This is a genomic window from Nocardia sp. NPDC057663 (assembly GCF_042799895.1).
In the GTDB taxonomy this organism is placed as follows: Bacteria; Actinomycetota; Actinomycetes; order Mycobacteriales; family Mycobacteriaceae; genus Nocardia.
Genome location: NZ_JBHVHX010000001.1, coordinates 280881 through 337412, shown reverse-complemented (window position 1 = coordinate 337412; position 56532 = coordinate 280881). Strand labels below are relative to the sequence as shown.

Genomic DNA, 56532 nt, shown 5'->3' with positions numbered 1-56532 from the left:
GTCAGCGCGAGCACCAGGTTCAGCGCGACCGAACCCAGCGTCACCAGCAGCAGGGCCTGCGGTCGCTGCATACCGACGGTGTACTGGCGCAGCACCTGGAACCACAGGCACGGCAGCAGACCCGGCGCCAGCGCGATCATCATCGGCCGGGCGAGCGCGAGGACACCCTCGTCCTGACCGAGCCACGGCAGCACCCACCCCAGCCCGATCAGCAGCGCGCCGCCGAGCAGGCCGGCGATGGTGGCGATGACGACCGCGCCGCGCACGACCGCGCGCACCTCGTCGTCGGCCGAGCCGCCGCGCTTGCCCGCCGCGCTGACCGCGCCCGCGATCTGGTTGCCGGTGCCGGTGATCAACCCGACGCACATGGTGCGGATCTGGTTGAACAGCACCAGCGCCAGGCCACCGGCGGCGACCTCGGCCACGCCGAGCGTGCCCATCAGCGCGAGGTTGGTGGTCGAGACTGCGATCTGCGCCAGCTGCGTCAACGCGATCGGCGTCGCCAGCCTGGCCAGCGCGCCGCTGTCTGCCCGCGTGCCGATCACCCGCTCGCTCCGGGACGGTTCCACAGGTGGCGCCCCTGAGCGCTGACCCGCAGGCTCCGGGTCGCCCCGGGGTGGCTGCTCGTGTGGCGCGCGATCGCGCTCACCTGACCTCCAGCAGTTCGTCGTGGCGCCGCAGCGGCGAGTAGCGGCGCAGCAGCGTGGTGATCTCGCATTCGGCGGCGGGGTCGAGCAGGTCGCGCGCGGCCATCCAGTCGTCGTCGAACACCGTGTCGAGATACTTCTCGCCACCGTCGCACACGATGGTCACCACGGTCGAACCGGCCGGGAACTCCTCGAGCCGCGCCAGGGCATTGTGCACCGAACCGCCCGCCGAACCGCCGATCAGCAGACCGTGTGTCCTGGCGACGGCGCGCGCGGTGGCGAAGGCGTCGACATCGCTGACCTTCACGCCCTCGTCGAGCAGGGAGTAGTCGACGGCCGTGCCGATAGTCGCGCCGGGCGGAGTGCCGGTGCCCGACTGCCAGTACGGTCCGCCTTCGCCGCCGAAGGCGATGGAACCGACCGGCTCGACGCCGATGACCCGGGCGGGCAGGCCGAGCTCGCGCAGCCGGGTGGCCGTGCCGAACAGCGAGCCGCCGGTGCCGACCGCCGAGAGCAGGATGTCGACCCGCTCGACCTCAGCCAGCAATTCCTCGGCCACCGCGTAGTAGCCGACGGCATTGGCGTCGTTGTTGTGCTGTTCGGTGAAGTAGGCGTCGTCGCGGGCGGCCGCCATCGCCTCGGCGAGGTCCTCTCGTGCCGAGGTGGCCAGCTCGTCGTCACCGTCGTCGGCGACGAACACCAGGTCGGTGCCCATGGCCCGCATCGCGCGCAGTTTGTCCTTACAGGCGTGGTTGTCGACCACGGCGGTGAATCGATAGCCACGTTCGGCCGCGATCACCGCCAAGCCGAGTCCGGTATTGCCGGACGTCGACTCGATGATATGCCCGCCATCGCGCAGCAAACCCCGCCGCTCCGCGTCGAGCACCATCGATCTGGCCATTCTGATCTTGGCGGCGCCGGTCGGGTTGAACTGTTCGAGCTTGAGCAGCAACCGGGTACCGGAGTCGGTGACGGCGAGTTCGAACAGGGGAGTGCGGCCGATCAGATCCGTCACGCGCGTGACGAGAGCCATGGGATATTCCTCCATCGGATTGGGAGCTCGGGTGGATCAGCGGGCGTCCATACTCCAGCGCAACCGGTCGCCTGCCTCGCGCAGGACGACCTTGGGCGGGAGCGGGAGTTCGTGGAACGGGGACTCGTTGGAGTCCATCTGATACCCGGCGGTGTTCGGGTAGATCAGCAGGTCGCCGACGCGGGCGCGGCGCGGCAGCGGGATCCGCCGCCTGCTCAGCAGGTCGGACTCCAGACAGGTGGTGGCGCCGACACAGGTGGGGGTGCGATGGCCGGATCGTGGCGGCCACGGCACGGGATCGGGCAGGTATTCGCTGGCGAACCACTGCTCGGACAGGCTCAGGCTGGTGCCGTCGACGGTGAGGATGTCGTACGGTTCGCCGTGTGCGGTACGGGTTTTCACGCCCTGCACCCGGAACACGGAACTGCCTGCCTGGTCCAGCAGCGCCCGGCCGGGTTCGACCGCGAGCTGGATTCCATTGCCGCGCAACAGGCCCGCGAGGTCATTGTGGGCCAGGATGGCGGTGAGCATGTCCGCGCCGGGGACGGGGAAGTTGTACGGGTAGTAGCCGCCGGTGGGTGATTCGCCGTGAAACCAATTGTCGCTCAGGTCATTCTGGAACCGCGACCACGCATCGGCATCGAGATAGTCGACCCCGAAGCCGCCACCGATCGAGATCGTGTCGGCCGGGTGACCGTCCGCTCGCGCCCGCAAACAGTGCCCGACCAGTGTGACCGCCTGATCGGCACGGGCCACGGTGTCGTAGCCGGACAGATGGAAACTGAAGCCGGACAGCGTAATCGGGCCGTCCGCCGCGACCGTCCGCACGGCCTGTTCCAGTTCGACGGGGTCGAGGCCGAAGCGGCTGGTCGAGCCGTCGGGCAGCACCCGCAGCAGGATGCGGGCAGGAAGGCGGAGTTCGGCGAGCCGGTCGAGCTCGTCGATCGCATCGATCGCGATCAGCGCCCGATGCCGCGCGGCCAGCCACAGCAACTCGTCGGACTTCGCGGGTCCGGTCACCATCAGGTCCTCGCCGCGCACGCCCTGCGCCAGCGCCGCGACCAGCTCCCCGGTACTGGCGACATCGATGCCCGCCCCGTGCTCGGCGCACACCCGAGCCACGCACGCCGCCTTGTTCGCCTTCTTCCCGAAGTACACGAACCCGTCGACGCCCGCCGTCGCGAACGCTGCCTGGAACCTCGTGACATTCACCGCGACTCGATCGGGAAACAACACGTGAAACGGCCCCCCGACAGCCTCTGCGATATCGCCGAGCAGCTGCGGATCGTCGATCAGCCGCTGTTCCACCGCGCTCACCAGCGCGGGCATCGGCGGTGCGCAGTGCGGTGGCCGATCGTCGGCCGTTGTCGGCGTGCCTTCCCCACGCAGGACGGCGGCGTCAGCGGTTGCTCCGCTGACGCCGCCACCGGGACGGGCCCCCGTCAGTCCCACAACGGCACCTCGACACCCCGTCCCTCGGCGATGGCCCTGGCCGCCAGCGCGTGCGCGACCGCGATATCGGTGAGCACCAGCCCACTGTTGTAGACGAAGATCTTCTCGTCCTCGCTGCGCCGTGCGGGTGCGCTGCGAGTGAGGATCTGCGGCAGTTCGGCGTCGACGCTGCGCAGGGTGCCGTCGGGCCCGGCCATGTCGGTGCCGGTCAGCGCCATCTGCGCGGCACTGGTGGCGACCACCCGGTCGGCCTCGACCAGGGTCGACGGCGCGAGCCCGTAACCGACCAGCACCGCCACCGAACCCGGTGCGAGATGGGCGGATTCGAGGGCGACCTCGGTGCCCGGCCCCGCGGTCGCCAGCACCACATCGGCAGTGGCCGCCGCCGCGTACGGGTCGTCGACCATCTCGAGCAGCGCGTGCGGCGCCGCGTCGGCGAGATGGGTGTGCACCGCGGCCAAACCCTCCGGATGCGTGCCGAACACCATCAGCTTGCGCAGCTGCGGATTCACCGCAAGCAGGTGCGGCAGGGCATTGCGGCCCTGGGTGCCGGTGCCGATGAGCAGGGCGCTCTCCGCCCCGCGCCGCACCGTCTCGCGCACCAGCAGCGCCGACACCGCGGGCGTGCGTAACGCGCCGACCCGCGCGCAGTCCATCATCGCGATGGGAGCGCCGGTGGTGTCGTCGTAGAGGGTGATGGTGGTGTAGTACCGCTTGGTGCTGCGGTCGTGGCCGGGATCGAACTTGTAGGAGGTCTTCATGGCCACCACCCGGCGCCTGCCGTCGCGGCCCAGCATCGCGTAGGACACCGAGGAACCGCCGGGATCGGCGACGCTCAGCTTGCGCGGGTTGTCGGATTCGCCTGCCGCGAAAGCGAGATACGCGTCCTCGACGGCCCTGACCACCTCCGCCGGGGTGATCGGCACGTCGGCCAGGTCGCTGCGCGAGAGCACCCGCAGCGGGATGCTCCGGTCACGGTTGTTCAACGGATCCTCGTTCATCTGTACTGCCCCGCTCTGCTGTCCGATCAGTGCTCGCCCGGAACGGCGCGACCACGTGTTGCCCGTACCCATTCTCGGACGACTCCTGCGCGCGCCTGCGACGTTCGGGCAACCGGACGTTGACGCGTTTGAGCCAGCGATCGGTGCCGTCGTAGCGGGCGCGGAACGGCACCCGGCCGTGTACGGCCACGTCGTTGTCCACCAGCAGGATCTCCCCGGGAGCCAGCGCGGGTGCGTGGCAGACCCGTGCGAGCTCGGCGGTGAGGCGGGCATAGGCCGCCCGGAATGCCGGGTCGGCATCGTCGAGCGGGGTGTAAGCGGGATCGTAACGCAGTGTGGGACTGCCGGATTCGTCGAACCAGATGGTCGGCAGCGCCGGTGCGGGCTGATCGAAGCCGGTGCCGTAGGACACGTCGGGCAGGATCGGCACCGTCGGCACGGCGAGCGCGCGCAGGTCCTCCTCGGGTAACCGCACCTGACCCACCGACGACACCGTGGTGGCGACCCGGTCGGGGTTGCGCAGGCAGGTCAGCATCAGCAGGTTCGCGCGCGCGGCGTGGAAGGCGTCTTCGGTGTGCGGGCTGAGCAGGGTGGAGCTGCTCGCGCCGGACTGCTCGTCCTCGTGGCCGACGGCGGGCAGGATGTTGTTGACCAGCCTGCCGTTCTGCTGGCCCTGCCAGCCGAACGGCTCGCCCGCGCATCGGGCCAGCAGCAGCAGCGCGATGTCGAGTTCGAGCGAGCCGGTGTGCCGGGGATCGGCCGCCGCGGTGGCCGCGGCCTGCCAATGCGCCGGTGTCGGGCCGAATTCGGCGTCGTCGACGGACAGGCCGCGCACGAGGGTGGCGCCCGCCGCGGTAGCGGGCGGTCGCACGGCGTGGCGGACGGCGTCGGGGAGTTCGGTGACGCGCTCGCGCACCTGGGCCAGCAGCACGGGGTCGTGCAGGGTCTCGGTGTGGGGTGCGTCACCTAATCGGTGTCGGATGTCGGTCGCGAGCGCGCGGACGGCCGAGGCGGCGTCGGGAGGCAGCTCGCGATGTTCGATGTCGTGCAGGTGAAGTGTCATACGTTCGGACAGAACGCTTTTCACCGGCCTTCCCTTCTTCGCATCGGTCGAACACGGGTGATCGGAGACTCGATGAGCGAAGGTAGTGCGTGTTTTCAAATTAGGCAAGACTTACCTAAGATATCAGCTGTGAAATAGCTAATCCATATAACACGGTGTTTTACCCGAAGTGTCCGAACGGGCGACATCCGGGGGTGTCCAGCCCGGCTGCGGTTCGGCGACGGTCGCGAGGATCCCCACCACTCGGCCCGCACTTTAGGCTAGCCTCGCCTAGTTTGCGACGCCAGGAAAAGTGGTGCGGCGCACGCGGTTCGAGGGAGGCAACACGATGGGTTTCACACGCAGGAAGCTCCTGCAATCCGGGATCGGCGTCACCGCGCTACTGCTGGCGGCCGCGTGCACGAGCGACGAGGGGTCCGAGGGGCCTGCGAAGAAGGGCGGCACGCTGCGCGTCGGCGCGCTCGGCACCACCGCCCGGATCGAACGCGATCCGCACGCCAATCTCAGCAACGACAGCGACTTCCTGATCGCCTCGCTCGTCTACGACGCGCTCACCGTCCCCGGCGCCGACCCGAACGTCGCGCCGCGGCTGGCCTCGCGCTGGGAGCCCTCCGCCGACAACCGCCGCTGGACGTTCACCATCGCCGATGGCGCGAAGTTCCACAACGGCGCACCGGTCACCGCCGACGACGTGGTGTGGTCGATGCGCCGCCTGCGCTCGGTCGGCGGCGCGTCGAAGATGCCGGTGGCCGAGAACGATATCGCCGCCGACGGCCCGAACCGTGTCGTGTTCACCCTGTCCGCGCCCAACGCCCAACTGCCACTGTTGCTTCGGCTCATGACCTTCACGGTGCCGCAGGGCACCACCGATTTCACCGCCGCGATCGGCACCGGCCCCTTCCGGCTCGAGTCCTACCATGGCGGCAATGCCCGGCTGGTCCGCAACGAGCACTGGCACGGCACTCCGCCGCTGCTCGACGCGATCGAGGTGACCATGTTCGACAGCGTCACCGCGCTCGGCAATGCCGCGCTCGGCGGCCAGATCGACCTCGCCTCCAATGTCGGCGCGATCGCCGGACGCACCGCGGCGGGCCGTGGCGACCTGCAGGTGGTCCGGCGCGCGAACGACACCATGCTCGGCGTGGCGATGCGCGTCGCCGACGGCCCGTTCGCCGACGCGCGGGTGCGCACCGCGCTGCGTCTCGGCGTCGACCGGAGCGCGCTGGTCAACCAGGTGCATTCCGGATACGGCACCATCGCCGCCGATATTCTCGGCACCGCCGACCCGCTCTACGACACCGCGCTCGCGCGCCGCGAGCGTGACGTCGAGCGCGCCAAAACCCTGTTGCGCGAAGCGAATTTCGACACCGGCCGCAGCTACCCGTTCGTGACGAAGGCCGAGGTGCCGGGCGAGGTGGAATCGGCCAAGGTGATCGCCACCCAGCTCGCCGAGATCGGCCTCCGCCTGGATGTGCAGGTGGTCGAACCCACCGCCTTCTACGACCAGACCTGGCTGAACGCGCCGCTCTACACGGTGTCGTGGGGTACCAACGATTCGGTGCTCTTCTTCGCCGACAAGCTGATGACCTCAGGTTCCAACCGCAACGAAACCGCGTTCCGTGACCCGGAATTCGATGCCGCTACCGCGAAAGCACTGGCCTCCTCGGGCGACGACTACACCAAGGCGGTCCGCGACATCCAGCGCATCGAGTTCGATCGTGGCGGCTATCTGGTGTGGGGCATGGCCGACGGCGTCGACATCGCCGCCGCGCCGGTGCGCGGTCTGCCGACTCTCGGCGGCTTCGCCCGCGTCCAGCTGGAACATGCCTGGCTGGCGTGATCGCCGTGAAAACCTTTGCCCTGCCGCTGCTCCGGCGGATCGCGCTGCTGCTGGCATTGCTGGCCGTCGTCTTCGTGGCGGTGGACCTGCTGCCGGGCAGCGCGGCCCGCTCGGCGCTGGGCCGGGATGCGGAACAGGCCGAGCTCGCCGCGAAGGAACACGAGCTCGGCCTGGACCGCGCGTTGCCGGTGCAGTTCGGGCACTGGCTCGCCGGCGTGCTGACCGGTGACTTCGGGCAGACCGCACGCGGAAACTCGATCGCGACCCTGCTGGCCGACAAATTCCCGCAGACGTTGCTGCTCGGCGGGATCGCGCTCCTGCTGACCGTCGTCACCTCGCTGGCACTCGGCTGCTGGTGGGCGGTACGCCCGACCGCCCTCGGCGCACGGATCCTGCAGCCCGCCAGCACCGTCGCGGTCGCGGTGCCCGAATTCGTCTGCGGCACACTGCTGATCCTGGTGTTCTCGCTGGCGACCGGCCTACTGCCCGCGGTCACCATCACCGACCGCTCCGGTTTCCCCGCGGGCCCGGAGATGCTGGTCCTGCCGGTGCTCGCCTTGGCGATACCGCAGATCGGCTGGAACGCGCGGGTGGTGCGCTCGGCGCTCCAGGATGTCGCCACCGCTGCGCATGTGGAGAGCGCTGTGCTGGAAGGACTTCCGGCCCGCACCGTCCTGGTCCGGCACATGCTGCCCTTCGCCGCACCCACCATCGTCGCCGGTTACGCCACCTCCGTCGGCATGCTCTTCGGCGGTGCGCTGGTGGTGGAGACCCTGTTCAACTATCCGGGCGTCGGTGCGGTGCTGGCAGGTTCGGTCGCCGACCGCGACACCGCGACGGTCGCCGCGGTCGTCGCGCTCACCGCCATCGTCATCATGGCCCTGCTCGCGGTGGCCGACTTCGTCCGGAACTGGGCATCGGGGGGCGCGCGGTGAATGCCGCCCAGCCGCAGCGCCGCCGGGCGACCATGACACCCCCGCGCGGCGGGCAGCCCAGCCGGAACCATCCCAGTTCGCAGGAGGTCGGGTGATGCACCCCGAACAAGATCATCAGGCTCTGGTGGAGAAAGGCTCTCGGCCGATGCCGCCACCAGGGCCTGGTGATCATGCGTCCAGCCGGGCGTGGTGGCGGTGGTCGGCGGCGGCTGGGGTGGGGCTGGCTGTGCTCGTTGCGGTGGTGGGGCCGTTGCTTGCGCCCTATCCTGCCGAGCGGGCGGTGGGGATGCCGTTCGCGTCGCCCGGTGGGGGAGCGGTGCTCGGGACCGATCGGCTCGGGCGGGATGTACTGAGTCATCTGCTCACCGGCGGTACCCAGCTGCTGGTGGTGTCGGCGGTGATCGCGGTCGCGGTGACCGTGTTGTCGGCGGTGCTCGGTGCGGTGGCGGCGGTCCGCCCGCGCACGGGTTCGGTGATCGAACTCGCCGGTGATCTGGTCATTCTCCTGCCCGCGGTACTCGGCATCCTGCTCGTCCTCACCGCGTGGCCGCAGGGCGGAGTGTTCGCGCTGATCACGGTGTCGCTGCTGTTCGGCGTGCCCTACTGCGCCAGGATCTTCGCGGCCGCCGCGTCGACCATCGCCACCAGCGGCTATGTCGAAGCAGCCATCGCCGGCGGAGAATCGCTTCCCTATTTGGTTTTCCGGGAGATCCTGCCCAATCTGCGGTCTGTCTTCGCCACCCAGCTCGGCCTGCGTTTCGTCGTCGGCGTCTACCTCGTCAGCACGGTTTCGTTCCTCGGTCTTCCCGCCCTCGACGACGACAACTGGGCGAACATGGTGCGCGACAATGCGTCCGGACTGTTGCTCAACCCGTGGGCGGTGCTCGCGCCCAGCGCGGCGATCGCGATCGTCGCGGTCGGGGTGAATCTCGCCGTCACCGGTGGGCAAGGACGAAGCCGGTCCACACTCGGCGCAGCTGTCGAGAACCGCGATATCCGCGTCGAACACACGACGACGCAGACCAGCGTGAAGGCGGCCCGCGCCGAAACCGGCACGGCGAGGTCCGCGAATGCCACCGACAGGTCGGCACTGTCTGCCGCCGATCCGGCCGATTCGCCCGACGACACACTTCGACTCGAAACCGGTGATCCAGCCGACGCGGCCGACCGCCGAGCGGCCACGCGCGCGGCCGACCTGCCCGCACGTCGTGCCGGCGGACGGCGGAACGACTGTGGCATTTCGGTGGTCGACGCCGGGGACGCGGCGGTGGTCGAGGGATTGGCCGTGGTCGCCGAGACCGATGCGGTGCTGTTGGCGCCGTTGTCCTTCCGATTGAAGGCGGGCACGGTGACGGCGTTGACAGGGCCGTCCGGGGCGGGCAAGTCGACCGCGATGCGCGCGCTGCTCGGCCATCTTCCCGCCGGCGCCAGGCGGGAGGGCTCGGTGCTGGTCGCCGGACACGACGTGTTCGCGCTGGATTCCCGTGCGCTGCGGACATTCCGGCGCGCGCGGATCGCCTACGTCGGCCAGGATCCCGGGTCCGAGTTGAATCCGCTGCTCCGGGTGCGCGCCCTGCTGGCCGAGGCCGCGCCCACCGCGTCCGACGCCGACCGCCGCGCCGTCCTCGAACTGGTCGGCCTCGACGCCACCCACCTGCGCCGCCGCTGCGGCCGCCTCTCCGGCGGCCAGCAACGCCGCGTCGCCCTCGCCCGCGCCTTCCTCCGCCGCCCCCAGGTGCTCGTCCTCGACGAGCCGCTCGCGGGCCTGCACGGCGCCCTGCGCGCCGACATCGCCCGCCTCATCGCCGACCTCGCCGTCCGCAGATCCATCGCGGTCCTCCTGTCCGGGCACGACACCACCACCGTCCACGCCATCGCCGACACCGTGGTGGAGGTCCACCCGCCCGGCGGGATGCCGATCATCGACGGGGAAACGACCCGCAAGCCGGAAAACGAGCTGTACCGCACCGCCGCCGACGACCCCCGCCTCCCGCCAGGCGACGAGGCGGGGGCAGGCGTGGAGCGTGGAGACCAGGCAGTCGAGTCCGCGTCTACTGCCCCCGGCGCCCGCAAGGATCCGGCGGCGGGGCAACCCGACGAACCTGGACTCGGTGGCGGCCCGGCCGAGGGCACACAGCCCGGCTCAACCGAGGGAAACGCCGGTGCGACACATCGACCAGGAGTTCGGAAGGCGCTGGGAGCCGACCGGTCCGACAGTGGCGCGGTGTCGCCGGTCGATGGGATCGGCCTGGTCGACAGCGCGACAGCATTGCGTGTCAGCGGCATCAGCGCGACGGCCGACGGCCACGACATCCTCGCCGACATCGACTTCACCGTCCGCGCGGGCGAGGCCCTGGCCGTAGTCGGTCCGTCCGGCGCAGGCAAGACAACTCTCGCGCGCGTGATCGCAGGCCTGCACACCACCGGCGCGGGATCGATCGACCTCCGTGGGACCCGAATCCCGATCGGCCGCCGACGCCGAATCACAGCCGGGGTCGACAGTATCCAGCTGGTGACTCAGAACCCCCTCGCAGCCCTGAACCCGCGCCGCACCGTCGAGCAGACCCTCGCCCGCCCCCTGCGTCGCATCGCGCGAGTCCCGAAGCCCGACATCGGGCGCCGAATCGAATCTCTGCTCGCCGCAGTCGAACTCCCCGCAGACCTGGCGACCAGGCGCCCGCACGAACTCTCCGGCGGTCAGCGTCAACGCGTCGCCCTGGCCAGGGCGCTCGCCGCCGACCCCGCCGTTCTTATCTGCGACGAGATCACCACCGCACTGGACACCGGCACCGCCGCCGCGATCATGACCCTCCTCGACCAGCTCCGCGCCGATCGCGGCACCACCATCCTGCTGATCAGCCACGACATGGCGCTGGTCACCAGGCACTGCACCGAACTCCTCGTTCTGGATCACGGCCGAGTGGTCGAATTCGGCACTCCGACAACAGTTCTCGCCAGCCCCGCGCACCAGGCGACAGCAGACCTGATCGGCTGACATCGCGCCGGGACTCTCCGTAACGGAGGGTGCGGCATGCTCGATGTCATCGGGTTGTCCTCCCAGCGATTTCAGGAGATCCACCCCGATGGTGCACCCGACGCCGCCGCAGCCGGACGTCTACTGGAGGCCGGTCCAGGCCCAGGATCCGCTGCCTCCTGAACCACCCATGGCTCCACCGGAACCCACACAACCCACCCGGAAACGTGTCCTCCCTTGGCTTCTGGCGGTCTTCGTGACGGTCGTCGCGGTGGCAGGGGGGATGACCGCCTACGCACTCACCCGCCCCGAACCGCCGGCGATGGCGGTCGGCGACTGCGTGAGCAACAGCCCGCAACCGATCGAATACGGTTGCACCGCACCGAGTGCCATGTATCAGATCGTGGCCAGAGAACCCGTGCAATGGCCGCTCGAGCTGGCCTGCATGAAGTACGCCCAGGCCACCCGCTCGGTCGCCGAGCCCACCGCCCCGGGAACCACGGCCACCACCGCACTGTGCCTGACACCGACCCGCACCAACCCCGTCGACCCCGGCGGTCTCTTGCCCGGCGACTGCGTCGACGTGAAAAAGGCGGGCGAGACGATCGAACGCCTCCCGTGCGGCACCTCGCGCGCGAGCCTCGACGTGATCGCGATCGAACTGCACACGAAGGTTCCGGTCACCGACAATGCCTGCAAGACACATCAGGACACGCGCATGGCGTTCGCCCAGACCTCGCTCGGTGGCCGCGCGGTCGTCGTGTGCGCCAAACCGAACGGGTTCGCCATCTCGGCCGCCGCGGCGCAGGTCGGTGACTGCTACACCGACCAGTCGATGACGAAGGTCGCCTGCGACGGTGCGGGCGCGTCGCTGCGGGTGCTGTCCGTGCGGACCCAGTACGTGGCGCCCGCGTCGCCGAAGTGCCTCGGCGTCACCAATGCCAGTTCGGTGTCGGTCACCAGCAACGAGAAGACCGATCTGATCGTTGTCGTCTGCCTCGGCCCGGTCAGTCACCAGCAGCTCGGTTACGCGAAACCCGGTGACTGCGTTGCCGGTTTCGCCACCTCGAGTGCCATGCCCACCCTGATCGACTGCGCCGACCGCACCGCCGACGGCAAGGTGACCTCGGTGTATGACTCCGAAGGCGTGGCCTGCTCACCCGGTGAGGCGCGGATGTCGCGCAAGGAGTCGGTGAGCGAGGGCACGACCATCTGCCTCGCCGCACTCTGAGAAGTCGCTGTGAGAGGTGCCTTTGACGCCACAGACCTGGATCATGGGTTGAGTGTCTGTGCAGAAAGTCGGCGTGCTCGCCGCCGTGGCGATGACCGCACTGCTCGCGGGGTGTAGTTCGCTCGCGTCGATCCCCGGCGACATGCCGCCGGGTCCGGGCGCCGCGCTGCCCGCGATCGATGTGGACGCGCCGGGTCGCGCCGCCGAGCAGTTACGCGGCTGGGCCGACGAGCAGTCGGGCGCGGTCGGCATCGAACCGGTCGCCCTGGAGGCCTACGGCTACGCGGCGGCGGTGCTCGCGCGGTCCAAGCCCGAATGCGGGATCGCCTGGACCACGCTGGCCGGGATCGCGAGTGTGGAGAGTGGGCACGGCACCCACCGCGGCGCGGGCGTCGACGCCGACGGGACGGTGCGTCCGGCGATCATCGGCGTCGCCCTCGACGGCACCAAGGGCAATGCCGTCATCCGCGACACCGACGGCGGCAGCCTCGACGGCGACACCACCTACGACCGGGCGGTCGGGCCGTTGCAGTTCATCCCGGAGACCTGGCGACGCTGGGCGGTCGACGCCAACGGCGACGGCGTGCTCGACCCGCAGAACATCGACGACGCCGCCCTCACCGCAGCCAGGTACCTGTGCACCCGTGGCGGCGACCTGACCTCGGCCGACGGCTGGCAGCGCGCCCTGTTCGCCTACAACCAGTCGAACAAGTACATGCGGGTCGTCCGGGACAGGGCCGCCACCTACAGCATCGGCCGCCGCGTGTAGTTGTCTTCCCGCCCGGAGTGCCGGTTACTCGACGTCATGCCGAGACGATAGGCTCGGCACCGCACGGACCAAGCCGTGAGACCTACCGTGCCTTCAGTCGTAAGGAGTCGTTTTCGTGGCCATCATCGAACAGGTCGGAGCGCGCGAGATTCTGGATTCGCGCGGCAATCCCACTGTCGAGGTCGAGATCGCCCTCGACGACGGCACCCTGACCAGGGCGGACGTACCGTCCGGCGCGTCCACCGGTGAGCACGAGGCCGTCGAGCTGCGTGACGGTGGCGATCGCTACAACGGCAAGGGTGTCACCAAGGCCGTCGAGGGTGTCCTCGACGAGATCGCGCCCGCCATCATCGGCCTCGACGCCGTCGAGCAGCGCGCCGTCGACCAGGTCCTGCTGGATCTGGACGGCACCCCGGACAAGTCCCGCCTCGGCGCGAACGCCCTGCTCGGCGTCTCGCTGGCCGTGGCCCGCGGTGCGGCCGAGTCCTCGGGCCTCGAGCTGTTCCGCTACCTGGGCGGCCCGAACGCCCACGTGCTGCCCGTGCCGATGATGAACATCCTCAACGGTGGCGCGCACGCCGACACCGGCGTCGATGTCCAGGAGTTCATGGTCGCCCCGATCGGCGCCCCCACCTTCCGTGAGGCGCTGCGCTGGGGCACCGAGGTGTACCACTCGCTGAAGTCGGTGCTCAAGGAGAAGGGCCTGTCCACCGGTCTCGGTGACGAGGGTGGCTTCGCCCCCGACGTCGCGGGCACCGTGGAGGCCCTCGACCTGATCAGCGTCGCCATCGAGCGCGCGGGCTACAAGCTCGGCACCGATGTCGCGCTGGCGCTCGATGTGGCCGCCACCGAGTTCTACACCCCCGGTGAGGGCTACAAGTTCGAGGGCCAGGTCCGCACGGCCGCCGAGATGGGCGAGTTCTACGCCGACCTGCTCACCCGGTACCCGCTGGTCTCCATCGAGGACCCGCTGTCGGAGGACGACTGGGACGGCTGGGTCGCGCTGACCGACGCCATCGGCGACAAGGTGCAGCTGGTCGGCGACGACCTGTTCGTCACCAACCCCGAGCGCCTCGAAGAGGGCATCGCCAAGGGCGCCGCCAACGCGCTGCTGGTGAAGGTCAACCAGATCGGCACCCTCACCGAGACCCTCGACGCCGTCGAGCTCGCGCACCGCAACGGCTACAAGACCATGATGTCGCACCGTTCGGGCGAGACCGAGGACACCACCATCGCCGACCTCGCGGTCGCGGTGGGCTCGGGCCAGATCAAGACCGGCGCTCCCGCCCGTTCCGAGCGGGTCGCCAAGTACAACCAGCTGCTGCGCATCGAGGACGCCCTGGGCGACTCGGCACGCTACGCGGGTGACGTGGCCTTCCCGCGTTTCACCGGCGAATTCTGAGCAGCAGCAGTACCGCAAGACAGGCAGTGAGATGACGGGGCGGTAGCGAATGACCGAGCGACGTGCGCGTGGAACCAGTCCGGGTGGACGAGGCGACCGCCGCACGTCGCGGGCCGCACGCTCCCGCCCCAGTCATCTCGACGCCCCCGGCCGCCCCGCCGCGGCCAAACGCACCACCCGGCGCCGCCCCGAATCCGCCGCAGGCGCGACCACGGGCAAGCGCAAGCCCAGCGGCAAGCTCGAGCGCAGCGAACACACCATCCTCGGTCTCTCGACCGGCAAGGCGGTGATCCTCGCTGCCGTGCTGTGCGGCCTGGCGCTGACCCTGGCCGTGCCGACCCGCACGTACTTCAGTCAGCGGGCCGAGGCGGCCGCGCTGGCCCAGCAGCGGGCGGAACTGGACGCCGACCTGGCCGTCCTGCGCGATCGCCGGGCCCAGCAACAGGATCCGGCCTACATCCGGTCCGAGGCCCGCGACCGGTTGCGCCTGGTGATGCCCGGCGAAACCCCCTACATCGTGCAGATCCCCGGCATCGAAGCACCGGCGCCGCCGCCGATGAGCACCCGAACAGCGGCGCCCGACCCCTGGTACACCGACCTGTGGCGCAGCATCTCCGAACCGGCCCCGGAAGGACCAAGGTGACCGCACCGAACGAGCGCGACCTCGAGATCATCGCCCAGCAGCTGGGCCGCGAGCCGCGCGGTGTCCTCGCCGTCGCCTACCGCACCCCCGACGGCCTGCCCGCCGTGGTGAAGACCGCGCCGCGCCTGCCCGACGGCACCCCGTTCCCCACCCTGTACTACCTGACGGACCCGCGGCTCACCGCCGAGGCGAGCAGGCAGGAATCGGCCGGGGTGATGCGCGAGATGACCGAACGCCTCGCCGCCGACCCCGAGCTGGCCGCGGCCTACCGCGCCGCGCACGAGAGCTACCTGGCCGAGCGCGACGAGATCGAGTCGCTCGGCACCGATTTCACCGGTGGTGGTATGCCCGATCGGGTCAAGTGCCTGCACGTGCTGATCGCCCATTCGCTGGCCAAGGGGCCCGGCGTCAACCCGTTCGGTGACGAGGCCGTGGCGCTGGCGGCCGACGCCGGTCTGCGCGGCACCGCTATCCCCGCCGACTGGCCCGCCGCCCGCACGTCCGGCGAACCGGCATAATCGCGGACAGCACGCGGCGCCGGTGCACCACCTCGCACGGCGCTCGGGCCGACCAGGAGGAACATCATGACTGAGCGCATCGCCGCGGTGGACTGCGGCACCAATTCGATCCGTCTGCTGGTCGCCGAGGTCGGCGCCGACGGTGGCCTCACCGACGTGCACCGCGAGATGCGGATCGTGCGGCTCGGCCAGGGGGTCGATGCCACCGGCCGGCTCGCGCCCGAGGCGATCGAGCGGACGCGTGTCGCGCTGGCCGATTATGTCGATGTGATGCTCGCGCAGGGTGTTTCGCGCGTCCGGATGGTCGCCACCTCGGCCACCCGCGACGCCGCGAACCGGGACGACTTCTTCGAGATGACCCGCGCCGAACTCGGCCGGGTCGTCGACGGCGCCGTCGCCGAGGTGATCACCGGCGACGAAGAAGCACGACTGTCCTTCGCGGGCGCGGTCGGCGAACTGTCCGCTGACGCCGGGCCTTTCGTCGTAGTCGACCTGGGTGGTGGCTCCACCGAACTGGTCGTCGGCGACGCCGACGGCGTCCAGGCGGCCTACTCCGCCGACATCGGCTGCGTGCGGATCACCGAGCGCTGCCTGCCCGGCAATCCGCCGACGGCCGAACAGGTCGACGCCGCCCGGGAATTCGCGGAGAGCAAGCTCGACGAGGCCTTCGCCAAGGTTCCGGTCGACAAGGTGCACACCTGGGTCGGCGTCGCGGGCACGATGACCACCATCACCGCCGTCGCCCTCGATCTGCCCGAATACGACTCCACCCGCGTCCACCTGACCCGGTTGAGCCTGGCCGAGGTCCACCAGGTCTGCGACCGTCTCGTCGGCATGAACCACGACGAGCGCGCGGCCCTGGGCCCGATGCACCCCGGCCGGGTCGATGTCATCGGCGGCGGCGCGGTCATCACCGAGGTCCTGGCCGACGAATTGGCCCGCCGCGCCGGTATTTCCGAACTGGTGGTGAGCGAGCACGACATCCTCGACGGCATCGCGATGTCGATCCTCGGCTGAGCGGCGCGCCTGCTGTCGCTGCGGCGGATCACCGCGCTGCTGATCCGGCCCGCCTGACACGACATCGCCGCGCACGTGGTGCTTCGGCGCGCGGCGATGGGGGCGGTCAGGATCAGGGGAGCACCTGCGGGATGACCTCGGGTGCCACGGCGCCGACGACCGCGCCGATGAGCGCGCCGATGAGGGCATTGGGCAGGCCGATCAGTCCGGTACACGCGAAGAACACGATGACGGCCATGATCCCCGGCAAGCACATGATCGCGGCGAACGCCAGGCCGACCCCGGCACCGAGGGCAGCGGCGTTCTGGACCGGGTCGGAGTTCTGCGCGCCCGGATTGGTGGCGATCGTCTTCAGTTCGGCGGTCGCGGCCTGAGTGACCTGCGGCGTCGCCGTCAGCGTTCGCCCGTCACGAGAGATCTCGGTGGCCACGGTGATGGTGTTGCCGCCCACGGTGCCGAAACTGGTCGGCACCTGGGCGATCGGGCTGCCGGTCGCCGACTCGACCATCAGCGTGCCGTCCTGGCCGCGCACGAAGCGCCCGTCGTCGACGGTCGCCGAAACGGTGCGCAGATCCGGCGTCACCGACGTGCTGTAGCCGATGCCCTCGGCATTGCCCACCGAGGACAGCCCCCGGGCGAACCGCGCCTGCTGATCGGAATCGACCTCGGCCGAGGCGACACCGGCGAACGCGACGGCTACCACTACCGGCAGGGCGGCGGCGAGCACCCGCCGCACCACGCTGGAACTCGAGTTCTGGAACATATCGGAGAAACTCCCTCTCCGAATTCGCCCGAAGATTTCGACCCCCCGGGAGAATCCGAAATTTCGTGGTCGATGAACGCAGATGATTCGGAATGCCCCGCCCCCTTGGATGGATTTCCTTGCCCGCTCTATTCACTTCGGGCGAGTAGGGGAGCCCTCAGGGCGGGCCGGATCGGAGCGCGATAGCGGCGCGGGGCGATCCGCTCGGGCACGGGCGCCGGCCCGAGCGCGGCGACCAATTCCCGGCGCCGCTCGGGCCCGATGAACCGCCGGTCGCGAAAGGTGAGCGCGCCCTCCATCGCCCAGAGCATTTCCAGATTCAGGCCGCGTACGTCCGCCGCGCGCAGTCGCCGATAGGTTTCCACCGAGCCGAGTTCGGTGAGATCGTCGAGCGAATGCACGTCGGCCTGCGCGAGCATCTCCGCGGCCGCGTGGCCGAGTTCGGCACCGCGTCCGCGATATTCGCGAATGCGCAAATGCGCGTCACCCCGGATGGTTTCGGCCTCGCTCCAGACCGCGGCGCGCAAGGCATCCGGGGACGCCGGAATTTCGGCGCGAGCGAGAACCCGGGATCGCGCCTGCCGGGCGACGCCGACCATCGGGCGAAATGCCCGGAAGATCTGGATTTCCCCGTTGTGGCCGCGCCGCCATTCGTCCAGATACACGTGATCGGTTCCGTAGCGGGCGGAATCGAGTCGCGCCGCGTCGACCGCCCACACCCGGCAGTCGTCGGGGGTGCGCGGGGTGAGCACGAGCATCCCGCGGCGGCGCGTGATATCCCCGCCGACGCGGCGATAGCGGTGCTGGGCACACCACGCGACCAGCGCCCCCTGCTCCACAGTCCGGTCCAGCCCGAAGGTCCGCCAGCGGACGGTCCCCGCCGAATCGCCCTCCCACACACGCTGCTTCAGCCCCGTGGCGGCCTGATCGTCGAACCGGGTGTGCCAGCCCGGCACCAGCACGATGGGATCAGCGGGATCGGCGTCGAATGGCGTCGGCACCAGGAACTCCCGGTCGATGAGGATCACGGTCCCCGGCCGCGATTGATACGACAGCCCCCACAGCAGCCGGGACAACAGCTTCGCCCCATGGTCGTCCGACAGCACATGCCACGTCTCGTGGAACCGATTCGTACTGAACCGGGCGTGCGTCCCCGGCCGCGGCACGATCACCGTCCGCACACCACGAACTCCCCGCACCGTATACCGATGCAGTTTCAACCCATCTGCGATATCCCGGGCATTCCCCGGCCGTTGTCTTTTCATCCCCTCAAGGAGGCCACATCGCCCAGCACCCGGGCAATCGCTTTTCCGACCGGCTAGGTCCGTTGCCCCGACACTCCCATCGTGAAGCTCCTCGCCCACTCCCAGCGGCACGATGCGGACTTCCTCCTGGCCGCCGCCGAAGAAGCCGCCTGGCCCAGTTCACCCACTCCGACCCGTCGATCTGCCGGTAGCGAGCCCTCGGCAACACCTGGATCGGGCGGGGTTGGCTTGTCGGCGCCGCAGTGGGCTCGTCGTAACGGTTGGTGGCTGGTTGCGGGTGTCGGGGTCTCTAGGGGCCTACTGTCTGGTTTAGCAGTGGGATGGCCCGAACCGGGTTGCCGCCGGTTCACGACGAGCGAGGTGGTGGGACTGCCATGGTCGACGGGGCGGTTTCCGGGGGTGCTGATCATTGGTCGGGTAGCCGACGGCTGCTGGCGGTCCTGCTGGCGATGGCGATGTTCGTCCTCGTCGTGGACACCTCGCTGATGAACGTGTCGATCTCGGCGGTGGTGCGCGACCTCGACACCACCGTCAGCGGTGTGCAGTCCGCGATCGCGCTCGAGGCGCTGGTGTCGGCGGCCTTCATCCTGATCGGCAGCAAAGTCGGGGATCTGATCGGCCGCAAACGCGCCTACGTGCTGGGCCTGCTCGGCTACGCGACCGGGGCGACCGCGATGACGCTCGCGCAGAGTCTCACCGCGGTGATCGTGCTGTGGGCCGTGGTCGGTGGTATCGGTGCGTCCCTGCTGTTGCCCGCGATGCAGTCCCTGGTGCACGGCAACTTCCACGGGGCCGCGCAGAAGAAGGTGTACGCACTCGTCGGCGCGGCGGCCGCGATCGCCGCCGCGGTGGGGCCACTGCTCGGCGGCTTCGTCACGACCTACCTGTCGTGGCGCGTCGGGTTCGCGCTCGAGGTGGTGATCATCGCCGCCGTCCTGTCCGGTATCGGGCTGGTTCGCGACGTGCCCTACACCGGGTCGCGAGGAGTCGATGTGGTCGGTGCCGCGCTGTCGGTCGTGGGCATGGGTGGCATTGTGCTGGGGATCCTGGTGTGGCAGGAAGGTGGCGAGGCCGTCGGGCTCTTCCTGGTGGCGGGCGCGGCGGCGTTGATCGGGCTCGCGTATTGGCTGATCCGACGGAAGCGGCGGGGCGAACCCACTCTGATGGATCCGGACCTGTTCCGGTCCAAGGTGTTCCGGCTCGGGATCACCGGGCAGATGCTCCAGCAGATCGCGTTGGGTGGCACGATGATCGCACTGCCGATCTACCTGCAGATGGTGCTCGAGTACAACGCGATGCAGGCGGGCCTGTCGCTGGCTCCGTTGTCGCTGAGCATGTTCGCCGTCGCGCTGCTCGCGGGGAAGGAGGCAGGGTCTCGGCGTTCGGCGCCGATCATCCGGTGGGGGTTCATCCTGGTCACCGTCGGTATCGCGGTGCTCGTCCCGCTGGTGCCCCGCGCGGAGTTCGGGTGGGCGCTGCTGCCGCCGCTCGTCGTCGCCGGCGCGGGCTTGGGTCTGCTCGTCTCGCAGCTGAACAACTACACGCTCGCGCCGATCTCGGAGGAACGGGTCAGCGAAGCCTCGGGCACCAACTCCGCCGCCGGGTCGTTCGGCCTCTCGTTCGGTCTGGCGTTCGCCGGCGCGGTCATGCTGGCCACGCTGTCGCTCACCTTCACCGCGATGGCGAAGTCGAGCGAGGTGCTCCCACCCGCCGATCAGGCGCACGTCGCCCAGGTCCTCGAGGACGACGCGCAGGTCATGAGCAACACCGAACTCGAGTCGCTGCTCGCCGGCCAGCCCCCGGCGATCCGCGACGAGATCGTCCGGATCAACACCGACGCGCGGCCACTCGCACTCCAGGCGGCGCTGCTCGTGCCGATCCTGGCCGGACTGCTCGGCCTGCTCAATTCGTTCCGGATGGTGCGCGAACCCGAAGCGCCGCCCGCAGCATCGGGTCGGTCCGCAGGGTGACGGCCTTCTGCGTCCGGCCGAGTTCGTCCAGGTAGAACACCTCCTCGTAGAGCGACTGCGCGAAATTCGCCGCCTTCGCGCGCCCAAGGGGCATCGCGATCATCTCCCGGCGCCCGGCGTCGATTCCGCCGGCCGTCCGTTCCTGGCCGGTCCACAGCCAGATCGGCACCCCGATCGCCACCGCGAGTACCACCTAGATGAGTGCCGCCCCCCAACTGCCGAATCCTGCCCGGAACGTTAGACATATTGCCACCTTTGTCTTATCTTGGAGTCATGAGTTCAAAGACGTCTCATGTGGTCGGGTTCGAGCTGCGCTCCGGGGAAACCTGGCGCGACCCCTGGTCCATGTACTCCGCGCTGCGTGACCAGGATCCGGTCCACCGGGTCGTCCCCGAGGGGCGGGAGGCCGACGACTTCTACGTGCTGTCCCGCCATGCCGACGTCTGGGCGGCGGCCAAGGATCCCGAAACGTTCTCCTCCGCAGCGGGATTGACCGTCGACTACGTCGACCTGGCGGCGGCCGGCTTCGGCGCCGTCAAGCCGTTCGTCTTCATGGACCCGCCCGAGCACACCGACTTCCGGCGCCGGGTGGCGCCGGGATTCACGCCACGCCAGGTGAATTCGGTGGAGCCCGCGGTGCGCAGGTTCGTCGTCGAGCGCATCGAGCGGCTGCGCGCGGCGGGCGGGGGCGACATCGTCGAGGAGCTGTTCAAGCCGCTGCCGACCATGGTGGTCGCGCACTATCTCGGGGTGCCGGAACAGGATCACGGCAAGTTCGACGAATGGACCGAGAACATCGTCGGTGGCGCGGTCGCGGGCGCGGGGCTGGCCGCGGGCGATCAGAACGCCTTCACCGCGGTCGGCGAGCTGGTCGGCTACTTCACCGAGCTGATCGCCCGACGCCGCGTCGAACCGGGCGACGACACCATCTCGCACCTGCTGGCCTCCGGCCTCGGCGAAGACGGCGACAACGAGGGCATGATCGCGATCCTCGGCTTCGCGTTCACGATGATCACCGGCGGCAACGACACCACCACCGGCAATCTGGGCGGCGCGGTCCAGCTGCTCACAGCCGATCCCGACCAGCGCAGGCTGCTCATCGACGACCCGTCGCTCATTCCCGACTCGATCGAGGAGTTCCTCCGCATGACCTCGCCGGTGCAGGGCCTGGCCCGCACCACCACCCGCGATGTCGAACTGCACGACACGACGATCCCCGCGGGCCGTCGCGTGCTCCTGCTCTACGGCTCGGCCAACCGGGACGAGCGCGAGTTCGGCCCTACCGCAAGCCAACTCGACATCCGGCGCAACCCCAAGCGCATTCTCACCTTCAGCCACGGCCACCACCACTGTCTCGGCGCGGCCGCCGCCCGCATGCAGGCGCGCGTCGCACTCGAGGAACTGCTCGCTCGCTGCCCCGACTTCGCCGTCGACCTCGATGCGGTGCGCTGGTCCCAGGGCAACTACGTGCGCTGGCCTGTCTCCGTCCCATTCCAGGCGGTGGGCGCGGCATGAGTGGCGACTGGCTGGCCACCGACCGGGCCGATCTGGCCGCCGAGCGCATCCTCGACGCGGCTGCCGAACTGTTCGCCGAACACGGGGTGGCCGCGGTGGGGATGCGCGATATCGCCGCCGCGGCCGGGTGCTCCAGGGCGACCCTGTACCGCTACTTCGACAATCGTCACGCCGTGCGCATCGCCTTCGTGCATCGCGAGACCCGTCGCATCGTCGCCGACCTGGCCGAGCAGGTCCGCGACATCGCCGACCCCGGCGAGCGCATTGTCGCCGCGATGCTCGGCGCGATCGCCGCGGTCCGCGCCGACCCGCTGCTCATCGCCTGGTTCCGCCCCGGCGATTCCGGCACGGCGGGCCGCATCAGCCAGGACTCCGACGTCATCGAATCCCTCGCCGGCGCGATGTTCGCCGACGCCGACCTCAGCGACCCCGAACGCAGCCGGCTGGCCCGCTGGCTCACCCGCATCATCGTCTCGTTCCTGGCCACCCCCGGCCGCGACGAAGCCGACGAACGAGCCATGCTCCGGGAGTTCGTCGCCCCGATCATCACCCGTACCGCCCCCACCTGGGCCGACCGCTGATCCATCGGTCGAGCGTCAGGATCTGAGTTGCGTCTGTCCATCGATGTGCTCGGCGCCGGAGAATGCGCGTGGCTCCGGCATCGCGCACACCATCCCGTCGGACATTCCGGTCGGCTGCACACCCAGGCCTTGGTTGAGCCGGGCCCGCTGGTTCTCCCAGGCGATGGTCGCGGCCAGCTCGGTCAGCTGGGTTTTCGACAGGTGGGTGAGCAGGGTGTCGCGCAACTCGTCGATCCCGACCGCCGGAGTCGTCGTCATCGCTTCCGCGAACGCGATCACCAGCTTCTCCAGCTCGGTATAGGCCTCGCTGGTCCGGTACCGGGGCAGGTCGGTGATCTGCTGCCGGGTCAGGCCGCTGGTATGCGCCATCGCCGATCCGATGTCGAGACAGAACTGACACGCCACCAGCCCCGCCGTCTTGAGCTCGGCGAGCTCTTTGAGCCGGGGATCGAGCTTGTTGCTGAACAACAACGCCGTCTCATAGGTCATGGTCGCGGCCGCGATCTGCGGCCGCCGCCCGAGCCACCCGACCAGATCACCCCGATTGCGCCGGGCTTGCCTAATTACCTTGGCGTAGCCCCTGATTCGCTTGGCAACCCGCATCGATAACACCCCTTCGTGTCGGCGATTCGCTTACCTACGAACCTACGCCGGTAGGTCGCCGAACCCCAGGGTGAACCGCGTCGCATTTCCCCGGCGAAGGCTGGGGCCCGACCCCGTCAACTAGAACGTGTTCTATATTTGAGGCACGGTTCCGGCGATCCCTCGGGAGTTCAGATATGTACCAGTGGTCCGACGAAGACCTGATGTTCCGCGACGCGGTGCGCGGCTTCATCGCCAAGGAGGTCACCCCGCACGTCGACCAGCTGGAGAGCGGCGCGCTGCCACCGTTCGACATCATCCGCAAGCTCTACGCCACCTTCGGGCTGGACGAGATGGCGCGGGAAGGGCTCGAGAAGGCCATCGCGCGCGAAGAAGCGGGCACCACCGGCTCGGGCAAGTCGGGCGGCGGTTTCAGCGGTGCTGGCAGCATGGGCGTCATCCTCAACAGTGAGCTCGCCGGTGTCAGCCTGGGCCTGGTGGCCTCGATGGGTGTGAGCCTGGGCCTCACCGCGGGCACCATCCGCAGCCGCGGCACCCTCGCGCAGAAGAAGCGCTGGCTGCCCGAACTGGTCACCATGGCGAAGGTCGGTGCCTGGGCCATCACGGAGCCCGATTCGGGTTCGGACGCTTTCGGCGGCATGAAGTCCTATGTCCGCCGTGACGGCGAGGACTACATCCTCAACGGCCGTAAGACGTTCATCACCAACGGTCCGCATGCCGATGTCACCGTCGTCTACGCCAAGCTGGACGAAGAAGACGGTACCGACCGCCGCGACCGCAAGGTGCTGACCTTCGTGCTGGACAAGGGGATGCCCGGTTTCGTCCAGAGCCCCGCGTTCAAGAAGATGGGCATGAACTCCTCGCCCACCGGCGAACTGTTCTTCGAGAACGTCCGCATCACCCCCGACCGGTTGCTCGGCGAAACCGAGAACCCGGCCAAGGGCGACGGAAAAGACAGTGCCAAGGAATCTTTCGCGGCCGAGCGCATCGGCATCGCCTCGCTGGCGCTGGGCATCATCAACGAATGCCACCGCCTGTGCATCGATTACGCCAAGTCCCGCAAGTTGTGGGGCAAGGAGATCGCGCAGTTCCAGCTCATCCAGCTCAAGCTGGCCGAAATGGAGATCGCCCGGATCAACGTGCAGAACATGGTCTTCAACGCCATCGAGCGCACCGCCGCGGGCGACAAGGTGACCCTCGCCGAAGCCTCGGCGATGAAGCTCTACTCCTCCCGCGCCGCCACCGAGGTGGCGATGGAGGCCGTCCAGCTGTTCGGCGGCAACGGCTACATGGCCGAATACAAGGTCGAACAACTCGCCCGCGACGCCAAGTCCCTGATGATCTACGCGGGCAGCAACGAAATCCAGGTCACCCACATCGCCAAGGGGCTGATCGCCGGGTAGTCATTTTCCACGGTTCGAGCAGGTAGTCCGCTCGTATACTTCGAAGATGCGAATCCGCCGGGATGCCCTTGTCGGCGCCGTCGTCGTGGTCGCTGCGGCGGTCGTCGCCCTCGCGCCCTCGGCCTCGGCCACACCGTCCTCCGGCGTGACCGTCGAACCGCTGGCGCAGGTCGATGTGAGCGGATTCAGCCCCTTCACCTCGTTGCCGAGCAAATTCACCTTCCGGCGCATCACCATCGCACCCGGGGGGACCCTCGGCTGGCACTACCACGACAGCAACGTCTTCGCTGTCGTGACCGCAGGCGAGGTGACTCGATACGAGACGGACTGCGTGCCGACGACGTACTCCGCGGGGCAGGGACTGTCCGAGACTTTCGGCCCTGACCACGTGCATGTCGGCCGCAACCTGGGCAACGCGCCGGCCGAGCTGTACGTCGCGTACGTCAACCGCGCGAACGAACCGCTCTTCGTGGACGCCCCCGCCCCGGACTGTCCGTAGCCCTGGGGCTCAGGCGCCGAGGCAGGCCCCGGCGCCGCCCGCGGCGAACGCTTCGGCGCTGCAATAGGCGGCCCTCGGGTAATACGGGCCCATCGTGGTGGCCGGGTCGCTGCCGGAGTCTTGGGAGGCCTGGACCGACGACGGATAGAACGCCGCGCTCGGGGTCATGTTCCGCAGGAACAGCACCTTGTCCACGTCGGTGCTGCCCCAGGGAATCGCCGTCACGCTCGGATCGAGGTTCGCCGGCAGGTCCGCGGGCGCGGCGACCACGTAGGTGTAGTAGCCGGACTCGTCGATGGCGGTCTGGAAATCGGCTGCGCAGGCGACAACGGGATAGGGCGAGAGCAGGTCGTTCTGACACATCGACCAATACCGCACCTGCTGGCTCGGATCGGTCGGCGATTGTCCCGCCCGGGTATCCGGGAAGATCGGCGCCTTGCCACGCACCACCAGCAGGCGTCCCGGCTGATAGCTGATGCGCGTCCCGATGTACTTGTTGTCGCCGTTCGGAAACAGCCCGGCCGTGCTCGCCGGGTTTCCGAACGTAGCCTCCGGTCTGTTGCCGGGGAACGCGCCCGAGGCCGCCGCGGCGATCGCCCGATCGAAGGCGTCCTTGGCGACGTCGGCGACCGGGCCGGTGTAGCCGGCCGGGTCGAAGGGCTGCGCGCACGGCTGGCTCGGCACGTCGGCGCCCGCGATCGAGAGCTTCACCTCCGGCAGCGGAACGCCGCCACTGAGCGAGGCCGGGTCGGTCGGAACATAGACACGGACGATGACGAACCCGATCGGGGTGCTCTGCCCACTGGCGACAGCCTGCAGCTCGTTGCGGCTGTGGTCGGCCGGGCCGTTGACCAACTTCGCGTGCCAACGCTGTTGTGCCGCGGGCAGCGACGCGGCGGAGGCGTCGACGAACGGATTGGCACTGCCCGGGTCGGCGACGATCTGGTTGTCGCGCAACGTGTCCACCGTGTCGAGGTCGGTCCCGTAGGTGTTCAGCGAGAAATACCGGGCGGCCGGATAGGTACCGGACAACTCGATCGAGTCACCCGGCCCCAGCGCGTAGGGCATCATCCAATACGTCGAGTTCGCGTCAGGGAAAGCCACATTCAGCACGGTGTTGTTGGACATGAATCGCCACGCGCACAGCTGCGAGTCCGGCGGGGCCGCGGAGGCGGGCGCGGCAACACCCACCGCGGCCGACATCATGGCCAGCACACAACCTATGCGGACGATCAGGGCCAGAACCGAATGCATGACGATCCCTTCGCTGCGCTCGAGCTGTCGAAGAATCCACGCGTCCACGTCACCGCGGCCGTTTCCCGGATCAACATAGTGCCACTACAGGGAACCGAAACCCCGACTCGGCGGCTCTTGCGCGGCAGCGCCCACCGGGCGCGCACTCGACAGCGGGGTGTGGTCGGCCGACGGCACACCAACGCGGACAGTGCCCCCAAAGGGACTCGAACCCTGACTTGGCGGATTTTAAGTACCCCCAGCCCGCTTACAGCGCGCCCCGGCTACCTGCGGCGATGGGTCGGTGGATTGTGAGTCGCCGCAGGTAGAGGGCACTAAATCGCCACCTTTTGCTCACCGGCTGCGCACCTCTGACAGCCCGCCAGAGGCCGGGGTGAGGCCGGGGTGGCGTGCGGATCATTCGGGCGAGTTGTACCCGTTAGTGGGCAGGTCGTACTCGGCGTACGCACGCTCGGTATTTGCCCACCAGGCGTAATTCCACTCGCGATTAACGACAAGGCGGTCTGCCCACGGAAATGAATCCGCTCCCAATGTGCGGACTGCCGTTTCGATTCGATCGACAGCCCGTTCGAGGTGACGTGTCTGGATGTTGCTGATGCTGTCTTCGGCGACATGAAACTCGAACGACAGCTTGAGAACCCTAGGCGTGCTTGCCATTTCCTATGCCTTCCTCGAAAGAACCGCAACTCTCGTGAGAGTATGAGTTTCTCACGAGAGTGCGGTACTGTCAGGGCATCCGCCGATTCTTGTGAGGTCTGGTTCGAGCGGTCCGGGCGAGTGGACGATCCTGCGCGGCGGTGTCTAGTCAGCCGGTGCGGGTAGTCCGTCCAACAGCGCGCCGGGGGTGGTTTGCAAGCCAGCCGCGAACTTGAGGATGTTCTCCACTCGCGCGCTCCGTTGGCCGCGTTCCACCTGCCCGAGGTGCGTCCAATGCACGCCGATTTCGTCGGCGGCTGCTTCCTGGCTCCACCCGAGCTCGAGCCGCCGCGCACGCACCCGATCCCCGAACGCCTTCAGCGTCGGGTTGAGCGGTGGCTTGGTCGGCTTGGCCATGACGCACCAAGCACATATGTCTAGCGTGCATTGATCCAGAGTGGAATCGTCGTATAGGCAGGTCATGCTAGGTTTTCTCGCAAGTCGGGTACATGAGACAGCGAGGAAAATCGTCATGAGCAATGAAGCGCTCGGGATACTGATGGTGGCGGTGATGGTCGGTTTCGCCTGCGGGATCATCGCGGGGGTAATCGCTGCGAAGAAGAACCGGAGCCAAGGCGCGTTCTTCCTGTTGGGGTTCTTCTTCGGGCCGCTAGGTGTGCTGGCCACGGCGCTAGTTGGATCAGGCGCGCCGTCCGCTCCCGCTGGGATGCGCGCGGTGACTGCCCTCGCTGCACCGCCCGGCAGAACATCGACCATCACGCCACCGAGTTCGAGTGCTGGCAGTGCAAAACGACTGTGAGCAGTGCGCCTCCGGCGAATGCTGTGCAGCGCGAAGACTGGAAAGGCTGGCTGCGCGAAGGAAAGTAGTCGGCCATACAACAACGCCCTCCCGCCATGGCTTGCAACTCAGCGGGAGGGCGTTGTGCTGCACTCACCCAGCACCAACAGGACAGGTCAACTTCTTAGCGCTCAAGGTGTTGCAGCGTGCCGACCGCCGGAGTAAGTCGGCTTGCTCCGGAGGGCGCGTAGCCCGGACCAACGGGTCACCGCTCGGGGGTATGGGCGGGCATTCCCTGCGGGCTGTTGGCGTGCCTGCGGGTTGTGCAGTGTGCAGGCGTGCCAACGGCCGCGCGGGTTACATCAACGGCTTACCGCCGCACACGACGCCCGGCGTCTTTCCGCGGAGTTGCCCCCGCGCCGCGCACCTTGGCTCCGGCATTCGGCTTCACGGTGACGGTGACGGTGAGGGTCTTGGTCGGCTTGTCGAGCTTGGGGGTGACATCGAGCCGGCGGTCTGGCTTGCCGTGGTATCCGACGATGGCCTTACCGATCACTCCCCGGCCGGAAGGTGTGCGAAACTCCGCGCCGACCTTCACGCCCTTGTAGTCGCCACCCTGGCCGACCTCGAGGTTCTTCTCGAAGCTGCCCTGCACGTACGCACCCCGAACGCCAGCACTGACCTTGTGCGCGCCGGTACGCGCGGCACTGCGAGCAACCCGGCGTGCGGACCTGGCCGTGCCCGACACCTTCGCGCCCGCCACGCTGGCGAAGCGCCCGCGCTTGTCGCGCTTGTAGCTGCGTCGGGCCATCACGCACCGTCCGATCGGTGGGGCGGATAGGTAGCGCGCTCGGCCAGTTCTTCGCCTAGTGCGGCCAAGCCTGCGGGCTGTTCCATGGCCGGGGATAGTCCGGAATACTGCCCGCCCTGGCAGGGAGGAGTGAGCCCTTCGCCCCACGAGAACTCGCTAGAGCCCGCCGGGTCACCGTGAAACTTGCCTGAGTAGGTCATGCGCTGATTCCTTTCGCGCTGAGGCGATTACGAGCGGCGCGGGTCCGCTCCACAAACTAGGCGCACCCGCTGAGCGGCTATCGCCAGTGCCACGCAGGCGGCTCGTAGGTGAGGTCAGTGGTCACCTGGAGCACCGCAGCAGCACCGCGATGCCGAATGCCCATGCCGAACCCACGCGCGAAGAAACTGTCCTGCAGCGGGTACCGCTGATCGCGGCCCGGGATCACCCGCAGACCCTGATACGCCGGGTTGGTGTGCTGCCGCAGCGCTACCGGGTTCAGATCGCTGTTCGGGCCACCGGTCGCCACGCAGGCGACGTACCCAGCCGGGATGTAGTGCGATTCGATCACCCACGCCGGGCCATACGAACCCGCAACCGGCAACCCGCCGAACTCGCCCGGCGCAACCTTGCCGACAACGTTCTCCTCAGTGAGGTACGCCGGGGCGGCTGCACTGGGGATGAAGTCGAACCGGGGCAGCACATCCGCAGTTTCGGCGCCCTCGCGCGGGCGGCTGGGCACCCCGCGCTTGAAACTAGCGATCTGCTCACTCTGGGCGGGATTACAAAGAATCAGAAGACGGGTGTTCGGCTGGAGACCATAACCTTTGGAGCGCACAAGGCTGATCAGCAGTTCCAGGTCATCGCTGTCGATCACGCTTGCACCGCTGGCGAGCATGTGGTTCGAGACGCCGAATTCCTGCCCCGCATATGGCGGCGGAATCATCGCGTCGCCATTCCAGATCGGGTACACGTTGTGCTGGAACTCGTTCAGGCCCTGCGTGTTGTCGAACAGCCGCCGTAGCACTGTGCCGTTGACCAGACGATTGTCGGCGTTCACGGTTCGGTCGATAGTGCTGCGCACCTGCTCGGCGGTGGCATCACGCAGAAACTTCCACGTGAACCGGTTCGCCAGGTCGTAGTCCTTGAAGTCGTATCCCATGATCAGCGCGTCGGGAGCTGCGCGCAGGCTGGTGGGCTCGCCGAACTCCGACGCTTCCTCGAAGTGATCGGCACCGGGCACCTGCGGGATGGGATCGGCCACAGCCGTCGTAGAGAACGACACCAACGAAGCCAGATTGGACCGCTGGCTGTTCTGGACCGCCAGCACTTCGGCCAGTTCGTTCCAGATCTCGTTCAGGTTGACGCCGTCCGCCGTCCGCCGTCCGATTGACGAGTACGTCGCCTTCGGTGGCGTAGCCGGAATCTCCACCGATCAGTGGCAGCAGGTAGGGATCGCTGCGGTAAACCCAGCTGGGCTGAGGTGGGCGCGCAGTATGCGGGCGGGCGAACATGGGGCGCGCGAATACAGGTCGCGAAGTCGTCATTGGATTTCTCCATATCGGATCGAGCAGAAGGGTTCTTGAACCCGCACCGCGCCTGCGGTAGCGAGGATGGCCTCGAGCCGAACGGTTCCCGGTAGCTCCTTGAGCGCTGCTCCGGTGGGCTACGGGCGTCAACCCATTGTATGCCCCTGGCGTACAGCCTATTTGGCCATCTATGCGCTCGAATTGCTCAGCGCTTGGCAGCTGTACGCACCTGTGGTACAAATGGTTGCGGGCTGTTAGCGGCCCGCACCGCTGTTCTGAAGGCCGTGATTACATGCACGTGTACCTGAGGACGAATAGCGGCTATGTGAAGATCCGTGGCCCATCGCAGGTGGCACGGTGATATGTAGCCGATCAGTGGACAACCCCGAACGTTGGGGTGTGTCCGCAGGTCGGCTTTCGTCGTATCTGGGCACACCTCTCACCCAGAGAGGCAGCGATGAGCAGGACAACTACAGCCCCGGCGCGACGAGCCACCGAGGACTACTCCGAGCTCCCAACCATCTACGGCACCACCGGCGTAATTGCCTTCGCGCGAAATGTGCTCGGCGTTGAGGTCACCGCGAGCCTGGTTCGCCGATCAACCGAGGCTCGCCGCTTGCAGGTGTTCAAGATCAGCACTCGCAACGTCTACAGCGAGCGTGGCGTTTACGACTGGATCATGTCGCTGGCGCGAGGCGGCAACGCATGAGCGCACTGGTAGGCGGCGAGGCTAGGGACGAGTTCGTTGCGCGGGTCTGCGGAGGCTGGCGCGATGCCTCCTCGCTGGGCGACCAGATCGATTGCGCCCTGGATCCGGACAGGCTCCCGAAGGCTGACGGCGAACCGCAAGCTCGGCTGTCGGCCGGGGCGTGGGTGCATCCGGTGATCCTCGCAGCGCTGGAACGGGCGTTGCTCGACGAGGAGAACCGGTTGCGTACCACCTTTGCTGACGACGGTTGGTACGCGCGGCACCTGTTCGACTGGGAGCACTCGAACTTGCCGGACCGCCGCCCTATGTCCGCAGAATTCGGCTGTGGTGAAACCGACTGCGACGACTTCGGGCACGCGGGCACGTTGGCGGCAACGGCTGGCGAGAGTCGTGACTCTAACCGTGCGATATTCGGTACAGGACTCGCAGCGGCGACGACAGGTCCAGCCGGTTGCCGAGCGGTAGTTCTCCACGATCCGAATGCGCCCATGTTTACGCCTCGCTTCCGGCTGCGGTACTGGCGTGAATGGGTTGACGGAACGCCGACCGTGATCGCGTACCCAATTCCGCCCGGATATACGGCAGAACGGGTTTCGCGCGTCGTGTTCCATCAATTCGCCACGCGGTGCTACTGGTGCTGCACGCGCGTCGGTAAGGGCCCGCACGATGGCGGCGGGATGATGGTGGATTGCGGTGGGGCAGTGCACGTATTCCCAACTTGCCGAGCCTGCGCGGACAAGTTCGATACGGATCTGCACGATGCAGTGAAACACTGCTACGACTGGCCGAAAGAACGCCGAGCGCGATGGCGCAACGATGCTCAGCTGGATTACGTGACGGACACCAACTGGGACCACGCTACCGGCTGGCCTGCCGATCGCTGGAGGTAAACGAACGCCGCCCCGGCACAACCGGGTGCGGCGTTCGCCCTGGGGAGCGGAGCTTTCCCTATTACCTGATTTGTTCACCCCTGAATTAATTTCGGAGCCGAGGCGAACAGCCCCCAGCATACCGGCCCGCGTAATTCATGGCATCCCAAAATATTAGGACAATTATGCGGACAAACAAACCAGCGGGTGCGCCGCTACATATCCCGGATCGGTTGGCGGAAGTATGCGCCATTGATGCTGCCCTGGCCTATGCCGAGGCCGGTTGGTACGTGCTTCCCGTGAAGGCCGGAACGAAGAATCCGGGCTCGCTCGTCGGGGGCTGGGCTACCCAGTCCACGCGCGACGGCGAGACGATCCGCGGATGGTGGGCGAAGTGGCCCACTGCCGGAATCGCCTTGCACGTAGGTAGGTCCGGCGCGATCGTGTTCGACCTCGACGTGGACAACATCAACGACGTGCCGGTCACCTTCCGAAACCCGTTGCAGCAGGGTGTATTCCAGTCAACCCGCGAGGTAGGTGACCGTGGACACTACCTGTTCGCGGTGGGGGCGGGCGATCACTTCGGCAATGCGGCCGGGGCGTTCGCCAGTTTCGGGGAAGTGCGTGGCAAGAACGGGGTCATTCTCGCGGAGCCGTCCGTGCATCCTGACGCCAAAGCGAAGGGCGGTCGGTACTACTGGCCTTCGCCGGGGAATCTGCCTCCGCTACCGGCTGCCCTGCGTGCGTGCCTTCGTGCAGCCGGTGACGAAGCGCCCTCGATGTCGTTTGCCGAGCTTGAGCAGTTTTACGCGGCACACAGTGCCTATGGCCGCCCGCAGGCGCTGGACGGCGTAGTTAGGGTGCTCGAAACCGACCTTTCGGGCGGTATGGCCCGGCACGATGCAGCCCGCAACGCCCTGGCGATGGCCTTTAGGGAAGCGGCAGCCGGATGCTATTCCGCTCGCGACGCTGCCGACCGCATTGAGGCGGTGTTCGTCGCGGCGTTCGGTGCAGACAAGGCGGGCCGTGTGCGCCCTGAGTCAGGAGAATTCGCCAGGGCTGCGCGCTGGGCGGCTGCGCAAGCCGGTCTCGTTGCGCCAGCCGAGACCCTGGCCCGCCTGGACCGCGACGACCCGTCGCTGCGTGCAATTGACGAGGAATCGTTTTGGGCTGCTCGCCCCGAACTTGACCACCTGCGTAGGTTTGCTCGGGCGCGGCGTGTTTCGCCATGGGCGATGTTCGGCGCAGTGTTGGCGCGTGTGGTCTTCACCGTCCCGCCGCGTGTGGTGCTCCCGCCATTGGTCGGCGGTGCCGCAAGCCTGAATCTGTTTGTGGCGCTGGTCGGCCCGTCTGGGAACGGTAAGGGTGCAGCCGAACGAGCAGCAGCCGACGCGGTCAGCCTCGGTACCGCCGTGTACGAAGCTACCCCCGGTAGTGGTGAGGGCATCCCCAAGCAGTATGCCTACAAGTCCAAAGGCGAACAGGTGAACGTCCGGGATTCGGTGTTGTTCTCGGTTGCCGAGATTGACACGCTTTCTGCGTTGGCGGGGCGCAGCAGTTCCACCCTGATGCCTGAGCTGCGCAAGGCGTGGATGGGTGAGCGGTTGGGCTTCGGCTACGCGACCGTGGACAAGGCCGTGCCGATTATGGGCCACCGCTACCGCATGTGCCTGGTGGCAGGTGTGCAGCCGGAGCGCGCGCAATTCCTGCTCGATGACGCCGACGGCGGTACCCCGCAACGCTTTCTGTGGTTCCCCACCACCGATGCAGATGCGCCCGACTGCCCGCCCGAGGAGCCGCAGCCGTGGTCGATTCCGGCATGGTGCTTCGGTGAAGAGCGCCCGGCGTTGGACACCGGCACCGGGTCTCAGCCGGCCGAGACCCCCGGCCAGGGGCCGCGCGTCAAGTTTGGCGGAGGGGAATTGCTGCTTGAGCTGCCGGTGGACGCGCGCAGGCTGGTGAAGCTCAAGGTTCCGCCGGAAGCTGCCGAGCAGACCGACCGCGCCCGGCTTGCGCGGCTAAGGGGTACGGCTGCCAGTGAGCTGGACGGGCACGCGCAGCTAGCCCGGTTGAAAGTGGCGGCTGCGCTTATGGCCCTGGCTGGCCGCACCGACAAAGTCTCCGACGAAGACTGGCACCTTTCCGAAATTGTTATGGCGGTGAGTGACCGGGAGCGGTCGCGGGTGCTGCAAGTGCTGGGGGCCAGAGCCGAGCAGGTGAACCGCAGCCGAGGTCGAGCCGAAGGCGAGCGGGAAATCGCCAGGGCGGGGGTTGTGGAAGAGAACAAGCTGGACCGGGCGGTGACGAATCTTCGGCGGCACCTGGCGAAGAAGCAGCGCCTGACCCGCAAAGACGCAAGGGCGGCATTCCGCGCCGACTTGCGCGACCTGATTGACGAAGCGGCAGACCGGCTGATTGCTGCAAATCTGGCCGAAAAGGAAGAGGGCCAGCAGGGCAGTTACACGCTGGTGTGGAGCGGGGACTAATGCGGGCGGGTAATGCGGCTGGGGGGGTACGGGGGTGTACGTGTACACCCCCTGCCGCAACGCAAACGGGCGAAAACCAAAGAAATGTCTAAAGGAGCCGCCGTAAAAGACCAGGTAGAAGCAGAAAGTTTGAATCGCGTGCAAGGGGCTTTAGGTACACCGCCGCACGAGGGGGGTACGCGTACACCCCGTACACCCCCTGTACAGCCCGCCGGGGTTGGTTGCTAACGAGTGAGAGGAAATAGAAATGAACGAGGAAATGCGGGATCAGGAAATCGTAGAAGAGGTCCATGCATCCGCTGCCCCGGCTGAAGCGGAGGCAGACCTGGGTTCGAGCGATGGGGAACTCGACGAGCGCCCATCGAGCCCGGCACCTATGGAACAACTGCTGTGGTCCGACGGGAAACGAGTCAAGCGCCCGTGCAGTGCTCGCCGGACCAACGGGCAGCCCTGCCGCAAGTCGGCGATACCGGGCGGGAGCGTGTGCGGCACGCATGGAGGGTCTGCACCGCAGGTAAAGCGTGCTGCGCGGGTGCGCTTGGAGATGGCTGCCGACCGAATGGCCAAGGAGCTGTTGGGCATTGCCGCCGATGCCGACACCCCCGTGCCCGTCAAGCTCGCGGCCATCAAGGACGACTGGACCGCGCAGGCGTCAGCGGGAAGACCTCGCTTGAGTTGGAGGTGGTGACCAAGCCTTACGAGGACATCCTGGGCGAGGTTCTGGAAGGTGGTTCGCGCGCGGAAAGCCGTGCAGCGCGCGGACTTCCAGCAGATGGACCCAATCCCTGGGCCGAGTTCCTTGAGGAGGCCGAGGTATTGGACGCCGAACTGGTGGACGACGCGAGTGAGCGGTACATACCCCCGCCGCCGGATGAGCCCAGCTTTGCTGACGGTCCGGGTCCGTACTCGCAGGCCGCACCGTCCAGCGGGCTCATGCCGCTAGAGGACGCCTTGGCGATCTTGGGTGATGAGCGCCGCCAAGCTGCGGCAGGTTCGGCACGCATAAGCCCGCGCCGTCACCGGTAGGGCTATCGCGCACCCCTAGCCGTCGGCTGGGCGGCCTGGCACGGCGGGCCGAGGTATTTGTGCGGCACCGGGCCAACTCAACCGCACAGCCGAAAATAGCCCCTGACCAGGACTCACCTTTGTGATCGAACATATGTTCTAGGAACGGTGCCGCTTGGTTTACAAACTAGGCGGCACCGCAGGTCAGCGGGCTGCGGCAGATAGTTGGAGGTGATTGCGTGAAGCTCGTCGGCTACATCAGGGTGAGCACTGCACGCCAGCGAGAGGCCTACGGGCCACCCGTGCAGAAGGCGGACATTCGCAAGTGGGCCAAGGCAAACGGGCATCGCATCGTCGCGTGGCGCGAGGACGCCATCTCCGGCAACAGCGAGCTCAAGGATCGCGCCGGTTGGGTGGGCGCTGAGGGCTTGGTGAAGGTGGGCAAGGCGCACGGGATCGTCGTGGGTCGCCTGGATCGGCTGGCTCGCGATGTGCTTATCCAGGAGTTGTTGCTCCGCAACACCAACCGCCTCGGCGGGGTTCTGTGCTCCGCGCGCGACAGTGAGAACGAGCTGCTGACCGGTGAGGCCCGCGACCCCAGCCGCAAGCTGATCCGCACGATCCTCGGCGCGGTGTCCGAATACGACCGCGAGATGACGGTTGAGCGGCTGGAGGCTGCCCGCAAGGCCAAGGCTGCACGCGGGGGATACGCCCACGGCGGACTGCCGTACGGGTGGGCGTCCAAGAACGGCGCACTGGTGCCACTCCCAGCCGAACAGGCCGCGTTGCGGACTATGCACGCCCTGGCTGAGCAGGGTGTAAGCACTCGCGAGATCGCCAAAGCCCTTACCGCACAAGGGCATCCAACCAAGCGCGGCGGTCGGTGGTCCAGCGCCACCGTGTCCCGAATCCTCAGCCGCACAACCGATGCCACCCGAAAGACGGCCTGACATGGCCTACATCCGCAGCTACGACACCACCACCCGCCGCAACGGCAAGCCAGTGAAGCGGTACGAGGTGGTCTGGCGTGAACCCGTCCGCGACGAGTTCGGGTTGCCGATCCCGGTAGACCCTGCGCGGCCGGAGGGCAAGAAGAAGACCCGCGCCACGCAGGAGAGCTACGCCACCCGCGACGAAGCTGAAGCCCGCCGCGACGAGCTGAACGCCGCACGACATACCACCGGCACAACCGCCCTGGCTGAGGCTCGTAAGGCGGGTGACCTGCCATTCGGCTACTACGCGAAGGCGTGGCTGGACAGCCTGCAAGTAAAGGTGAGCCAGGGCCGGTTGAAGCAGCGCACCTTGGACGACTACGAGAAGTACCTACAGCGCTACGCACTGAAGACGTTCAGCGGCACGGCAATTGCCAGCATCGCGCCCCGGCAGTGCGAAGAGTTCTTGGCTATGTTGGTGCGGCGGCAGTCCCGGCAGGGCGAGACGCTCGCGCCTGCAACGGTGAAGCACGCGTGGGGTGTGTTCGGCCGGGTGCTCAAGTACGCCGTGCGGCACGACGCGATTCCTTCCAACCCAGCCGACCGCGTGGACTTCGGCACCAACCGCGCCACCGGCGACCACGAGGAGTTTGAGCACAACCCGCTCACTGCCGAGCAGGTTGCGCGCCTGAGCGCAGCTATCGCGGGCGAGTTGGTCGCTACTCCCAGCAGGGCCGAGGTCTGGTTGCCTGCGTACCCCGTCTACGCGCTGATGGTGGACTTCCTGGCGTATACCGGGCTGCGGGCCAGCGAGAACTCCGGGCTGGAGGTGCATGACCTGGAGTTCCGTACGGCTCCAGGTGTACCGATCCGGTGCGTGGTGCACGTTCGCCGGACCAAAGAGCGCAAGCAGACCCCCGCCGGTCGGCAGTGGGTCACCAGTACGCCCAAGTCCAAGCGCAGCAATCGGTCTGTGGCGCTCCCGCCCTGGCTGGCTGCACGGATGCACGCGTACCTGTTTGGCGACACAGACCGCGCCGTGCAGCACCCGCGCTCCGCGGAGCCCACCGCGCCGTTGTGGCCATCCCGGCAGAACTGCGGCGGCCTGCGGCTCACAGGCCAGCGGTACGCGGTGCCGTTTGACTGGTCGCAGCCGATGGCGATGGGCACCTTCTACGACACGATTTTCAAGCCCGCGCTGCTGGCGGTGGGTCTGCCCGCCAGCGCACCCGAGGTCCCCGCGACCGCCAACACATCGGCCATCCCCTCCCAGCGCGGCGTACGCCTGCACGACCTGCGGCACACCTTCGCGGTGATGCAGCTGATGGCCGGTACGCACTTCATGCAGGTGTCCAAGTGGCTGGGACACAGCACGTTTACTCTCACCCTGAACACCTACGGCGACTGGATCCCCGAGGAGGACGGCGGCGCGGCCAACCTGCTGCCCGAACCACCCGCCCCGGCGGTTACGCAGACTCCGGCGGTTGAGGTTCCGTCGAATGTGGTGCCGCTGTTTGGCCGTCGCTCGGGGTAGTTCAATCCCACGGGCCAACGATCTCCGCACCAGCACGAAGCGCGGTACGCACCCGCGAATAGTGGAGGTTGCAGAGCCCGCGAACCTCGGCTGTTCGGGTGCAGTTCTCTGCTGAACATTTCGGCTGGTCGGATCGGCTGAGTAGCCATTTATTGTAGTGCCGTTTGCAGAGTTCTCGAGTATGAGAACCTTTGTCGCACCCCTCCTGCTTGCAGGTACTACGACTGCGGAGCCATTGGGTGTAGTGCGATCGACAAAGTCCTCTCGCGCGCACAGGCTTCATGCAATCTTTCATGCTGCACACCGACGGTCTTGCGGGCAATTCTGTCGTGCCGTATTTCTTGACACGGCGGTAATGCTTGTCGCACATGCCTTTTGTGCCTGCAACTCGGTCGCACTCGTCCGCAGAGCAAGTCGCTCGGGTCATCGGCATATCATCGTCCCGCCATTTTTCAAGAAGCACTTGCACTTCGGCTGGATCTCGTCGCCAGCCGAACTTGTCGCCTTTCGCGATATTGCATGTCTTATGCGCGAGTGCTAGATTCTTCGGATCATGGCTTCCGCCTCGGGCAATCGGGATTATGTGGTCTACCTCCGCCGCTAGCGGGTGGGGCTTGAATGCGTCAGTCGGAACTGGCAGCCCGCATATGCTGCAATCATCTCCGTCGCGTGCGCGAATGTCGTCTGCCGATAGGTACAACGACGCGCTGCGATGACGGCAGTCGTCGCACAGCTTCTTTGAAATCGGTGTCATGCGGTTTCCGCCGCCGTTGGCGGGAGCTAGGTAGTCAATTAACTTTCCGCACTGACTACATTCGGCGGTTGTGCTGTTATTTGCATGGCGTCGCGCCAAATTGCGACAAGATATTGAGCAGTACCGGCTCCTGCTGCCAGCCCCAACCGGCTCACCGCACCATCCGCACGCGCCGTTCGGTTCTTGGGGGGTTCGGCTAGCGATTACTCGGAGGGGCCCGCCTCGATTTCGCTGCTTTGCGTGGTTCAAACACAGGCCCTTGCCAGATGCCTGCCGATCACAGGCCGGACCGCTGCATCGGGGCTTGCATGTTTCCGAACAGTAGCGTCGCCCCCTTGGAAGGCCTGCCAGATCCTTGCCGCAGCCACGGCACGGGCGACTCGTCGGATGTTCCGCGCCAGTGCCGTTGTTCGTAGTGCGGCCTTCCGACGCGAGCGGGGCAGATGACAACCGGCCGGTCCGCTGAAGTATTGCATAGTGATACCTGCACAAGCCGCGTGCCTTGAGCGCGTTCGAGCAGTCGGGTGCGGAGCACGTTCCTGTGGATCTTCTTGAGTCTTTGCGCGCGGCGTCGTAGTGCCGCTGACACAGCCCCTTCGCCGTGGTTTTGCCGTCGCAGCGAGGCTCCGAGCACACCTTGGGCTTCCGCTTCTCTAGCGATCCAGTGCGGTGCAGGCGCTGGCGATGCATGAAGCAGAGCCCTTCGCGGCTGCTCCGTGTCCGCTCACAACCAGGAGCGTGGCATCGCTCTCCCCGGGCACGTGAGCGGCTTCCGTTTGGGTCGCCGTACTTCCAGTAGGCTTGATAATGCTTTTCGCAAAGCTGTTGACTCTTGTTCGAGACCTTCAGAGAGCACGCCTCCGCCACGCAAGTGGCTACCGGCTCCTCGTCCGATCTATCCGGCGTAAAAAGTGCCAACTCTGCGGCCGAACCATCTTCCACCTGGCCAGACTACGACGGGACACCGACAATCGTTCGCGCCCGGCGTGTGGCAGCCTCTTGGCACGCCTCATGCTGACGAACTTGTTCGCCAGCCCGACGTTGTGGCTGTCTACCTGCCCGCGCGCCGGGGTAGTGCCGGGGTGACGACTCCGGATTTATGCCCTGACCTGTGGCGCAACGCACCTACCAGCGCTTTTGTAGTGCCCCCACAGGGACTCGAACCCTGACTTGGCGGATTTTAAGTCCGCTGCCTCTGCCAATTGGGCTATAGGGGCGTCCCGGACAGCCTAGCGACTCGTACGGGTGTACCGGAATCTTGTCGGTGGACAAGGTCGGCCCGGCGTGTCGCCGATGACCGCGCCGGTCCGACCTTATCGCCGACAGTGCCGGTCAGTCGGCCGTCGGCGACTTCTTGCCGAGGACGGAGTGGCGGCGGCTGTAGGCGAAGTAGACGACGAAGCCGATGGCCATCCAGACGATGAAGCGGATCCAGGTGTCCACCGAGAGGTTGACCATCAGCCACAGGCACGACAGGACGCCCAGGATGGGGACTAGGGGAACCATGGGGACGCGGAAGCCGCGGGGGAGGTCGGGGCGGGTGCGGCGCAGGATGATGACGCCGACCGAGACCAGGACGAAGGCGAACAGTGTGCCGATGTTCACCATCTCTTCCAGGGTGCCGAAGTCGACGAAGCCGGCCAGCACGCAGCAGACGATGCCGACGATGACGGTCAGGCGAACCGGGGTGCCGCGCGAACCGGTGTGGGCCAGCCAGCGCGGTAGCAGCCCGTCGCGTGCCATCGCGAACAGCACGCGGGTCTGGCCGAGGAACAGCACCATCACCACGGTGGTCAGGCCTGCCAGCGCGCCGATGGAGATGACGTTCTTGGCCCAGTCGACGCCGTGGATCGCGAAGGCGGTTGCCAGCGTGGCGTTCTCACCGGCCAGATCGGTGTAGGGCACCATGCCGGTGAGCACCAGCGACACCGCGACATAGAGCACGGTCACGATGAGCAGCGAACCGAGGATGCCGCGCGGCACCGCCTTCTGCGGGTTCTTGGTCTCCTCGGCGGCGGTGGCGACGACGTCGAAACCGATGAACGCGAAGAACACCAGGCTGGCCGCGGCGAGCAGGCCGTACCAGCCGAAGTTGCTGTCGCCCGCGCCGGTGAGGAACGAGAACAGCGACTGGTGCAGGCCGCTCGCGCCGTCCTCGGCGGGCTGCGACGGCGGGATGTAGGGGCTCAGGTTGGACGCCTTGAAATAGGTGATGCCCAGGACGAGCACCAGCGCGATGACGCCGAGCTTGATCGCGACCGCGATCGCCGACACCCGCGAGGACACCTTGGTGCCGATGGCCAGCAGCACGCCGAGCACCGCGATCAGCGTGACCGCGCCCCAGTCGAAGGTGATCGAGCCGAGTTGCATGGTGGCGGATTCGAATCCGAAGACCGTGCCCAGATATTGCGACCAGCCCTTGGCGACCACCGACGCGGCGAGCGCGAATTCGAGAATGAGGTCCCAGCCGATGATCCAGGCGACCAATTCACCGAAGGTGGCATAGGAATAGGTGTACGCGCTGCCGGCGACCGGCACGGTCGAGGCGAATTCGGCGTAGCAGAACGCGGTGAGACCACAGGCGATCGCGGCGAACACGAAAGCCAGCGAGACCGACGGGCCCGCCACATTGCCCGCGGTGCGCGCGGTGAGCGTGAAGATACCGGCACCGACGACCACGGCGACACCGAAGATCGTGAGATCCCAGGCCGTCAGGTCTTTGCGGAGTTTCGAATCGGGTTCGTCGGTGTCGAGGATCGATTGCTCGACGGATTTGGTGCGGAACAGTCCGCTCCCGCGGCCGGATGTTCGGCCTGCCTCTGGTGTGGCTTCCGGTGTCGGCACGGTCTTTCTCCTTCTGTGCGAACGTCTTCGGGGATTACCCGGAGGCAGGTCAGTGCACGCCCTGCATGTGGCGCTTGATCCAGGGGGCGCACGCGACCACGACGAGACCGGCCGCGATGGCGGCCGCGCCGCTGATCCCGAAGTAGGCGGCCTCGCTGTCGGGGCTGTAGTAGCGGGCCAGGGTGCCTGCCATCGAGGTGCCGATACCGACCGAGAAGAAGTACAGGGCCATCATCTGGGAGCGGAACGCGGCGGGGGCGAGATGGGTGGTCACCGCGAGACCGATCGGCGAGAGCAGCAGTTCGGAGACGGCGAAGCCGCCGAGGATGAGGAACACCGCCAGCACCGGGACGGTCTTGCCTTCGAATCCGCTCAGCAGCGCGAACAGCCAGAACGCGATGCCCATGCCGATGACGCCGAGCGCGAACTTGATCGGGGTGCTCGGCGCCCGGTTGCCGAGCTTGGTCCACATCAGCGCGAACAGCGGCGAGAGCACGATGATCCACACCGGTTCGACCGAGCCGATCCAGCTCGCCGGCGCTTCCCAGCCGAAGATCTGCCAGTCGATGCGCTCGTCGGAGTACACCGCGAGCATGGTGAACATCTGCTGGAACAGCGACCAGAACACCGCGTTGGCGATGAACAGCGGGATGAAGGCGAGCACCCTGGTGCGCTCGACGGGGGTCACCTTGGGGCTGCTGAGCAGCACGGCGAAGTAGGCGATCGAGGCGAGGACGATGACGCCGGTGGTGACGTCGGAGAGATTGTCCAGCGTGATCAGCCCGGCCGTCACGGCCACCAGCGCCACGACCGCGGCGACGGCGGCACCGATCAGCACCGGGGTCAGCTCACGGCTGGTGACCGGGTTGGGCACGTCGCGGCCGTGGGTGCCCAGGTTGCGCCGGAAGATCACGTACTGGGTCAGGCCGAGCGCCATGCCGACCGCGGCGGCGGCGAAGCCGACGTGGAAGCCCCACTCGCGCTGCAGCAGACCGGTGAGCAGCGGGCCGGTGAACGCGCCGATATTGATGCCGAGATAGAACAGCGTGAAGCCACCGTCGACGCGCGCGTCCGAGGGCGCGTACAGCGTGCCGAGCAGAGACGACGCGTTCGCCTTCAGCGCGCCGCTGCCGAGCGCGACGAGCACGAGACCGACACCGACACCGGTCAGCCCGGGCAGCACCGCGAGCGCGATATGGCCCGCCATCACCACGACGCCGCCGTAGAAGACGGTGCGCTCCATCCCCAGCACCCGGTCGGCAATCCAGCCGCCGAGCACGGTCGACAGGTACACCAGCCCGCCGTACGCGCCGACGATGCCCAGCGCCGTGCTCTGGTCTAGGTCGAGCCCGCCCTCGGCGGTCGAGTAGTAGAGGTAATAGCCCAGGATGGTGAGCATGCCGTAGAAGGAGAAACGCTCCCACAGCTCGACGCCGAACAGGTTGGTCAAGCCGATCGGATGACCGAACAGGGTGCGTTCGGCGACCTTCTCGGCGGGGCCTGGCGGGTCGCCGAGCCGCGTTTCTTCGGTGGACATAGGGGAACGATCCCACGTCCAAACGGTGTACAGCAATTTTCCCGCATCTCCGCGGGTCCGGCGCGCCGTGCCGTCTCACCTCGGCGGAACTCGGCGCGCGGCGGGCTCTCGCGCCAATTACGCTGGAGTGGCCCGACTCCCGCGACGGACGAGGAAATCAGACATGCTGACTGCCGAAGTCACGGTGCCGGTGGACCGCGGCGCGGCCTTCGCGACCCTGTCCGACGGCTGGCTGTACGCGAGCTGGGTGGTCGGCGCCTCGCATATCGGCCGGGTCGACCCGGACTGGCCCGCCGTCGGCAGCCGCATCCATTACCGCTTCGGGCTGTGGCCGATGCTGATCAGCGACACCACGGTGGTGCGGGCCGTCGACCCGCCGCATCGGCTGGAGCTGGAGGCGCGGTTGTGGTCGGTGGGGTCGGCGTGGATCCGGCTGACGCTCACCGAGGACGAACCGGGCCGCACCACCATCCGGATGACCGAGCGCGCCTCCGGCGGTCCGGCGCAGCTGATTCCCGGACTGGCCCAGGACCTCGTCTTCGCCGCGCGCAACCAGGAATCGCTGGACCGGCTGGCGGATTTGATCCGGGCTCGGGCGCAGCACTCGTGACGGCCCCGATCGGATAGTGGCCGGGTGGCGACGGACTACTGGCTGGGCTCGGGCAGCTTGCAGTCGCTGACCTTGGGGTTGACCCCCATGTAGTTCAACGGACCGGCGAGCATCGTCACCGCGATGGTGCCCAGCGTCGCGCAGTTCTGCTCACGATCGGTGAGGTAGCCGCGCTGACCTGCGGCGATAACGCCGATCACCAGCCACACCAGCACCAGGATCGAAATGATGCGGGGCATGTTCATGATGTCTCCTGGGGAAAGTCCGGCTGGGATCAGTACCAGTGGCGCCGGCCGCCGATCGGACGGCCCATGCCGCCGACCAGGGCGAGGACGACGCCGATGACCAGCAGGATCACGCCGATGGTGGTCAGCAGCGAGATGCCGAGGACGAGTCCGAGAATGAGGAGTATTGCGCCGAGAATAATCACTGAGCTCACCTGTTCGGTATGGGATCTACGTCTGGATGTGCCGGAGAGTCCGCCACATCGGGCGTATGCCCGGTCGTGCCGATCGGAAACAGGTATGGGTTGCGCTGGAATGGGTCTGTGGAAATCGCCGGGGCGCGGTCAGTGGGTCTCCGGCCCGGGGGCGGCGCCGCGCCGGGACGCCGTCGCGTTGTCGGCGGTCATCCGGTAGGCCGTGCGTTCCAAGGTGGCCAGGATCTCGGTGATCGGCAGGGTGCCCGCGGCGAAACGGCCGATCAGGGCCAGCGCCATATTGCCCATGATCAGGCCGAGATCGTTGAGGTAGTCGGGGTCGAGATCACGCAGGGCGACCTCGGCGACCGGGAGCGCCGCGGCGAGGCCCTGGCTGTCGAGGCGTTCGCCGCCGGGGCCGGTGCGGGCGTGGTGGTAGGCCTCGAGCATCTTGGGATTGCGCTCCCACGGCTCGAAAACGGTGCGCAGCAGGCGAGTCAGGCTGTCGCGGACGGATTCGTCGGGTTCGGGTGGGGTCACGTCCGCGTAGGCGTTGGCATCCATCCACTGCTGGAGCGCGGCGATGATCAGCTCGTCCCTGGTGTGGAAGAGCCGGTAGATCTTGGCCAGCGAGACGTGGGCCTGCGCGGCGACGGTACGCAATTGGACGGCGTCGTAGCCCTCGGTGTTCAGCAGATCCAGCACCACCGCGATGATCTTCGCCGATGCATCCAATTCTGGTCCGCTGCTCACCGCTAAATGGTAGCGTCGCGCAGCGGTAACCCAGTTACCGCTGGATGAGGTCGGTGCACGCCTCGTCTGAACGAAGCGACACCCAACCACTGGCGAGGTCTTCCGCCGCTGCCGCGCGGCGGCGGAACAGCTCGCAGGCGAAAGAAAGGCGGCCCTGTTCGCGGGGCCGGCGACAATTCCATGACTCGTCTGTTCACTCCCGCGGCCCGCCGCTACGGCCTCGCCGCGGTGGCGGTGCTGCTGATGCCACTCGGCACCGCCGCCGTGCCACCCGCGGCCGGTGCACCCGCCGCGCACACCGCCGACTGTCTTCCCGGCTCCCTGCCCGAAACCGGTCTGCAGGGCGACGTCCCCGCCGCCGACCGCGACAGCGGGCGCTCCCGCGACGGATTCCGCTGCAATATGCGGATGCTCGGCAGTTCCGCGGGCAGTGGCGGCGGCATCACCTCGGTGACCTTCGACCACTGCGCCTATATCGGTACCTTCTTCCCCGGCAACCTGCTCGGTCCCGACGAGGGGGTCCGGGTCCTCGACGTCGCCGATCCGTCCGCGCCGGTGCACACCACCACCCTCACCGAGCCCGCGATGCTGGCGGGGACCTGGGAGAGCCTGAAGGTCAATGCCGCGCGCAAACTGCTTGTCGGCGCGGGTGTTCCGGCGCTGACAGGCGCCGGCCTGCTCTCGGTCTACGACATCTCCGATTGCGCGCATCCCCGGCTGCTCAATCCGGGCCCCGGCACCGATCTCGCGCTGCCGGTGCCGATCACCGCGCACGAGGGCGGCTTCTCCCCGGACGGCCGCACCTACTGGGCCTCGGGCACGGCGCCGGGCCTGCTCAGCGCGGTCGATCTCACCGACCCCGCCAACCCACGGGTGATCTGGCAGGGCCTGCTGGGTCTGTCCATGCACGGGTTCGGTTTCTCGCCCGACGGCAATCGGATGTATCTGGCCAACAATATGGGCGGGCTGAAGATCCTCGACGTCGCCGCGGTGCAGCGCCGCGATCCCGAACCGCGCGTCCCGGAACTCGCCGACATGCCGTGGACCGACGGCTGGGCCACCCAGCACGCCGTCCCGGTGACCTACGGCGGGACGCCCTATGTGTTCGCCGTCGACGAGGCCGGTTCGGGCGGGGTGAAGCTCATCGACGTCTCCGACGAGCGACGCCCCCGGCTCGCGCAGTCGATCAAGCTCGCGATCAACCTGCCCGAAAACCAGGACAGCATGGTCGCCTCGGCGTCGGGCGGCTCACTGTTCGCCTACGACGCGCACTACTGCGCGGCCGACCGCCCGGTGGACCCGACCGCGCTGGCCTGCAGCTGGACCTCCTCGGGCATCCGGGTCTTCGATGTCCGCGACCCCGGCGCCATCCGCGAGATCGGCTACTTCAACCCGCCCGCCCGCACCGGCGAGCAAGCCGGGCTGTGGAACTCGCCGCACGCGCTCGCCTCGATCATCGGTCCGCCGCTGCTGGCGGCGCCGACGCTGGCCCAGTCGATGTTGCAGGGCGTCTTCGATCCCGCGCAGGCGCTCAGCTCACGCACCGGCACACTGGCTTTCGGCGATTTGTCGACCGACTGGTGCTTCTCGCCGCCGGAATGGCGCGGCAATCAACTGTGGACCACCTGCGCGGACAACGGCTTCCTCGCGCTGGAACTGGCGCCCGAGGTGTACACCCCGCCCGCCGACCAGTCCTCGACCACCGGATCATGAACAGGCACAGCGGATTCCGGGTGGCCGCCCTGGCCGGGCTGGTAGCGCTGCTGCTGGCCATGGGCGCCGCACTGCGCCCACTGCTGCCCGTGGGCACGGTCGCCGCGGCGCCGGTCCTGACCGCCACCGAGATCGGCTTCGTCCAGGACATGGTGGCGCACCACAGCCAGGCCATCGTGCTGGTCCAGCGGCTCGATCGGGGCGCCGACCCGTCGGTCGTCGCGCTGGCCGGGCAGATCGCCGACACCCAGCGCACCGAGCTGGGCATGCTGCTCGGCTGGTTGCGTTTGGCAGGCGCGCCCGTCACCGGCACCGATCCGATGGCGTGGATGCGGCCCCGTGGGGCCCATCAGCACGCCGGGGTCGATCTCGCCCGGCACCATTCGACGATGCCGGGGATGGCGACGACCGCCGAACTCGACGAACTCGCCACCGCGCGTGGCGGCCGGGCCGAAGTCCTGTTCCTGCGACTCATGCAGCGACATCACTACGGCGGCATCGAGATGGCCGCGGCGGCCGACGCGCTGCTCGACGGGGGGGAAGTCGAGCGCGCGGCCCGCGACATGATCACCGGCCAGGGCCGCGAGGCCGGCCTGCTCGGCTTGCTGCTCGACCGCCGCGCCTGAGCGAACTGCTCGAAACACCGATTCCCAACCCCCGATGAAGGTCTCCCGAATGTCAAAGTTGACACGCCGTACCCTGCTGACCGGTGCTGCCGCCGCAGGTCTCACCCTCGCCACGGCAGGCACCGCCGCGGCACGGCCCGGTATCGCCCACCGCACCACCGGCATCCCGCTCACCCACGAGGACCGCAGGGTCGTCGTGATCGGGTCCGGCTTCGGCGGCGGGGTGACCGCGCTGCGATTGGCCGAGGCGGGCGTTCCGGTCCTGCTGCTGGAGCGGGGCAGGCGCTGGGCGACCGGCCCGAACGCCCAGACCTTCCCGCTGGCCACCCGCCCCGACAAGCGCCTGCTCTGGTACCGCTCCGATCCGGTGGTGTTCGGGCAGCCGCTGCTGTTCGAGCGGTACGCCGGTCTGGTGGAGGCGGTGCCGGGCGCCGGGATGACCGCGCTGTGCGCGGCCGGCCTCGGCGGCGGCTCGCTGATCTACCAGGGCATGTCGCTACAGCCGGCCCGCGAGGTGTTCGAGACCCACTTCCCGGCCGGGATGGACTGGGACCGGATGGACCGGGTGCACTACCCGAAGGTGGCCAGGATGCTCGGGCTCGCCACCGCGCCCGACGAACTGATCGCCCACCGGAACTACACCGCAGCCAGGGTTTTCGCCGACCGGGTACGCGGCGCGGGGATGCCGCTGTCGAAGATCCCCATGCCGATCGACTGGAACTACGCCCTCGCCGAACTGCGCGGGGAGATGACGCCGTCCTACACCAACGGCGACGGCGCGATGGGGGTGAACAACGGCGGCAAGCATTCCGTCGACGTCACCTATGTCGCGGCGGCCGAGGCGACCGGCCTGGTCGACGTGCAGACCCTGCACGAGGTCACCGAGATCGAGCGCGCGGCCGACGGTCGCTGGGTGGTGCGTGTCGACCGGGTCGACCTCGCCGGCACGGTGCTGGAGAACAAGGTCATCACCACCGGCGCGCTGGTGCTCGCGGCGGGCAGTCTCAACACCACCCGGATGCTCGTGCGCGCGGCGGCCTTGGGGCACATTCCCGATCTGCCCGACGAGCTGGGTCGCGGCTGGGGCACCAATGCCGACCGGATCTATGTGTGGCGCAACGCGTCCGCGGGATTCGGTGCGGCGCAGGGTGGTCCGGTCGTGTACGGCAGCAAGAACTGGGACGACCCGAATTCCGCGTTCACCGTCATCCAGGCGTCGATCCCGTCGCTGCCGGTCGACCCGGGCGCCACCATGCTCGTCGGCTACGGCGTCAGCACCGGGCGCGGTGAGTTCGTCTACGAATCAGGCGCCGACATCGCGACCCTGCGCTGGCCCGGCGACGGTGACCAGGCCATCCAGGACGGCCACATCGGCCCCGCGGTGCAGCGCATCGCGGGCCCTGACAGCTTGCTCATCGACACCAACGCGCTGTTCCCGTCCACCTGGCATCCGCTCGGCGGCGCCAATATGGGTTCGGTCTGCGACCTCGACGGCCGGGTGCTCGGCCAGCGCGGCCTCTACGTCATCGACGGCGCGCTGATGCCGGGCAACACCGCGGCCTGCAATCCGTCGATGACCATCGCCGCGGTCGCCGAACGCGCGCTGGAGAATCTGGTCCGTACCGACGTGGGAACGCTCATCTGAGCGGGGTTCGGCGCGCCGCCGGAAGGGGGCGCGCCGAACGTGGATCAGCCTGCGGAGCCGGGGATTCCGGGCAGCGCGGCCGAGCCCGTCGCGGGCGGGCGTGGTCCGCTGGAGCCGAGGTCGGCGTCGAAGGAGCCGGTGCCGCTGCCGAAGTCGGCGTCGACCGAGCCCAGTGAACTGCCGGTGGGCGGGCCGATCTCGACCGAACCGGAGGGGAGCAGGTCCCAATCGAGACCGCCGACGGCGTTGGCGGTGCCGCCGGTGCCGAGCACGGCTCCCGCGGCGAGCACGGCCAGCAGGCCTGCCCGGGTGGTGGACTTACGGATGGACATGGGGTGATACCTCCGAGCACTTCGCTGTGATAGCGCTCATACGGTATCTGAAATATGACAGTTTCATACCTGTGATGGCCGGCCGACTTCCATCTGCACGCGATAGCGGTCGGCGCGGTACCAGCTCTGGGTGTGCTCGATCGGCACCTCGGCACTGAACGACACCCGGTCGAAATGCAGGACGGGAGCGCCCTTCTTGACCCCGAGCAGCATCGCGACGCCGGACTCGGCGGCCTGGGCGTCGACGGTCTGCACGGCCCGCTCGATGGGCCGGCCGTAGCGGTCGGCGGTGGTCCGGTAGATCGAGCCGGCGAGGTCGTGCGAGATCAGGCCGGGCAGCAGCTCGGGATTGAACCAGGCGTCGTCGACGCTGACCGGCTCCTCGTCGGCCAGCCGCAGCCTGCGCACGTGATAGGCGCGCGCGTCCTGGGGCAGCCGCAGCGCGCGGGCGGTGGCCTCCGGCGGCACCGCCTCCTCGGCGACGAGCACCAGGGTGGTCGGCTGATGCCCGAGCGCGCGCATCTCCTCGGTGAACGAGGCCAGATGCAGTCGTGACTGCACCGGCCGGTGCGCGACGAAGGTGCCCTTGCCGCGCACCCGCACCAGATAGCCCTCGTTGACCAGCTGGCCGATCGCCTCGCGTACGGTGATCCGGCTGACGCCGTAATCCTGCATGAGATTGCGTTCGCTGGTCATCAGGTCGCCCGGCTGTAGCTCGCGCGTGCATTTCTGCAACAGGATCGCGCGCAGCTGTTCGTGTTTGGGCACTGCGCTGTCGCGCAGCGGTGCGGGCATGAGGGCGGCTCCTTCTCGCGAGCGGTGCACCGGTCCCTACTGGTCCTGTCCGGTTCGTTCGAGAATACGCGACCGCGACAAACGACGAAAGCCTCGCGCGCCGGGAGGCCGGCAGGCGAGGCATTCGGTGGAACCCAGGGCTCAGGAGAGCGCTTTACCCTTGAGCTGTTCGAATTCGGCCTGGGTGATCGAGCCTTCGTCGAGCAGCCTCTTGGCATCGGCGATCTGCGCGGCGGGATTGGTGCCCGCGGTCTCCCTGATATACGAATCCTGCGCCTGCTGGATCTGCTTGACCTCGGCGCTCGAGCGCTCCGCCATGCCCTGGCCGCGGAAGATCAGGTACGCCAGCGCGGTGAGGAACGGGAGGAAGAGCAAGCAGATGATCCAGAGGGCCTTCATCCAGCCCGAGGTCTTGTGATCCCGGAACAGGTCTCCGATGATCATGAACAGCATGAGCAGGTAGGCGACAAAAGCGAAGCTCACAATGATGAGCCAGAGCACTTCCCAGAATGACATGACACACCTCGCGTTTGGACACGGATCGGTTCGCCCCGGTTCGGACGATCGATTGAAGCACGCATATAGCTGGAAACTTGCCGGTCTTCGAGCATTGTGCCAACCCTGTTCAGGGTGACCACCCGTCAGCGTACGCGCGGGTGGGTTTGCTTCGCAGGTGGCGGCTCCGGTGCCGCCACGTCACGATTCAGCGGATGCCGGGTGTGGCGGGGTTGCTGCCGACGCAGCCGAGCACGACGCAGCCGGGCGGCCAGTCGGAGAACGGCGGCTTCGGCGTCTCGCCGAGGCAGTCGACGAAACTACAGCCCGGGTAGGCGTACGGGCCGATGCCGAGGGTGCCGAAGAACGCGTCGGGGCGGGCGATCATCGGATCGGTGACGCTCACGTCCGGGCGCTCCTGGTACGGGCCGGGGTCGGGCAGCTGCTTGTCGACGAAGGCCGAGACCAGCGTGCGCATCACATTGTGGGTGTAGGTCGACGAGGCGCCCGGCGTCGCGACACCGGTCCAGTTGAGCATCAGCCCAAGGCTGGGAACGATGTAGCTGTCGTTGCGCAGCATGCCCGACATCTTCACCGCGTCGTCGGGCAGGCCGGGGAACTCGAGGCGGCACGGCGCGCCGTTGATCACGAAGAGGAAGCCGTAGCAGGGCATGCTCGCCGAGGGGGACAGCGCCGCGCGCATGTAGTCGTCCGAGATCACCTGCCGGTCGTTCCAGCGTCCCCGATTGCCCACCAGCAGACCGAGTTTCGCGAAATCGTCCGGCGGCAGGATCAGATGCGCGTGGCCGTAGGTGTTTCCGGCGCGATCGCGGGCCCAGAAATAGTCGCTGCGCGCGATACCCAACGGGTCGAACAGCTTTCGCTGCGCGAAGGTCTGGAAGTCCTCGCCGACGGCCTGCCCGATCACGTAGACGAGCAGGTCGACCGCGCGCTGGCTGTAGCGGAACATGGTGCCCTGCGGGCGCTCGATCGGCATCGCCAGCGCCTGGGCGACGACATTCGGATCCAGCGCGGCCAGCCCGGTCGCGCCCTCGGCGGCGACGGCGACCTCCATCCCGGAGGACTCGGTGAGCAGGTTGCGCACGGTGATCGCCCGGTGCGCCTCGTCGCCGAGACCCGCGGGCAGATAGCGGTCGATCGGCTCGTCGATGAGCAGGCGGCCCTCATCCACCGCCAGGCCCGCGACCAGCGCCACCACGCTCTTGGTCCCGCTCCACAGATTCCAGGGCACCCCACCGGATTCGGCATTGCGCGGGCCACCGGCCACCAGGCAGTTGTTGCGGTAGAGCTGGATGTTGAAGCGGGTGGTGTCGATCGCCAGGTTCATGGCGGCGGCGACGCGGTCCGGGTCGAGGGCGGCCTCGGCGGGCGTCGCGGTCTGCGGCGCGCGGCCCGAGCTGACCTCACACTGCTTCGCGGTGACCGGGTCGGCCTGCGCCGTAGCGGGCAGCAGCGCTCCCGAGGTGAGCGCCAGCGCGGTAACCGCTGCTGCCACAACATATTTCAGATAGCCGTGCACTAAACCCTCCAGAAAGAGATTCCGGGAGGGAATCGTGAACGATCACGTTCTCGTTACTGAGGCTCAGCTTCCGTAGGGCTTGCAGACGTCGATCGCGGTGTCCTTGGCCGCGTTGAACGTGTCGATCACATCGTTGAGTTCGTCGGTGGGCGCGCGGCGTTCGAGGGTGTCGGCGAGGGTGTTGGTGTTGTCGCGGTAGGAGCGCAGCGGTTCGGCCAGCGTCGGGATCACATCGTTGGTGATCTTGCGGCCGAGGTCTTTGGCGTTGTTGCGCAGCGTGGCGACCGCGTCGTTGGCCTTGGTGTCGGTGTCGGGCGCCCTGGTGTTGCTGGCGTCGATGTAGGCGTTGAACGCGGTCACCGAGCTCTTGTTGGCCGCGCGCAGTCCGTCGCAGGCCGTGTCGTTGGCCTTTTTCACGCGTGCCACCGAGGAAGCGGCCACCTCGGAGGTGTAGGAGGCGAGGTCGGTCTGGTTGGCCTGGGCGTCGCCTGGCACCTGCTTGGTGCAGGCCACCAGGACCATTCCGGTCGCGACGGCCACGAGTGCCGTGGTTACCCCCACTCGTTCCCGATGTCTCATGTCTCTCCTCCCTCGGGACCGCCGGCCCGGATCGCACCGGAACCGAACATATCGACCGTACTGGCTGTGAGCGGGTGTCGTCAGCTCGCGGTAGCGATTTCGATGATCAACCGAGACGTCGGGCCGGTCGCGGCGCCGGGACGGTCGGCCCCGGCGCCGCCCCCGATCAGCCCTGTCCGAGCATGCCGCGCATCGTGGTGATCTCGGCTTCCTGAGCGGCCACGATGGCCGTCGCGAGCTGCCTGGATTCCGGGTTGACGCCGCCGGCGAGCTCGGTGCGGGCCATGTCGACCGCGCCCTCGTGATGGTCGATCATCATCGCCAGCCACTGCTTGTCGAACTCGGCGCCCTGGGCGGACTGCAATGCGGTCATCTGGGCCTCGGTCATCATGCCGGGCATGGCGTGTCCCTCGTGGCCGCCGCTCGCACTCGGCGCCGGTTTGCCGAAGGACACCAGCAGACCGGTGATCTGCTGCATCTCCGGCGCCTGTGCCTTCTCCACCGCCGCGGCCAGCGCGATGAGCTGCTGGTTCTGGGTGTGGCCCGGCACCATCTTCGCCATCTCGACGGCCTGCGCGTGATGCGGATACATCATCTGCAGGAAGGTGACGTCGGCGTCGTTGAAGTCGGTGCGGGCCGCGGCCGTCGCGCTGGTCGCGCTCGCCGAGCTCGTCGTCGAGTGGGTGTCGTGCGTCGCCGACTCGGTGTCGTCGCCGCAGGCGGCGAGCAGCAGGGCGCTCGCGGCGGTGACGGCGAGGACGGTAGCGCGGGTACGGGTGATGAACATGGGTGATCCTCCTGGGGATTCTGGTGACGGTGAGATGGGTTGGACCGCCGCCGGACACACCGGTGACGGTCGACCTGTCAGATCCGCAGAATTGCCAGTTGCGCGAGGGAGAGAACGGTCCACGGCGGCGGGCGCTCGCGCCTGCCACGCCACGGCCGCGCGCTCGCGTGGCCGGTCGTCGCGATGTCGTTCGTGAGCCGGTAGAGCAGCACCAGCGTCAAAGCGAAGGCCAGTGCGGCGAGGACGAACACGCAGGAGTGGACAGCGGCGTGCTCGCCGCAGCCCGCCGCACCGCAGCCGGTATCGGCCCCGTGCCGGTCTTCGGCGGGGGCCGCGGCGAGCACGATGGTGGTGGGGTCGATCAGTGCGCCGGTGTGCCCGGCGGCGTGCGCCGCGCCGGCACTCGTCGGCCCACCGGTCGCGGTGCTCGCGTGCAGCGAATCGGAGACCTCGGCGGACATCTGGATCGTGCTTATGGCCTGCGACGCCTGGATGGCGTTCGCGTGGGACGACTCGGCGCTACTCGTGTGCGACGGATCGGCGGTGGACGCGTGCGCGGTGCCGAAGACCGCCGAGTGCATGGCGACGATCCCGGCCAGCAGCATCAGCACGGCGAGCACCCTGGCGATGCCGGGTGCGCGCTCGAGCGGATGCTGGTCGATCACGGCACCGAGTCTAACCAGCGCGATCGGGCTGCCGGAAATACCCCGACACGGTAGGGGTAGCTACTGGGTGGCGATGTCGACGACCAGCCGTGGCGGATCCGTCAGCGCCGTGACGGCGAACGGCGGCCGATCGGCGTCGACGCCGACGAAGGACTGGGTGGAGCCTTCGAAGACCAGGGTCTTGTAGACGCCGGTGATGCCGGGGACGCCGGGGTCGGTCACCGGGTCGGGCCCCGAATACGCCGGGGCGGTCGAGTCGAACGGGTAGACGGACCCGAGAATGCGCACCTCGAGGATCGAACTGCCCGCCACGTCGACGGTCTTGCCGCTGCCGTCCTGGACCGCGCGGTCGGTGTACGCGACCCGCCAGCCCGGGGTGCCGGTGCCGCCGAGGGCGAAGACCACCCGGTCGAAGCCCTGCTGACGACCGATCCGGATATCGGTGACGGTCAGCGCGGCGCCGGTGGAGGCCTCGCCGGACTTGGGTTCGCTGTCGCTCGGCACCTCGCCGGTGGCGTCGGCGAAGGTGCCGGTGGTGCTCGTCGGCGCGGAGGTGGCGACCGGCGCGTCGTCGTTGCCGCAGCCGGGCAGCGTCAGCGCCGCGATGGCGACCATGCCGAACACGAGAGCGTTGCGCATGAGGCTGATGGTACTCAGCACGGGTGGTTCGCCGGGTGCAGGAGCGCGGGGTGTGTTCGGGCTACGGCAAGTTTGCTGGGGAACGGGCGAGGGACCTGAGCGGCCCGATCTGCGCGAGGGCATCGGCTGATCAGCGGCGGCGGCGCGTTCGCCGAGGGCTGCCACGCGTTCGCCGCGGCCCAGATGAGGTCGAAATCATCAAGAAACAGCGGTCGAAACAGTGGGGAACAACGGGATTCGTGAGATCGGCCCGGCTGGGCCGATCTGCAAGGATGTCGCAAATCGATGGAAGCCGTTCGTGCCCACCGGAGTACGTGCCACGACATCGCACTGTGAGCAAGGCCACCGGCGGATATCAGGGCCGGATGTGACGGTGGGGCAACGATCTAGCACACTTGTCGCGTGGACAGAGTCGAGGACGTATTCACCCGGCTGCGCCGGTATCCGGATGTGGAGGCGCCGAACCTCTATGCCGTCGATGCCGCCGACCGGTTACTCCTCGACACCGCCGCGGATGCCCTGGCGGCGGCGGGTAGCGGCGAGGTTGCGGTAATCGGCGACGCCTACGGCGCGCTCACCGTCGGCGCGGCGACCCGGCACGACCTGACCGGCCTGCGCGTGCACCAGGACCTGCTCACCGGGGAACTGGCGCTGGCGGGCAACGCCAAGAATCTCGGGCTGACCGATCGCTACACCGCGCACGGTCTCGACGCCGAGTTGCTGACCGGTGCGCGGGTCGTCCTGATGCGGCTGCCGCGGATGCTGTCCGGCCTGGCCGAGACGGCCGAAGCCATCGCCCGTTTCGCCGCCGAGGATGTCGTCGTGTTCGCGGGCGGCCGCGACAAATACCTGACCCCCGCCATGAACGAGGTACTCGCCGAATCGTTCGGGCAGGTGCGCGCGGGCCGTGGCAGGCAGAAGTCGCGGGTGCTGGTCGTGAGCGAGCCGCTGCCGGTCGGCGAGTCGCGGTTCCCGGTGGCCGAGCACATCGCCGAGATCGACGGTGACGTCCTCGCCTATGGCGCCGCGTTCTCCGGGCCGCGCCTCGACATCGGCACCCGCTTCCTGCTCGAGCACCTGGACCGGATGAAACCCGATGCCCGCGAGGCCATCGACCTCGGCTGCGGCACCGGCATCCTCGCGGTGGCGCTGGCCAAGTCGCGTCCGTACATCCGGGTCGTCGGGACCGACCAGTCCGCCGCCGCGGTCGCCTCGGCCATGGCCACCGCGGCCGCCAACGGCGTCGCCGACCGGGTGACGGTGGTGCGCGACGACGCCATGTCCTCGGCCGCCGACAACAGCGCCGACCTGGTGCTGTGCAATCCGCCGTTCCACGTCGGCGCCGCCGTGCACACCGGCTCGGCGATCAAGATGTTCGCCGAGACCGGCCGGGTGCTGCGGCCGGGCGGTGAGCTGTGGACGGTCTACAACTCGCATCTGAACTATCGCGGGGTGGTCGAACGGATGGTCGGCCGCACCGATGTGATCGGCCGGAACCAGAAGTTCACGGTGACGCGGTCTGTTCGTGGTCTGCGCGACGTACAACGATAGAGCCGGTCGAACGCGGTAGAGTCCGATTTGTCCGAACGGGCGGGGTGTGGTCGGTGACCGTACCGCCGGGAACTTTGTCCGATCGCGGCGCGTTGAACAGGCAGTTGGAGCTGTGCTACGCCGGCAGGCGTACAGCGACTAATCACTCCAAGAAAGGCGCACGGTGCGTACCTCATCGAATCCGGTGTTCAAGAACTTACCTCGCCAGGAGGGTGTCGGCGGTTACGCGAACTTCGGTTCGGGCGTGGCCGGCGCGGGCCAGCTGGGCAACCAGCAGTACGGCCAGCAGCAGTACGGCGAGTACGGGCAGCAGTACGGCCAGCAGTTCCAGCAGGCCCCCGCCACCCGCGCGATGACCATCGACGACGTGGTCACCAAGACCGGCATCACCCTCGCGGTGCTGACCGTCACGGCGATCATCTCCTTCGCGCTGTCCTCGGCGAACCCCTCGCTGGCCCCGCTGTTCGTCATCGGCGGCGGTCTGATCGGCCTGGTGCTGGTCCTGGTCGCGAGCTTCGGCAACAAGATGGACAACCCGGCGATCGTGCTGTCCTACGCGGCGTTCGAGGGCCTGTTCCTCGG

56 protein-coding genes and 1 tRNA gene (2 of these 57 running past the window's edge) are annotated in these 56532 nt (G+C 68.0%); 28 read left to right on the top strand and 29 right to left on the bottom strand.

Going from position 1 to position 56532, the window contains the following annotated elements; genetic code table 11:
- The 5 genes from ACFVAV_RS01655 to ACFVAV_RS01635 all read right to left on the bottom strand — a co-directional run.
- A protein-coding gene (locus ACFVAV_RS01655) for an MATE family efflux transporter (RefSeq protein WP_379028444.1) crosses the window boundary here: on the bottom strand, positions 1-569 show its 5' end (the start). It extends 847 nt beyond the left edge of the window; 569 of the gene's 1416 nt are visible here — the first part of the coding sequence; it begins with the start codon at positions 567-569; its stop codon lies beyond the left edge, outside the window.
- A gap of 76 nt (positions 570-645) precedes the next feature.
- Entirely contained in the window at positions 646-1680 is a 1035-nt protein-coding gene (locus tag ACFVAV_RS01650; protein ID WP_379028442.1) for a PLP-dependent cysteine synthase family protein, read from the bottom strand.
- A 36-nt stretch (positions 1681-1716) separates the two neighbouring features.
- A complete protein-coding gene (locus ACFVAV_RS01645; RefSeq protein WP_379028440.1) occupies positions 1717-3132 on the bottom strand; it encodes an alanine racemase in 1416 nt (471 codons plus the stop codon).
- A complete protein-coding gene (locus tag ACFVAV_RS01640) occupies positions 3123-4133 on the bottom strand; it encodes an ornithine cyclodeaminase family protein (RefSeq protein WP_379028438.1) in 1011 nt (336 codons plus the stop codon). Before ACFVAV_RS01640 ends, ACFVAV_RS01645 begins: the two co-directional genes overlap by 10 nt.
- Entirely contained in the window at positions 4105-5196 is a 1092-nt protein-coding gene (locus ACFVAV_RS01635; RefSeq protein ID WP_379028436.1) for a TauD/TfdA family dioxygenase, read from the bottom strand. Before ACFVAV_RS01635 ends, ACFVAV_RS01640 begins: the two co-directional genes overlap by 29 nt.
- A gap of 328 nt (positions 5197-5524) precedes the next feature.
- On the opposite strand from ACFVAV_RS01635, the gene ACFVAV_RS01630 reads away from it, so the two are divergent.
- The 9 genes from ACFVAV_RS01630 to ACFVAV_RS01590 all read left to right on the top strand — a co-directional run bounded on the left by ACFVAV_RS01630 (position 5525) and on the right by ACFVAV_RS01590 (position 16525).
- Positions 5525-7036, top strand: coding sequence for an ABC transporter substrate-binding protein (locus ACFVAV_RS01630; RefSeq protein ID WP_379028434.1), 1512 nt, complete (start codon positions 5525-5527; stop codon positions 7034-7036).
- 5 nt (positions 7037-7041) lie between these two features.
- Positions 7042-7971 carry an ABC transporter permease gene (locus ACFVAV_RS01625; protein WP_379028433.1) on the top strand — a complete coding sequence of 310 codons (930 nt, stop codon included), beginning with the start codon at positions 7042-7044 and terminating at the stop codon, positions 7969-7971.
- 214 nt (positions 7972-8185) lie between these two features.
- The gene (locus ACFVAV_RS01620; protein WP_379028430.1) at positions 8186-10966 is read left to right on the top strand and encodes an ATP-binding cassette domain-containing protein; all 2781 of its coding nucleotides are present in this window, start codon (positions 8186-8188) and stop codon (positions 10964-10966) included.
- 262 nt (positions 10967-11228) lie between these two features.
- Positions 11229-12176, top strand: a complete 948-nt coding sequence (locus tag ACFVAV_RS01615; protein ID WP_379028428.1) for a hypothetical protein — start codon at positions 11229-11231, stop codon at positions 12174-12176.
- A 91-nt stretch (positions 12177-12267) separates the two neighbouring features.
- Positions 12268-12945 carry a lytic transglycosylase domain-containing protein gene (locus ACFVAV_RS01610; protein WP_379029895.1) on the top strand — a complete coding sequence of 226 codons (678 nt, stop codon included), beginning with the start codon at positions 12268-12270 and terminating at the stop codon, positions 12943-12945.
- 115 nt (positions 12946-13060) lie between these two features.
- Positions 13061-14347 carry a phosphopyruvate hydratase gene (eno, locus tag ACFVAV_RS01605; protein ID WP_379028427.1) on the top strand — a complete coding sequence of 429 codons (1287 nt, stop codon included), beginning with the start codon at positions 13061-13063 and terminating at the stop codon, positions 14345-14347.
- A gap of 49 nt (positions 14348-14396) precedes the next feature.
- Positions 14397-14990 carry a septum formation initiator family protein gene (locus ACFVAV_RS01600; protein WP_379028425.1) on the top strand — a complete coding sequence of 198 codons (594 nt, stop codon included), beginning with the start codon at positions 14397-14399 and terminating at the stop codon, positions 14988-14990.
- The gene (locus ACFVAV_RS01595) at positions 14987-15508 is read left to right on the top strand and encodes a DUF501 domain-containing protein (protein ID WP_379028423.1); all 522 of its coding nucleotides are present in this window, start codon (positions 14987-14989) and stop codon (positions 15506-15508) included. The genes ACFVAV_RS01600 and ACFVAV_RS01595 overlap by 4 nt, the downstream gene beginning before the upstream one ends.
- Before the next feature lie 66 nt (positions 15509-15574).
- Entirely contained in the window at positions 15575-16525 is a 951-nt protein-coding gene (locus tag ACFVAV_RS01590; RefSeq protein ID WP_379028421.1) for an exopolyphosphatase, read from the top strand.
- Between the two features lie 112 nt (positions 16526-16637).
- Here ACFVAV_RS01590 and ACFVAV_RS01585 read toward each other — a convergent pair whose 3' ends face one another.
- Together ACFVAV_RS01585 and ACFVAV_RS01580 are read right to left on the bottom strand one after the other, a co-directional pair.
- The gene (locus ACFVAV_RS01585; RefSeq protein WP_379028420.1) at positions 16638-17288 is read right to left on the bottom strand and encodes a hypothetical protein; all 651 of its coding nucleotides are present in this window, start codon (positions 17286-17288) and stop codon (positions 16638-16640) included.
- 128 nt (positions 17289-17416) lie between these two features.
- Positions 17417-18664: a TfoX/Sxy family DNA transformation protein gene (locus tag ACFVAV_RS01580; protein ID WP_379028418.1), complete on the bottom strand. Its 1248-nt coding sequence runs from the start codon at positions 18662-18664 to the stop codon at positions 17417-17419.
- A gap of 263 nt (positions 18665-18927) precedes the next feature.
- Between ACFVAV_RS01580 and ACFVAV_RS01575 the strand changes: the two genes are divergently transcribed.
- Positions 18928-20523: an MFS transporter gene (locus tag ACFVAV_RS01575; protein WP_379028416.1), complete on the top strand. Its 1596-nt coding sequence runs from the start codon at positions 18928-18930 to the stop codon at positions 20521-20523.
- Here the strand turns inward: ACFVAV_RS01575 and ACFVAV_RS01570 are convergent.
- The gene (locus tag ACFVAV_RS01570; RefSeq protein WP_379028414.1) at positions 20456-20704 is read right to left on the bottom strand and encodes a hypothetical protein; all 249 of its coding nucleotides are present in this window, start codon (positions 20702-20704) and stop codon (positions 20456-20458) included. The two genes, ACFVAV_RS01575 and ACFVAV_RS01570, sit on opposite strands and share 68 nt — an antisense overlap.
- A 92-nt stretch (positions 20705-20796) precedes the next feature.
- Here ACFVAV_RS01570 and ACFVAV_RS01565 point away from each other — a divergent pair, with 92 nt between their 5' ends.
- Positions 20797-22038 (top strand): cytochrome P450, encoded by a 1242-nt coding sequence (locus tag ACFVAV_RS01565; RefSeq protein WP_379028412.1) that lies wholly within the window; start codon positions 20797-20799, stop codon positions 22036-22038.
- Positions 22035-22619 carry a TetR/AcrR family transcriptional regulator gene (locus ACFVAV_RS01560; protein WP_379028410.1) on the top strand — a complete coding sequence of 195 codons (585 nt, stop codon included), beginning with the start codon at positions 22035-22037 and terminating at the stop codon, positions 22617-22619. The genes ACFVAV_RS01565 and ACFVAV_RS01560 overlap by 4 nt, the downstream gene beginning before the upstream one ends.
- 15 nt (positions 22620-22634) lie before the next feature.
- Here the strand turns inward: ACFVAV_RS01560 and ACFVAV_RS01555 are convergent, their stop codons facing one another.
- A complete protein-coding gene (locus tag ACFVAV_RS01555) occupies positions 22635-23222 on the bottom strand; it encodes a carboxymuconolactone decarboxylase family protein (protein ID WP_379028409.1) in 588 nt (195 codons plus the stop codon).
- Positions 23223-23398: 176 nt separating this feature from the next.
- On the opposite strand from ACFVAV_RS01555, the gene ACFVAV_RS01550 reads away from it, so the two are divergent.
- Positions 23399-24625 (top strand): acyl-CoA dehydrogenase family protein, encoded by a 1227-nt coding sequence (locus tag ACFVAV_RS01550; protein WP_379028407.1) that lies wholly within the window; start codon positions 23399-23401, stop codon positions 24623-24625.
- A gap of 46 nt (positions 24626-24671) precedes the next feature.
- The gene (locus tag ACFVAV_RS01545; protein ID WP_379028405.1) at positions 24672-25124 is read left to right on the top strand and encodes a cupin domain-containing protein; all 453 of its coding nucleotides are present in this window, start codon (positions 24672-24674) and stop codon (positions 25122-25124) included.
- A gap of 9 nt (positions 25125-25133) precedes the next feature.
- On the opposite strand, the gene ACFVAV_RS01540 is transcribed toward ACFVAV_RS01545, so the two are convergent.
- The 3 genes from ACFVAV_RS01540 to ACFVAV_RS01530 all read right to left on the bottom strand — a co-directional run bounded on the left by ACFVAV_RS01540 (position 25134) and on the right by ACFVAV_RS01530 (position 27431).
- Positions 25134-26378 carry a hypothetical protein gene (locus tag ACFVAV_RS01540; RefSeq protein WP_379028403.1) on the bottom strand — a complete coding sequence of 415 codons (1245 nt, stop codon included), beginning with the start codon at positions 26376-26378 and terminating at the stop codon, positions 25134-25136.
- Positions 26379-26774: 396 nt separating this feature from the next.
- Positions 26775-27035, bottom strand: a complete 261-nt coding sequence (locus tag ACFVAV_RS01535) for a hypothetical protein (RefSeq protein ID WP_379028402.1) — start codon at positions 27033-27035, stop codon at positions 26775-26777.
- 144 nt (positions 27036-27179) lie between these two features.
- Complete coding sequence (locus tag ACFVAV_RS01530; protein WP_379028400.1) at positions 27180-27431, bottom strand: helix-turn-helix domain-containing protein; 252 nt, start codon at positions 27429-27431, stop codon at positions 27180-27182.
- A 115-nt stretch (positions 27432-27546) separates the two neighbouring features.
- Between ACFVAV_RS01530 and ACFVAV_RS01525 the strand changes: the two genes are divergently transcribed.
- Positions 27547-27834, top strand: a complete 288-nt coding sequence (locus ACFVAV_RS01525) for a hypothetical protein (RefSeq protein ID WP_379028399.1) — start codon at positions 27547-27549, stop codon at positions 27832-27834.
- A 349-nt stretch (positions 27835-28183) separates the two neighbouring features.
- Here ACFVAV_RS01525 and ACFVAV_RS01520 read toward each other — a convergent pair whose 3' ends face one another.
- Positions 28184-28624, bottom strand: coding sequence for a hypothetical protein (locus ACFVAV_RS01520; protein WP_379028397.1), 441 nt, complete (start codon positions 28622-28624; stop codon positions 28184-28186).
- A gap of 277 nt (positions 28625-28901) precedes the next feature.
- The gene (locus tag ACFVAV_RS01515) at positions 28902-30035 is read right to left on the bottom strand and encodes a hypothetical protein (protein ID WP_379028395.1); all 1134 of its coding nucleotides are present in this window, start codon (positions 30033-30035) and stop codon (positions 28902-28904) included.
- A 554-nt stretch (positions 30036-30589) separates the two neighbouring features.
- Between ACFVAV_RS01515 and ACFVAV_RS01510 the strand changes: the two genes are divergently transcribed.
- From ACFVAV_RS01510 to ACFVAV_RS01480, 7 genes are all read left to right on the top strand, one after another.
- Positions 30590-30841 (top strand): hypothetical protein, encoded by a 252-nt coding sequence (locus tag ACFVAV_RS01510; protein WP_379028393.1) that lies wholly within the window; start codon positions 30590-30592, stop codon positions 30839-30841.
- Positions 30838-31731: a hypothetical protein gene (locus ACFVAV_RS01505; protein WP_379028391.1), complete on the top strand. Its 894-nt coding sequence runs from the start codon at positions 30838-30840 to the stop codon at positions 31729-31731. Before ACFVAV_RS01510 ends, ACFVAV_RS01505 begins: the two co-directional genes overlap by 4 nt.
- A gap of 164 nt (positions 31732-31895) precedes the next feature.
- On the top strand, positions 31896-34196 hold the full coding sequence (locus ACFVAV_RS01500) for a bifunctional DNA primase/polymerase (protein WP_379028389.1): 2301 nt from the start codon (positions 31896-31898) through the stop codon (positions 34194-34196).
- A 247-nt stretch (positions 34197-34443) separates the two neighbouring features.
- Positions 34444-34884 carry a hypothetical protein gene (locus ACFVAV_RS01495; RefSeq protein WP_379028387.1) on the top strand — a complete coding sequence of 147 codons (441 nt, stop codon included), beginning with the start codon at positions 34444-34446 and terminating at the stop codon, positions 34882-34884.
- Positions 34881-35222, top strand: a complete 342-nt coding sequence (locus ACFVAV_RS01490; protein ID WP_379028385.1) for a hypothetical protein — start codon at positions 34881-34883, stop codon at positions 35220-35222. Before ACFVAV_RS01495 ends, ACFVAV_RS01490 begins: the two co-directional genes overlap by 4 nt.
- 218 nt (positions 35223-35440) lie before the next feature.
- Positions 35441-36151: a recombinase family protein gene (locus tag ACFVAV_RS01485; protein ID WP_379028383.1), complete on the top strand. Its 711-nt coding sequence runs from the start codon at positions 35441-35443 to the stop codon at positions 36149-36151.
- Between the two features lies 1 nt (position 36152).
- Complete coding sequence (locus tag ACFVAV_RS01480; protein WP_379028381.1) at positions 36153-37667, top strand: tyrosine-type recombinase/integrase; 1515 nt, start codon at positions 36153-36155, stop codon at positions 37665-37667.
- Between the two features lies 1 nt (position 37668).
- Here the strand turns inward: ACFVAV_RS01480 and ACFVAV_RS01475 are convergent, their stop codons facing one another.
- The 4 genes from ACFVAV_RS01475 to ACFVAV_RS01460 form a co-directional block, all read right to left on the bottom strand.
- The gene (locus ACFVAV_RS01475) at positions 37669-38421 is read right to left on the bottom strand and encodes an HNH endonuclease (protein ID WP_379028379.1); all 753 of its coding nucleotides are present in this window, start codon (positions 38419-38421) and stop codon (positions 37669-37671) included.
- Between the two features lie 1143 nt (positions 38422-39564).
- Positions 39565-39638 (bottom strand) — tRNA-Leu (locus tag ACFVAV_RS01470).
- Between the two features lie 115 nt (positions 39639-39753).
- The gene (locus tag ACFVAV_RS01465) at positions 39754-41265 is read right to left on the bottom strand and encodes an amino acid permease (RefSeq protein WP_379028377.1); all 1512 of its coding nucleotides are present in this window, start codon (positions 41263-41265) and stop codon (positions 39754-39756) included.
- A gap of 49 nt (positions 41266-41314) precedes the next feature.
- Complete coding sequence (locus ACFVAV_RS01460; protein ID WP_379028374.1) at positions 41315-42802, bottom strand: peptide MFS transporter; 1488 nt, start codon at positions 42800-42802, stop codon at positions 41315-41317.
- A gap of 163 nt (positions 42803-42965) precedes the next feature.
- On the opposite strand from ACFVAV_RS01460, the gene ACFVAV_RS01455 reads away from it, so the two are divergent.
- A complete protein-coding gene (locus ACFVAV_RS01455) occupies positions 42966-43412 on the top strand; it encodes an SRPBCC family protein (protein WP_379028372.1) in 447 nt (148 codons plus the stop codon).
- Between the two features lie 35 nt (positions 43413-43447).
- On the opposite strand, the gene ACFVAV_RS01450 is transcribed toward ACFVAV_RS01455, so the two are convergent.
- The 3 genes from ACFVAV_RS01450 to ACFVAV_RS01440 all read right to left on the bottom strand — a co-directional run bounded on the left by ACFVAV_RS01450 (position 43448) and on the right by ACFVAV_RS01440 (position 44583).
- Positions 43448-43651: a hypothetical protein gene (locus tag ACFVAV_RS01450; protein ID WP_379029892.1), complete on the bottom strand. Its 204-nt coding sequence runs from the start codon at positions 43649-43651 to the stop codon at positions 43448-43450.
- 35 nt (positions 43652-43686) lie between these two features.
- Positions 43687-43842 (bottom strand): DUF6131 family protein, encoded by a 156-nt coding sequence (locus ACFVAV_RS01445; RefSeq protein WP_378851436.1) that lies wholly within the window; start codon positions 43840-43842, stop codon positions 43687-43689.
- Positions 43843-43980: 138 nt separating this feature from the next.
- Complete coding sequence (locus tag ACFVAV_RS01440; RefSeq protein WP_379028371.1) at positions 43981-44583, bottom strand: TetR family transcriptional regulator; 603 nt, start codon at positions 44581-44583, stop codon at positions 43981-43983.
- 180 nt (positions 44584-44763) lie between these two features.
- Between ACFVAV_RS01440 and ACFVAV_RS01435 the strand changes: the two genes are divergently transcribed.
- From ACFVAV_RS01435 to ACFVAV_RS01425, 3 genes are read left to right on the top strand one after another with little or no spacing between them, the layout of a single operon-like run.
- Positions 44764-46296, top strand: coding sequence for an LVIVD repeat-containing protein (locus ACFVAV_RS01435; protein ID WP_379028369.1), 1533 nt, complete (start codon positions 44764-44766; stop codon positions 46294-46296).
- A complete protein-coding gene (locus tag ACFVAV_RS01430) occupies positions 46293-46922 on the top strand; it encodes a DUF305 domain-containing protein (protein WP_379028367.1) in 630 nt (209 codons plus the stop codon). Before ACFVAV_RS01435 ends, ACFVAV_RS01430 begins: the two co-directional genes overlap by 4 nt.
- Positions 46923-46971: 49 nt before the next feature.
- A complete protein-coding gene (locus tag ACFVAV_RS01425) occupies positions 46972-48567 on the top strand; it encodes a GMC oxidoreductase (RefSeq protein ID WP_379028365.1) in 1596 nt (531 codons plus the stop codon).
- A gap of 44 nt (positions 48568-48611) precedes the next feature.
- Here ACFVAV_RS01425 and ACFVAV_RS01420 read toward each other — a convergent pair whose 3' ends face one another.
- From ACFVAV_RS01420 to ACFVAV_RS01385, 8 genes are all read right to left on the bottom strand, one after another.
- Positions 48612-48899, bottom strand: a complete 288-nt coding sequence (locus ACFVAV_RS01420) for a hypothetical protein (RefSeq protein ID WP_379028363.1) — start codon at positions 48897-48899, stop codon at positions 48612-48614.
- A gap of 63 nt (positions 48900-48962) precedes the next feature.
- Positions 48963-49694 (bottom strand): GntR family transcriptional regulator, encoded by a 732-nt coding sequence (locus ACFVAV_RS01415; protein ID WP_379028361.1) that lies wholly within the window; start codon positions 49692-49694, stop codon positions 48963-48965.
- 141 nt (positions 49695-49835) lie between these two features.
- Positions 49836-50210 carry an SHOCT domain-containing protein gene (locus ACFVAV_RS01410; RefSeq protein ID WP_379028359.1) on the bottom strand — a complete coding sequence of 125 codons (375 nt, stop codon included), beginning with the start codon at positions 50208-50210 and terminating at the stop codon, positions 49836-49838.
- Positions 50211-50397: 187 nt separating this feature from the next.
- Positions 50398-51705 carry a serine hydrolase domain-containing protein gene (locus ACFVAV_RS01405; protein WP_379028357.1) on the bottom strand — a complete coding sequence of 436 codons (1308 nt, stop codon included), beginning with the start codon at positions 51703-51705 and terminating at the stop codon, positions 50398-50400.
- An 87-nt stretch (positions 51706-51792) separates the two neighbouring features.
- Entirely contained in the window at positions 51793-52308 is a 516-nt protein-coding gene (locus tag ACFVAV_RS01400; protein ID WP_379028355.1) for a hypothetical protein, read from the bottom strand.
- Positions 52309-52474: 166 nt separating this feature from the next.
- Positions 52475-53095: a DUF305 domain-containing protein gene (locus ACFVAV_RS01395; RefSeq protein WP_379028353.1), complete on the bottom strand. Its 621-nt coding sequence runs from the start codon at positions 53093-53095 to the stop codon at positions 52475-52477.
- A 77-nt stretch (positions 53096-53172) separates the two neighbouring features.
- A complete protein-coding gene (locus ACFVAV_RS01390) occupies positions 53173-53760 on the bottom strand; it encodes a DUF6153 family protein (RefSeq protein WP_379028351.1) in 588 nt (195 codons plus the stop codon).
- A 60-nt stretch (positions 53761-53820) separates the two neighbouring features.
- The gene (locus tag ACFVAV_RS01385; RefSeq protein ID WP_379028349.1) at positions 53821-54399 is read right to left on the bottom strand and encodes a hypothetical protein; all 579 of its coding nucleotides are present in this window, start codon (positions 54397-54399) and stop codon (positions 53821-53823) included.
- A gap of 402 nt (positions 54400-54801) precedes the next feature.
- On the opposite strand from ACFVAV_RS01385, the gene ACFVAV_RS01380 reads away from it, so the two are divergent.
- Complete coding sequence (locus tag ACFVAV_RS01380; RefSeq protein WP_379028347.1) at positions 54802-55950, top strand: class I SAM-dependent methyltransferase; 1149 nt, start codon at positions 54802-54804, stop codon at positions 55948-55950.
- 163 nt (positions 55951-56113) lie between these two features.
- Positions 56114-56532 carry the beginning of a Bax inhibitor-1/YccA family protein gene (locus ACFVAV_RS01375; protein WP_379028345.1) on the top strand. It continues 454 nt past the right edge of the window, so only the first 419 of its 873 coding nucleotides appear in the window; its start codon is at positions 56114-56116; its stop codon lies beyond the right edge, outside the window.

Coding starts and splice junctions, on each gene's coding strand:
- ACFVAV_RS01610 (WP_379029895.1), top strand. CDS start 12,268: ATGACCGCACTGCTCGCGGGGTGTAGTTCGCTCGCGTCGATCCCCGGC.
- ACFVAV_RS01495 (WP_379028387.1), top strand. CDS start 34,444: ATGAACGAGGAAATGCGGGATCAGGAAATCGTAGAAGAGGTCCATGCA.
- ACFVAV_RS01555 (WP_379028409.1), bottom strand. CDS start 23,222: ATGCGGGTTGCCAAGCGAATCAGGGGCTACGCCAAGGTAATTAGGCAA.
- ACFVAV_RS01600 (WP_379028425.1), top strand. CDS start 14,397: ATGACCGAGCGACGTGCGCGTGGAACCAGTCCGGGTGGACGAGGCGAC.
- ACFVAV_RS01525 (WP_379028399.1), top strand. CDS start 27,547: ATGAGCAATGAAGCGCTCGGGATACTGATGGTGGCGGTGATGGTCGGT.
- ACFVAV_RS01635 (WP_379028436.1), bottom strand. CDS start 5,196: ATGACACTTCACCTGCACGACATCGAACATCGCGAGCTGCCTCCCGAC.
- ACFVAV_RS01420 (WP_379028363.1), bottom strand. CDS start 48,899: ATGTCCATCCGTAAGTCCACCACCCGGGCAGGCCTGCTGGCCGTGCTC.
- ACFVAV_RS01415 (WP_379028361.1), bottom strand. CDS start 49,694: ATGCCCGCACCGCTGCGCGACAGCGCAGTGCCCAAACACGAACAGCTG.
- ACFVAV_RS01395 (WP_379028353.1), bottom strand. CDS start 53,095: ATGTTCATCACCCGTACCCGCGCTACCGTCCTCGCCGTCACCGCCGCG.
- ACFVAV_RS01510 (WP_379028393.1), top strand. CDS start 30,590: ATGAGCAGGACAACTACAGCCCCGGCGCGACGAGCCACCGAGGACTAC.
- ACFVAV_RS01615 (WP_379028428.1), top strand. CDS start 11,229: ATGACCGCCTACGCACTCACCCGCCCCGAACCGCCGGCGATGGCGGTC.
- ACFVAV_RS01530 (WP_379028400.1), bottom strand. CDS start 27,431: ATGGCCAAGCCGACCAAGCCACCGCTCAACCCGACGCTGAAGGCGTTC.
- ACFVAV_RS01565 (WP_379028412.1), top strand. CDS start 20,797: ATGAGTTCAAAGACGTCTCATGTGGTCGGGTTCGAGCTGCGCTCCGGG.
- ACFVAV_RS01400 (WP_379028355.1), bottom strand. CDS start 52,308: ATGAGACATCGGGAACGAGTGGGGGTAACCACGGCACTCGTGGCCGTC.
- ACFVAV_RS01640 (WP_379028438.1), bottom strand. CDS start 4,133: ATGAACGAGGATCCGTTGAACAACCGTGACCGGAGCATCCCGCTGCGG.
- ACFVAV_RS01535 (WP_379028402.1), bottom strand. CDS start 27,035: ATGGCAAGCACGCCTAGGGTTCTCAAGCTGTCGTTCGAGTTTCATGTC.
- ACFVAV_RS01450 (WP_379029892.1), bottom strand. CDS start 43,651: ATGCCCCGCATCATTTCGATCCTGGTGCTGGTGTGGCTGGTGATCGGC.
- ACFVAV_RS01505 (WP_379028391.1), top strand. CDS start 30,838: ATGAGCGCACTGGTAGGCGGCGAGGCTAGGGACGAGTTCGTTGCGCGG.
- ACFVAV_RS01475 (WP_379028379.1), bottom strand. CDS start 38,421: ATGACACCGATTTCAAAGAAGCTGTGCGACGACTGCCGTCATCGCAGC.
- ACFVAV_RS01480 (WP_379028381.1), top strand. CDS start 36,153: ATGGCCTACATCCGCAGCTACGACACCACCACCCGCCGCAACGGCAAG.
- ACFVAV_RS01550 (WP_379028407.1), top strand. CDS start 23,399: ATGTACCAGTGGTCCGACGAAGACCTGATGTTCCGCGACGCGGTGCGC.
- ACFVAV_RS01650 (WP_379028442.1), bottom strand. CDS start 1,680: ATGGCTCTCGTCACGCGCGTGACGGATCTGATCGGCCGCACTCCCCTG.
- ACFVAV_RS01540 (WP_379028403.1), bottom strand. CDS start 26,378: ATGCATTCGGTTCTGGCCCTGATCGTCCGCATAGGTTGTGTGCTGGCC.
- ACFVAV_RS01425 (WP_379028365.1), top strand. CDS start 46,972: ATGTCAAAGTTGACACGCCGTACCCTGCTGACCGGTGCTGCCGCCGCA.
- ACFVAV_RS01545 (WP_379028405.1), top strand. CDS start 24,672: ATGCGAATCCGCCGGGATGCCCTTGTCGGCGCCGTCGTCGTGGTCGCT.
- ACFVAV_RS01575 (WP_379028416.1), top strand. CDS start 18,928: ATGGTCGACGGGGCGGTTTCCGGGGGTGCTGATCATTGGTCGGGTAGC.
- ACFVAV_RS01560 (WP_379028410.1), top strand. CDS start 22,035: ATGAGTGGCGACTGGCTGGCCACCGACCGGGCCGATCTGGCCGCCGAG.
- ACFVAV_RS01590 (WP_379028421.1), top strand. CDS start 15,575: ATGACTGAGCGCATCGCCGCGGTGGACTGCGGCACCAATTCGATCCGT.
- ACFVAV_RS01585 (WP_379028420.1), bottom strand. CDS start 17,288: ATGTTCCAGAACTCGAGTTCCAGCGTGGTGCGGCGGGTGCTCGCCGCC.
- ACFVAV_RS01385 (WP_379028349.1), bottom strand. CDS start 54,399: ATGCGCAACGCTCTCGTGTTCGGCATGGTCGCCATCGCGGCGCTGACG.
- ACFVAV_RS01630 (WP_379028434.1), top strand. CDS start 5,525: ATGGGTTTCACACGCAGGAAGCTCCTGCAATCCGGGATCGGCGTCACC.
- ACFVAV_RS01455 (WP_379028372.1), top strand. CDS start 42,966: ATGCTGACTGCCGAAGTCACGGTGCCGGTGGACCGCGGCGCGGCCTTC.
- ACFVAV_RS01520 (WP_379028397.1), bottom strand. CDS start 28,624: ATGGCCCGACGCAGCTACAAGCGCGACAAGCGCGGGCGCTTCGCCAGC.
- ACFVAV_RS01430 (WP_379028367.1), top strand. CDS start 46,293: ATGAACAGGCACAGCGGATTCCGGGTGGCCGCCCTGGCCGGGCTGGTA.
- ACFVAV_RS01460 (WP_379028374.1), bottom strand. CDS start 42,802: ATGTCCACCGAAGAAACGCGGCTCGGCGACCCGCCAGGCCCCGCCGAG.
- ACFVAV_RS01435 (WP_379028369.1), top strand. CDS start 44,764: ATGACTCGTCTGTTCACTCCCGCGGCCCGCCGCTACGGCCTCGCCGCG.
- ACFVAV_RS01500 (WP_379028389.1), top strand. CDS start 31,896: ATGCGGACAAACAAACCAGCGGGTGCGCCGCTACATATCCCGGATCGG.
- ACFVAV_RS01410 (WP_379028359.1), bottom strand. CDS start 50,210: ATGTCATTCTGGGAAGTGCTCTGGCTCATCATTGTGAGCTTCGCTTTT.